The sequence below is a fragment of the Pirellulaceae bacterium genome, assembly GCA_019636385.1.
Classification (GTDB): domain Bacteria; phylum Planctomycetota; class Planctomycetia; order Pirellulales; family Pirellulaceae; genus Aureliella.
In genome coordinates, this window is sequence record JAHBXT010000006.1 from 1 (window position 1) to 57,671 (window position 57,671).

The window sequence follows — 57,671 nt, forward strand, 5'->3', positions numbered from 1 at the left end:
GCGGTCGTTTCAATCCGCGCCCGCTCTCGCGAGCGGGCGATGCCTTCTCACAATTGAGGAGGCCAGCGAGCGGTCGTTTCAATCCGCGCCCGCTCTCGCGAGCGGGCGATTTGCGACAAGCGTCGCGGTAGCTGCCACCTTCAGGTTTCAATCCGCGCCCGCTCTCGCGAGCGGGCGATTTTTGAGGTTTAAGGATAGATCAATGAAAATCAAGTTTCAATCCGCGCCCGCTCTCGCGAGCGGGCGATAAGCTGCAATCGGTCGGTGTGCTGAGTATACGCGTTTCAATCCGCGCCCGCTCTCGCGAGCGGGCGATTAGTGATAAGGCAATCCGCGCCTACGTCCGTAAGTTTCAATCCGCGCCCGCTCTCGCGAGCGGGCGATCTCGTGCACGGACAAAGGGACGCGAGCCTACCAGTTTCAATCCGCGCCCGCTCTCGCGAGCGGGCGATATCTGGACACTCTCTCCCCTCTGGTGATCGAAGAGGTTTCAATCCGCGCCCGCTCTCGCGAGCGGGCGATCTTGGTGGTGGCTCAGGCGTTGAGCCGATCAAGGTTTCAATCCGCGCCCGCTCTCGCGAGCGGGCGATAAAATTGCGACTATGGAAAGCGTAGGCTTAGAGGGGTTTCAATCCGCGCCCGCTCTCGCGAGCGGGCGATCTGGCGTGGCCTTGTTTTACGCCGGATAAAAGAGTGTTTCAATCCGCGCCCGCTCTCGCGAGCGGGCGATACACCGCAGACAGAACAACGTGCGTAAACTCAATCCGTTTCAATCCGCGCCCGCTCTCGCGAGCGGGCGATCAATCGTCCCACCGGCTCGTGTCACACTTGATGGTTTCAATCCGCGCCCGCTCTCGCGAGCGGGCGATGCAAGGATTGACGGAACAAATTACTTGGCTAAAGTTTCAATCCGCGCCCGCTCTCGCGAGCGGGCGATGGGAATGATAAAAATGTTAGATTCTAAATGGCTGTTTCAATCCGCGCCCGCTCTCGCGAGCGGGCGATCGAGCAGAGCAGCGTAGCGTTTGGCCTGCGCGTTGTTTCAATCCGCGCCCGCTCTCGCGAGCGGGCGATCTGTCGTGCGACCACTCCCACACGCCATGCTCATGTTTCAATCCGCGCCCGCTCTCGCGAGCGGGCGATACTAGCAAATTCCGTACCATTTTAGCAGAATCCTGTTTCAATCCGCGCCCGCTCTCGCGAGCGGGCGATGGACAAAGGGACGCGAGCCTGGCAAACTCTATAAGTTTCAATCCGCGCCCGCTCTCGCGAGCGGGCGATTAGGGGGGCTGCCTGTCTCAGTCTATCGCAGGGAAGTTTCAATCCGCGCCCGCTCTCGCGAGCGGGCGATGAATATTTTGATGAACTGGCCGATACTATACGGGTTTCAATCCGCGCCCGCTCTCGCGAGCGGGCGATGAGCCTGGCAAACTCTATAAAACACTGCACGGCATGTTTCAATCCGCGCCCGCTCTCGCGAGCGGGCGATCAACGCTTCATCCCTCGCCCGGCGTATCTCATCGTTTCAATCCGCGCCCGCTCTCGCGAGCGGGCGATTTAACCATGGCTCCGTGTGCATACAATTTTTACTGTTTCAATCCGCGCCCGCTCTCGCGAGCGGGCGATCTTCTGCTCCAGCAAATGTTCACAGTCAAATCGGTTTCAATCCGCGCCCGCTCTCGCGAGCGGGCGATGCAGAATCTTTTCGATCGGCATTCGTGATCGAGGGGTTTCAATCCGCGCCCGCTCTCGCGAGCGGGCGATGAAGCATGTGGAGCACTTGGGGAGAATCTACAAGTTTCAATCCGCGCCCGCTCTCGCGAGCGGGCGATACCCACGTGGAGTGAAAATTGATCGCGTACAGGGTTTCAATCCGCGCCCGCTCTCGCGAGCGGGCGATCCCCTAATTGTAACCGTCTATTGAGAAAGGGTTTAGCAACCAGCTTTCGCGAACTCGTAGTTCTTGAACAATGTGCATTGACGGCTGGGCACGAGTTAGGGCTGAAATCGGCGAAAATGCCCTGGTGAACGGCAAAGTCGCGAACCTCACCGAGAAATGGCGAGCGCTTGGGGTTCGCGTGGGACTTCCTTAGTCTACCACTAGATAATTAGAGGGTCGTCCAGATTGAGCGAGGGTTTGATACCGTGGTGCTCGACTTTGTACTGCCAATTGCTGCCAAGAAAATAGAATCTCACGCTATCCTGATCTGGCAACATGGCTGTGAGAAGCTGATGCTTCAGGCTGACAAAATTTTCGTTGTTGAGCCAACATTCGAAGACGCTGTTTTGAACTCGCTGTCCATGATTCAGGCAAATTTTAGCGACTTGCCGCAAGCGCCGCTGACCGGCTTTGTCGGTCGTTGATACATCGTAGGTCACAATCACGAGCATCATCAGTCATCATTTCCATGTAAATGGGGGGTAGGCGTCACTGTCGCCTCGGAGGTGGCGGGCCAACAACCGCGCTTGTATATGCGGGACTAAACCAAGTGTCATTTTTTCACCCAGAAAGGGATGTGTAATCTCTTCCTGTTTGCGCTTCTGATAGGCGGCCACAATCTCTTTACGAGTCGACTCGTCCATGCGCACACCACCTCCTGGATCGACCTCAAATCCCTTGGCTCGGACCTGCTGACGGTTGATGAGCGACAACACTAAGCGATCAACGATCACCGGACGGAACTCCTCCATCAAGTCGAGCGCCAATCCGGGGCGTCCCGGACGATCGCGATGCAGAAAGCCGACCGCAGCATCCAGTCCACACGCTTCGCAGGCGCTGCGCAAGTCGTTGGTTAGCATCGAATAACAGAACGAAAGCATTGCATTGACCGGATCCAGCGGAGGGCGACGGTTGCGGCCAGAAAATACAAAATCGTTTTTCTGGATGACAATCAGATCATTCAGTACAGAAAAATACTCACTGGTTGCGTCACCCTCGACCCCGCGAAGTTGATCCAGCGTCAGAATTTCAGCTAACGTCTTTAGGCGCCTGTCGATTCGCTGGACGACCTGCTCGATGCGGGTGCTTGCCTGCGAGCTGGCATGATCGCGAATAGCGCGGCGCAGAACGGTGCGGTAGTTGGCTAGTTTGCCGATGATGCAGGCGCGGGCAATCGCTGCCGAGGCACACAGATCGTCGGCGCGCCGATACTGCTCGCGCCGCAGCAAGACATTGCCGGGCGTGAAGCCGTTGACCGCTGCCAAGAACCGTCCATACTCGGTCATGAACGTAACGGCGATCCCTTTTTGCGCGCAAGCTCCCAACAATAGCGGACTACAAGCCACACGGCCCAGGCAACAGATGGCTCCGATATTGATTAGCGGCAGTCGCAAGCGATCGACACGGTCAATTGAAACGACAACCGCGTCGCCTTGCTTGCGTAGGTAGGCTCCCTGTGTTGTGACATACAATGTGTTGAGGTGAGTCTTCATAAGCCGTCCGAATCAATTGATTCGTCAGGTGCAGTCAGCAGACTTTCTAGATATCGCCGCGCGGTAGCGCGTGGGCGAACTGCCTTCGGTAAACATTGCGGCATGAGCGAGCAACATTCGCATTTTCGCTTTTGATAGCTGATCGCAGGAGTTAGACGACTTTGGAATAGCGAATGCAAGTCTTGTATGGCTTCAGATGTTGTTTGTCGAAGATCGCTGGTTAACCCAAGTTCTACGCGGCGTTTCGTTTTTACATAGAAGATAAATGCGTAGTTCACTGCTCGGCCGAGCATGTCTTCTAGGCAAAGGACTTGCGCGCAGGTCTGAACGCGAAAGGGTAGGTCGCGCTTGCCCTTTGGACTGCCGCGTTTGTATTCGATAACGGAGACAGTTTCGATTTGGTTGTTTGGTGAGAGTGTAAATTCGATGATGTCAGCCTTGCCGGTCAGACCCCAACGATGAGAACGGAGCTCCATTCCTCGCACGACTCGTAGATTACCACGAGTTTCAGATTGATGTTTATCGTGGGCTCGTTGATGCGCGACGGTTCCCTCCGCAGTGAAAATGTTTTCACTCCACACGCCTTCCAGAAAGACTAGTGCTGCCCGTCGTGGGCAATACAGAAAATGCTGGAGCGCCGAGATTGGCAGGCATTCTTCTTCGGAAAACAAATGCATCTCTCTCCGTACGATGGATAAATCCTCAGCGAACTTCAATTTTCGTGCGCGGAGGTCTTGATTTTCAGAATATACTTGTTGTTCTAAGTAATCGAAAACCTCTGCCATCTGTCTAGCAGTCGATCAGCATGGACTTTGCCTACAGTTTGTCGAAGTCACGCGGGAGTTCGAGGAGTTCGATCCCAGCAGGAATCCGGCCGCGATCAACAGTGACCGTATAGTCGGCGAAGCTACGCGGGATGGACACATTCTTTTCGACTTTGACGATTTCTTCGAACAGCACTTGAGCCGGAGCGCAACCGAGCATGGCTTGGCGCTGGCGTTGCTTTGGGTCACTGTCAGTGCCGATATGTTTGAAGACGAACAAAGGTTGGCGAACAGTCATCGTTCCTTTACTTGCAGAGCGGTCATGTTCGTACATGTTGAGGACGGCTTCGAACAGCATCCGCAAATCTGTTGCTGTGAAACCCGTTTGCTGCGCGAGGTGCGCACTGATAAACCCTTTGCCGAGAAAGAGCCCATACGGAATCAGCGACTTGCGCCCCATTGTGCGAAGCGTGTCTTCGCTAGTTGCTGCTTCGGCAGATTCAAAATCCGCGCTGCTCTTAGCTCCTTTGACGTCAAGAGCGACGGCCATGCGGGTAATGGATAAGTCCAGCGGAAGAATTGGATCAAGTGAGCGGGCAAACGCAATTTGTACCGCGCCGCGAACTTGACCGGCGTTGGCGCCCGTGGACATGACTCCGCCGAATGTCCGCACATCGAAGAAGTTCTTACACATCCAATCACGGGCTGCATGGACCTCTTTTTTGTTAGCACCATCTTTGCCCTTTGGCAGCGAGCCGTTCGCTTCTTCGTGAGCCTTGGCAATTTTAGTGTTCAAGTTACATGCATGCTCGATGAAAATTGCGTTCGGCATTTTATTGCCTGCTGCGATTTGCACGTAGTTGCGAATGCGACGCTTGATGGCCACATCGGAAACGAGCCCATGCATGTCCTGCGGGTCGATTCGCGGCGCGTTGCCTGCGTCGGGATCGCCATTCGGGTTGCCATTTTCACAGTCAAACAGGAAAAGGAATTCGTAGCGGTTAGTTAAAGACGTGTTCATGATCGTCTCCAGAAAAAGGTGATATGCGAAAGCGAATTGCCTATATAATGTGTCGAGTCAAACTATTCCGATGATTCGGACTCTGGCAAATTTCCGGACCTTTTGCCTCGGACAGCTTTCTGTTGGTAGTATCCCATTGCGAACAGAGTTTGCTTTTCCAGGCTCAATGTGGTTGGCGGTGTCGACTTCATACGATTCCAGACATCGGTAAGCTGGCTTTCGAAATAATGGCGCAAGCCACCTTCCAGTTTCGGCAGATGGGCTATCTGTGCAGTGCGAACGAGTCGCCCGAGCACCAAAGCAGGAGTTGCACTTGCCGCAGCGTAGTAGCGCTGTACAACTCCAGCACCAACGTTTCCAAGGGCCGCTTCCTGTACGGCGGCCAGCAGTGCCATGATTCGGCCAGACAGATACGCAGGGTCGTCAACAGTTTCGTCAAGTTCAGCAGTCATCGCAGGTACTCCAGGTTTTCGAATACAAAAGGCACGAAGAAGACCAATCCGAGCAGCGCGCGGCGATTGGTCTTGAACGATATCGATACGGACTCGGTGAAGGCATTGAGCAATCATCGAGTCTGGAATAGAGCGGCTTTTGTTGAGCGCACACCGCCACAGGGTGGCTACTGCTGGGCTTGGCACGTCTTTCAAATCGCGAACGGTTGCCGCCAAGAGAGCAGCAAATTTGTGACGATTCAATATGTTCTTACCATCCCGCGAGACAATCGCCAAATCACTAAACCAAGCGTCAATGCTTTCGACGAGCTGTTCAAAACTCCCTTGCATCCAATCGCGAATGATAACGCGCCCGGAATTGCCGGAGAGGGTGAGTGCAAAGAACTGACAACCCTTGAGATCATCGCGCTGGCCGGAACGGATGGCTTCGAGCAGTTTTCGCGCCGTCGATTCGGCTTGCAGGATTTGCCGTTCGGATGGCTCGGACTTGGTCGATCTCTTGGCGGAATTGCCGTCGTCTTCATCCAGCCCCGCGCCGGCGAAAATGTCGCGAACAACATCTTCCTCGGCGGCAATGTCGCGGCTGTACCAATAGACGATTCTTGTTTCAGCCATGCGAATGGAGCGACGTTTAATGAGGTGGTTCAAGGCGTCGGTGAATGACTTGACCATCTCCTCGCTTATCGCGGCATTTTGGCCTTGTTCAAATTCGAAGTGGCCAAAGGCTTCCTTGTCGAACGATGAAATCACATCGCCAGTCGCCTGGCCACCAACATCAGACAGACCTGTAACCTTGTTTTGCGTTGCCGCCGGTTCAACCAATTCACCGCTCAGGTAGCAACGCATTGCGATTGTTTTTTTCCTGGCAGAATTTGAAGCTTTGCTTTGACTAATCGCACCTCTAAACCCGCGCCACCAATTATGCCATTCGTCGGAGTCGATGAAGATGTGAGGCTTGTGCCCGCAGCTTACGGCAATAGTTGCAGAGTCGGTCGGTTTCGCCTTCAAATCATTCAAGTTGGCTTGAATTGCGGTGAGAATTTCCTCGTTGTTGAGAGTCGCACTTATCGGTGCAAGTTCGGGAATTGCGCTTGACGCCTTGTCCAGCAAGCCAACGAAGCTCGCATGTGCCGCACAGTCTTTTTCGGTCGCCTCTTCTTTGGTGAGCAAAACCACTTTGTCGAGGCTATCGGCCAGAAAGTGACGCGAGCCGGAGGAAATCATCTCAGGCTGAGTCAGATCAGGGCAGCGGTTGAACTCACGGCCTTTTGATCTCTTGTCGCCGTCCGTCAAGTCGATGGGCGGAGCAATCCAATTGCCGTCGGGCGTAAATTGCAGCAGCCATTTGACCGGCTTCGATTTGAAGCCAGGCTCGCTAGCGAGATTTTCGCGGCGTGCGTATTCGAGAAGCTCATGCAGCATTAGTCGTTCCTTTCAACTGTAAGAGTTGACTTAAGAACCTTGTCACTTCCAACGGGAGGCACTTCAAGAACGCCACGTTCGATACGTGCTTTGAAGATGGAGACAGCAGGTTTGATTTGCTTCCAGTTGTCTGAGTCGCGTTTGAAGCGGGCTTCGTAGTTGTTCGAGCGGATGTCGAACACGTCGTAAAGCATGAAGCCAATATCTTGTGAGTAGTCACAGGACTTGGGTTCGGCGTCGGCATTTTCAACAAGCCGGAAGAAAGCGATGAATTCGCGGCAGCCGAGGTAGGGTTGCTGAAAGCATTTTCCTTGAGTGGCGCGACGTGTGAACTGGCTGTTGTAAGCGTGCAGTTCGCTTTCGTTGCCAGGACGTGGCACGATATGAGCGTGCAGTCGGTATCGGGGCGTCTTGAGTGCCATGGTTTGGCGTTGCGTGCGCCCTTTCTGGTCAGTGCCGGTTATGCTCTTGTCGGCATCGGCTAGCAATGGTTCCACAGCGGCAGTGCCTTTAATCCACTTCTTCACTGCCGACTCACTGATTTTGTCTTTGACTTCGTTGCGGCGAAGTGCGATATAGTTGGGAGAAGACAGTAGATCGATGCGAGTGATTTGCCAATAGAATTGGGGCTTGAAGTAGATGGCCTCGAAAACTCCACGCGCCGCGCTGGGTGTGGGGCAAGGGTATGAGTAGCGTTCGACTGCCAACTCAGGGCGTGAGAAGCAGGCAAAATCGCCCCAGACTTCGAGGATATGACTTGAGTTCATGCTTTAGCTCCCTTTGGAAAAGTAAAAGTAGTGTATCACACAATCCACTGCGTTTCGGCGAACTTGAGTCCTACAAAGTCGTCGTAGCTCTCTTTTTCATTCGCAGGTCGCCACCAGTCGTGTGAATCAGTCGAGATGCCACCGTCAGATTCATCGCTCGAATCGGTTCCGAGTGGCAGCGGTATTAGATGATTCCAGATTTCAGAATTGGCGCTGGCAGGGCGATACACCGCAACCGACTGAGGACGGGCTTTGCGAATCCATGCTCGAACTTGTTTCGGCGTCATGTCGTCCGTGTTGGCCTCGGCAACGAGCATTTGGTAAGTCACAGCATCGTATGGAACGAGCACGCTGATCACGTTTTGCTCGATGAGCCGATAGTGCTTCGCGACATCAGGGAAATTGCCAGCTCGAATGGCTTCGTGTAATTCGCGCTCGTCCGCGTGTTCGGCCGTGTCGCGACCATGTTGAGCATATAAGAGTTCGTAGTACTTTCGAAGCAACTCGGGCGAATTGATGATTTCGGGAAGCGTCTCGCCGGGCGCAAGTTGAAAAAGTAGCATGTTTAGAAAACTCTCGGTCGCCGCAACTGCCGCACTGTAGCCCGGCGGATAGAGATTTCGTTCGCGACCGTCATTTTTTAAGTCTAGAGGTTTGAAGACAGTGACGATCCCCGTTTCACGCAAGCCGCTGCGGTTACAGCGACCGGCGGCTTGGGCGATAGCTTCCAGCGGAGCGAGTGCGCGATAGACGCAAGGAAAGTCGATGTCGACACCAGCTTCAATGCATTGGGTTGCTACGAGCCGAACGGGTCGCTTGGCTTCGAGTCGTTGCTTTACATGGTCGAGTACCTTCAGGCGGTGTTCGCTGCACATATTTGTGGACAGATGCAAAGTGTCGCCGACTTTAGAACGAAGTGACTCGGCAAGCTCGATTGCGTGCCGCTTCAGGTTGACGATTGCAAGTGTTTGGCCGTGTCTGGCAAGCTCGTCAGCCAACTTTGCGAACTCAATTCTTTTATCGTGACGCCAGTCGATACTCACTCGACTTGCGGCTGTTGCGTATAGTTCGTTCGCGTTGGTAACGAGTTCCTGAGGTTTCCAAGAAAGGTTTTTGCCGGAATACCGCTTTTCGTCGACCAGCGTTGCGAGTCGAGGTGACAAGCTTTCGAACGCAGGTTGAGTTGCTGTGGCAAATACTACTGAAGTGCGGAACGGCGATTCGCTTCCTGCCATTCGATTGAGTGTTCCGAGCGTTGCAACGACCAACTTTGGTGGCAGCGTTTGGACTTCGTCAAACAAGATGACGCTTCCCGCGAGACGGTGAAGCTTGCGGCATCGCGATGGTTTGTGGGCAAACAGCGATTCAAGCAACTGAACACTGGTTGTCAATACAATCGGTGCGTCCCAATTCTCCGACAGCAGCTGCCTTCGTCGCCGAATTGGATGTATGTCGTCCTGCGTAAAATCGGAACACTCGTCCGCAAAAAGTTTTTCGGTAGCGCCATCAGCCAGCGAGTGGCATTCCAGGACGAAATCATCGCCGAACTGGTCGCGACTGAAGATTTGCCGATAAACTCGCGCGGTTTGATCGACGATGTTGAGAAATGGCATCACCAATACAATTCGACGCAGCCCGTGCATTCTCGCATGCTCAAGAGCGAAACCGAGCATGGCTAATGTCTTGCCCGCACCCGTTGGTGCCGAAAGCGTAAACAGGCCAGTCGAAAGCGAAGCGCCTTGAGAACGGCAACTTTGCAGCAAGTTCTGCCGGAGCGAAATAAACTTTGACGCCTCGAAATTCTGCTTTTGAAATTCGCTTGCTAGGTTCAACTGCGCGACGTATCGATCAAATGCATCAAACGCAGCGTTCACGTCTAGAATCTGTCCAACGGGTCTTGGTCTTCGCGGGAAGCTTTTGTCACCTGAAAAGTGGGCCTCTGTCTCTAAGAAATCCGAATCGACCAATGTCGAAAACAACATCCGAGTATCAAGCATATCGCCAACGTAATCGTGCCTGTTCACAAAACCCGAATTAAACTTCGGCAATTCAAAGCCATCAGCTCGAAACGCATCCAACACCGCCTTGCCATCCACCGTCGTAAAGCGATCTGGATTCTCCGACATCTGCTGACTAACTCGTTTGATAAAGTCTCCATGCGACTCGCAAAGGCCAAGCCCCACATGATGCCCCTCGATGCACAATGCAGGAAGTTCCCCAAACCTCTTCCCTAACTTGGCCGCTAACATCGCACCGATCGCCCAGTGATCCCGCCCTTTTTCCCTTGGATCAAACAACCTGCGCTGAAATTGCGGTGAATATTTTCCCAAGTCATGCAGGATGGCAGTTGCTCTGGCTTGGTCGACACAACCAAATAAAGCCCCAAATTGTGCTGCTTTCGCAGCTACTTCGTTAGTGTGATCGCGCAATAACTCCGGCACCGCATCTTTCCGAACTCCGTTGTGACTGTGGCCGAACCAAATATTCGGGCGCATTGACTTCTGAGTTGCTGAGTGACTGCTGGATGCAGCAGCCGCTTGTTCATCCGTAGTCATGTCAGGCATCCCGTGTCAGTTAGGCTTTGTGCAGCGGTACCAGTCCGCTTTCAAATCCACTCTTGGTTCATGTGCTAGCGTAAACGCGACAATAAGAATTCAATGGTAACTAATCGCCAGTCGTGACACTTTTGGTCACAAACTACGTGAAACCAAGAATCAGTACAAATCATCCCAGCGGCGGCCTGAGGGTTGCTGAATCAGACCATGACCGCCTCGTCTAGCCACTCGTCAATTGTAACATGAGAGTTGCTTGTAGGGTCAATGCGCATCCCGCTCGCACAAGCCACACACGATTTCGCCATCGCGAGAGCGGTTCTAAGGTTGATGTGTCCCGAAATTCTTTAGTTTAGAGCCGGCGTGTAGCATATATCGCAGGCGTTCCCCAGCGGGAAATCGATCGATGAGCCGAACGACTGTTTTCCAAAGTTCAAGTACGGTTCGTGCCGCCTGCGAACGAAGCAAGCTTTTGAATTTGCTGAACAGATTCTCGATCGGATTGAGATCGGGTGAATATGGAGATACATAACGAACTTGAGCACCTACGACTTCAATAGCTTCCTGAACGCCCGCTATCTTGTGAGCCGATAGGTTGTCCATAACGATAATGTCCTTGGGGCGAAGCACTTTGATCAAGTGCTGTCGGACCCAATCCAGAAAAACGCTTCCGATGATGGGACCATCAACGACCACTGGGGCGACTGTGCCCTCAGAACGAAATCCCATCAGCACCGTTGTCGTATGCCAATGCCCGTGCGGAACAGCATCGATCAGGCGCCGCCCGTAGAGTGCTCTACAATAAAGGCGCGACATGTTTTTCTTGACCCAAGTTTCGTCGAGAAAAACAAATCGCCAGGTGTCCATTTGAACGGTCGATCGTCGCCATGCGATTCGTTTAACTGCAAAGTCAGGCCACTTCTGCTTAGCGGCGATCAGCGACTATTTTTGTGGCGGTAGCCAAGCAATTCAATGGCGACGTTGACGGTTTGAATGCATACCTTGACCGAAAGTTTGGCAGCGATTTCTTCAAGCGTGCGATCCGGCTTCTCATCGATAATACTCTTCAGCTCCTGTTCGTGACCTTTCAGTTTGCGGATCGGGCAGTGCCTTTGAGCAATCGGCCCCATTTCGCCGGTCTCTCGATATCTGTTCAGACACTTTTTGAACCAGCTAACCGAAACGCCAAAAGTCTCCGCCACCTCGGCAGTTTCCCTCCCGGATTCGTGTGCCGTGATCACTCAATTCTCAAATCCATTGAATATGCTCGCATTGGATCTCATCCTTAGATGAACGCATAATAAATATAGAACCCTCCTCAAGAGCTACATCAATTCTAGAACCGCTCTAAAGTCCATCCCTTCAAGCCGGGGATAAATTCAAAATCGATGGTGCCCCATTGGTCGGCGCGGTTTTGCCAGATTTGAACGCTGCCGCCTTGAAGTTCATCACGGCTGACCTGATCGCTCGTGAATGCCCGTGCGAACCGATTTCATTCAGCCCCGGTAGGGGCGGCTGTTCATTCCCACAAGTATCGCTCGTCGTAGTCGATTCCGTGCCGCCGCAGAAATTCGACAAACTCCTCCTGGAATGTCCGTTGTCGATGGTGTTCGGCCTGATGTGCGATGTAACTCTTGACCGAGTCGGTGCTCGAATAGCTCACAGTGAACGCAGCGTAACCCGCTTGCCATGCGAACGATTTCAACTCCGGGAAAGTCTGATGAATCCAACCTGAAGAATTTGATTTGATGTCCCGCACGGAATCCGCCACGGACTGTGTCTTGCCGATGTCCGCGAGCAGATGCACATGGTTTGGCATTCCACCAGCCACCAACAATTTGCCGCCGTCGTTTCGCAGAATCCCGCCGATGTACTGAAACATTCGTTGACACACTTCGTCGCCCAAGATTGGCTGGCGATGCTTGGTGCTCCAGATCAAGTGAAACCGGAGGCAGGTGTAGGACGATGGCATGATTGGATCGTTATATAGATCGTTTTGGATTAGAGGGAATATTTCCGTCCCGGAGGGACCGACGTAGGTAGCCAGAGGCGTCAGCCTCTGTTTGCTTCTTCAGGGGCTCACGCCCCTGGCTATCGACGATCGCCACACCGTGGCCAACTGACTGACTCCCGCCGCTCCGTGGCCAACCGCTCGTGTCCTCACACCTCCGAAGATGCACTTACGTTTTCCGCCATCAGGTCACGGATCAGCACCACCTTCGTCTTGAGGTCTGTCGACAACTCCGTTGGCACGTCGTAATCATCCCACGACTTGGATGCGGACTCCGGATCAGACTTCTTCTTTGGCGTCAGTGCAGCGATCAACGTAAAGTCTGAACACGAGCCGAGCACATTCTTGTGCTCGATGTACCAAGCATGTCGCACTTCAGCGATCGGCCGAGCGTGTGACCGAGTGTGAGGATGCGCGAACGGAATGACGGCCAACATCAAGTCGATGTCTGGCTTCGTGCATCCCGACTTTCGAGCCGCGCTCGGATTCACAAAGAAAGGCATGACGTACACGCCATGCGGCACGAAACGATATCCCATCGGAGCCATACCACGATCTTTGGCCACTTGAACACCGGACTTGCTGGTATTTGTGTGACGGCTGATATCGATGGGGGCCGACGGACACTCCCAATCCGAACTGCACCGCCCCCGTCTTAATGGTGTCCCCGACACCCTCTTCGAGAAATGTGTCCCCGAAAACTCGACCGTCCCAGTATTTGTCTTGGAACGTCCCAGCCAGAAGCTCTTTGTTAATGTCCGCCCTGACTCGGCCACGACTTTCGAGAATGGCAAAGTTCTCAGGATTTTGGCTCTTGGCAACCTGCTTCCAAACGTCGCCTTCTTTGTCTGCAATCAAATCGCGCAATTTGCGCTTAAACGACACTGGCGACATTTCACTTTTTCCGTCAGGGCGTTGGCGAGGACCATTCTCACGATCTGGGGCGCCATTGGGATTGGAGTTGATGACTTCGATAACAAGCAAACCTGTTGCTCGAACGATGGAACCGTTGGCGGGTGAAATTGCAGTCATGCGGCTCTCCAGCTAGTGGATATAGAAATTGGGTCAATCAACGCCTCTGTCCTGAAATCAGTTTTGAGTCCCGGAGGGACGAATTTTGGTGTTGGTTGTCGTAAGCTGAGTCAGCCCCGGAGGGGGCGAATGTCGCTGATCAAAATGATGACGCCCGCCCCTACCCGGGCTGCTTCGTGATTGGTTCCTGCTACCAGAGGCTCACGCCTCAGGCTATCAACGCTGGCCGCTCCGCAGCGATCAGGTCCGCTACCCTCTGGCCAAAAGCTCGCGCGTCAAGCACTCGCAGCCGTTGGTTCAGCGATCGTGTCGGAATCCGCCCGCGCGCCGGCTTCTTCAGCCTTCTCGGAGCGCGAGAGATAACCGAGCAGCAATTCCGCTTTGTCGGAATCGCTGCAGCTCGTTGGCAGAGGACCTTCGTTGATGGCGGCGGTCAGGCGGTCCGACACACGGCCAAATTCCCCAAGCAGCCATTTCGCCAACCGAACTTCATCGCCTCCTTGCACCGTCTGAGCCCAGGCGTGGTTATGGTTTGATCCTTTGCCAGATGAGGGCGATCGCTCGCTGGGGTGAATCCATCGCCGTCGTGACCAGGGCATTGCCGACCAGTTGCGGCAGTGCTTGGCCCTTTCGCGCCTCGAGGCAGTATTGAACGTGCAATTGATCGGTCAAGCTGAGCAGCCGACCGACAAGAAACGGTGGGCCTTTCATATGCTCTCCTTTCGTGCGGCCAAGCTTGGCCAAGAGCAAACCGAATATTCTGGACAATAGCACTCCAAGAAGACGGGCGATTATGCTTCAGCATCTTACGGGTGTGACTGGTCACCTTCGTGTTCGCCAATCTGTTCGATGCGTTGTCGGCGGACTTGGTGCATGAGATGGATGAGCAGGCGCGATTGAGTGCGAATGGCGTCAGCGTAGTTCTTGGAGTCTGCCAGTTCACATGCGTGAGCGAATTGTTGGTCTACCGGTGCCCAGTCGATGTCCCAGTCGTGTTCTTCGCTGGCTTCGCGAAGCGGCTTCATGGTTTCGGCCAGATTCTCGAACAATTCGCGTGTAGGTTTGGCTTGGAATTGGCGGTGCGGTCCAGCTCCGTAACGGTTGGGCGCAGGCTGTTGGCGGCGATTGCTCAGGTAATACTGAGTGATGCCGGTTACCAGCGCTATCAGGCCTAAGATCGAAGTGATCACGGCCAACGGATATTGTTGGATGGCGGCTAGGCCTAGCGCGGCCAATAAGCAGATTCCGGCTACCAGCCCCAGGGCCCTGGAAAAGGGCTTGTCGGATTCGCCGCGACTGAGAGCCAGGCTGTCACCGCCAACAGTGGCAATCTGTTGCGAGACAACCTCGACGACGATGGCTGTAATATTGTCCGGGCCACCGCGTAGATTGGAGAGGTCAATAAATAGCTGGGCCGCTTCATCCGGTGGCAGCAGCAACATCAGCGCGGCGATTTCGTCGTCGTCGATCTGGCCGCTCAGCCCGTCTGAACACAGCAAGAAGCGATCTCCAGGCCGAATGGGAAATGGGCCTTCCAGATCGACGTGTACGGTCGGATTGGGGCCAAGCGATCGCGTAATGACGTTCTTGGGAATGACTCCACTACGAATCGCCTCTTCGCTGACCCGTCCGGTGGCTTGCATTTCCCAAACCAGCGAGTGGTCAAACGTGAGTTGATACAGTCGATCGCCATTGAGCATATAGACACGGCTGTCGCCGACATGGCCAACCACAGCCCCTTCAGGCAGCAGAGTTAGCGCGCAACAGGTCGTGCCCATGCTGCGGAATTCAAAATTCAAATGTCCGCGCCGAAAAATCTCAGCGTTGGTCTCGGTGATGGCGCGATGCAGCGCCTCGACACTGGGCAGATCGCGATACTTGGAATAATTCAGCGGAATCAGGTCAACGGCTAATTTGCTGGCTAGCTCGCCAGCAGCATGAGCTCCCATGCCGTCAGCCACCAAGAATAGATGGCCTTGTCGCTGCCAGACGACGGCTGATTCGGCCAACAGAACTTTCATCGAGTCCTGGTTGATCGCGCGTCTCATGCCGATGTCGGTCAGTGCCGTCACCTGCACAGAGTCTTTCCATGGCGAGGGCTGTTCAGGATTGATGGCAAACTGAGACAAGGCTGCTTATTCCCAAGGAAGTCAGTCACTGGTTAGCGTGGAAATGCCTGCTTTTCGAATACGTTAGCCGATTGCCTAGCGGATTTCTCGCATTTGGATTAGCACGTAACCGCCGTTGGGTGCCGGTAACAGAAGCGGACAGCAACCGGCACCATTGTATTGTATAACGTTTGGCAGTTACGAGCGTTGGGGCAGTCGCATTTTGCCAGCAAAAAATGGTAGCTCCGAGGCGGCTGCGAATCGAGTATTTGGTCTGGTCTCGCTGCGCCCATGGATTCTATAAGTCACTGCGGGCCAGCGTAGCCACCCAAGAACCTTGATAAGTCACCCATCACAGGCGATGAGAAACAATATCCTACGACCGATTATTGGATTGGGACTGATCTGCCTGCTCACCGCGAGCATGCAGGGCTGTGTTCGTAAGCGGCTGACGGTACGCACGCAACCGGCGGGGGCAGCGGTGTACGTGGACAAGCAATACATTGGAACATCACCGACTGCGACGTCCCTGACCTATTATGGGACTCGCGAGATCGAAGTGGTTCGCGACGGGTATCGAACCGAAAAGGTCTTCAGGACACTTAATCCGCCGTGGTATCAGTTGCCTCCGCTGGATTTTGTTTCTGATTCACTGTGGCCACGCGAAGTTCGTGATGAACGTGTGGTGGACATCGCCATGGTACCGCAGCAGGTGATGAGTTCTGATGAGTTGCAAAGCCGAGCGCAGGGATTGCGGTTGCAGGCCGCCCAGGGTGTAACCGCCGCACTGCCACCGCCGGCTAGTACAGGTGCGATCGGTGGCTATGGAGTACCCGCAGGCGTTCCGCAGCCGGTCGATCCGACCTACCAACCCTGGCAACCTCCAATCGTCAGCTCTCCGACCGCTCCGTTACCTCAGACGGTTCCAGCACCGTCCGCGACTCAGGGTTGGCAGCCGGGGCAACTGTTGCGCGACTTTTTTCAACCTGGTGGCGAGCCACCAACTCGGATACCCGAAGCGGGCATCTTGCAGGGTGGCGGCTATCGACCAGAGATGTAATCGCAGCATCATTTCGTAGCTACGTTGGCCTTCGTAGCTATGTTGGCCAGAGCGGGGAGTGACGCGGTAACTATCATCGCCCGACGGCAGAAGTCTCCCAGCCCATTCGGATTTGGGGAGGCTAACCAACCTTCTGTTTGGCAGCCATCCTGTTGCGCACTGCTTCAGGAACGTCGCGCCAGCGGCGATGCAACCACCAATACTGTTCGGGAGCTAAGCGTATGGCCTGCTCGAGGCGGTCATTATACCATCGTGTCATGGCCTCGACCGATCGCAGGTACTCGGGGGAATCTTGACCGCTTTCTAACGCCGGATCGGCAATGCCCGTAAGTCCAACTTCCATTCTTAGCGGCCGGTCCAGTCGCCGCGCATAGGTGACTAGCATGGGGGCACGCGCCGAGAGCACAAACAGAGCCAGCGACTTGTGGCACGACGTGATGTGCCCAAAAAACTCGACCCAACAGCCTCGATTGCCCGCGAATTGATCGGCCAGGATGCTTAGCGTTCCTCGATTGTCTAGGAGCTGTTGGACCGATGTTGAGCTGCCTTCCATTGGCAATATGGTTTGGCCGGTCCCGGAGCGAAAATCCAGTACAAATTCGTTGACAAGTGGGTTATCCAGAGGGCGTGCAATAGTCGACGTGCGGATCCCCAGAAGTCCTGTGAGATATCCGGCAACTTCGAAATTTCCGAAATGCCCGGTGACCAAAATGGTGGGCCGCGAATCCATCAACAACCGCATCATCGCTTCTTTGTCAGGCATGTAGATATGCTCGCGCCAGTTGGAAGCGTGGATCTTCCGCGGGGCATGTGCGATCTCGCAGACCATCAGCAGTAGGTGATGCCACATCTTACGGCGCAGGAACGAGAGCTGTTGCTGGTCCAGCGATCCGTAGACCAACTGCAAGTTGCGATCGCAAACTTGGCGTCGAAGTGTTGTCCAGTCGCTTATCAGCACGGCCAACAGGCGGCTCAGTCGGTCACAGCTTTCAAGCGACAGGCACAAAATGCCGCAGACGGCGATGCGCAAGGCGATGTAGGCGAGCCAGTCGGTCAATAACCCGTGTCGACTATAGCGTTTGCCGTCGCCCATAGATTTCCAGTGGCGGTTGTCGAGTGAACGCTAGGCACTTTGACGTGATCGTGCCGAATCGACCGTGATTGCAGACGCAATACGATCTTGGCCCTGCAATTGTAAAGAAGATGCTGTCGGTAGGTAGCATTGAGTTTGTGGCGTAGCGTTACAAGGTCCGGTACCGATGGTCACTGGAGGGAAGTCAGTGAGCCATTTTTGGCGCGCGGCAAATTGGTTCCTGATCAAGCGGAGGTTCTTAACCGCCCAATAGTGTAACAGGTTATGGCTAAGTCGATCACGCAGTCGATGGCGAATGAAGCTCTGGCTACGGTCGACGCCAATTGGCGCAGGATCAACGGCTAGTCCCCGGCCGGTCCGAGCACACCAGTCCCTCAGGAACTGATCTACGGGCGCGTAAATCGATTGAGTACTATCCAGAAATGCTTGGGCACCGCGCCGATTCCACAGCACTGCAAAAGTTCCCAGCGGGAAGTAATGCGCTGCCATCAAGCGATATGAATTGCAAGACGCCACGCACGCACTGCTGTCGAGTTGGTTGGTGGAGTTGCCGGTGCCCAGCGGGATTCTAAATTCGGCCAGCTGTCGGGAGAATTTATGCGACGGATTCCCCAAGTTAAGGACGTCCCATTGGTTCTGGTAGTGTTCTTCCAGCCAAGATAGCAGCCGCCCAAGCAGCAACCGAAAATCGGCCGGAATCCGTACATCATCTTCCAGAACCAAAGCCAATTGAGCATTTGAACTGAGAAACTGCTGAGCACAGCGCCGATGGCTGAGGAAGCATCCCATCTCGCTTCCAGACAATGGACGTCCGTATCGCCGTAGAGCCAGCTGGTTGTGATATTCTGGAAAACTCGTCGCGAGAACACCTCGTCCATCCACCGCCTGAACCCTCTGGAACGGCAGGTCAGCCCTTTCAAGCTCTTCGGTCACCTGCGCAAGCCGCCGATGGCAGTCGGCCAAATTGACTATCCAGACTCCCAGTGCATCCAGGGATTGGCTAACGGACGAGTTTTGGTCAGACAAAAGCGATGGCGTCATATCGACAACAGGTCTATTTTCTGGATTAAGCAGTCCTGCTCCCCACGGGGCGCTTCTCGAAAATGTCCGGTGCGCCTATCCAGGCAACTGTACTATTGTCCGGCAACCTATCCAATCGGCTGGGTGTAAGCAAGATCAACCTGGAAACAAAGGGTAGAAGGGAAACCCACCTGCGCGACAGTCCGCCTATTCGGGTGGCTACGTTCGTAGGGGCGACGGATGCAAACTGCACGGATATATGTATATAAGGGTAACTTTGGTTAATAAACCAGCCCCGCGATGTTGTTGACCCCGTTCCCTCAACGTTCAGGGGCATCGAAACCTCCCGGAAGTCTGGTCTTACGCCCACCTAAAATTACATTTGGCAGTCCTTAATGAACTACGCTGATCGTCGAGGTTGAATCCAATAGCCGTAGCCAATTCGGTTCGTCCAGGCCAAAATGGGACAATCCGATCTACTGTCCGTCCCATAGTGATGACTCACATTGATTCTGACCGGTATCCCGACGGCTTTGGGGCGATTACCGCCCAAATTTCGACATAGCGGGATGTACGCTACCGTTTGCGTTGGATTCGCTGACTAAGAAAGTTGGGGGATTTGCGTAGCGATCTTGGGGAAATCTCTTGACACCAGTCCCCAACTACCTAAACTCTGAACCTTGCAGACTCTGACGATTCTGAGGTTCTGGGTATAGCTAGCGAATGTCGGGCGAATACGGGCCAAAAGCTTGACATGGGGCACTGGCACATTACACTGGGACTTCTAGTGGGTTGAATGATTCTGCGGGTACCGCAAACGCTAACCATTTTTACGACGTGTTTTTACAGGAGATCTCTAATGTTGCGTAGATTGTCGAGTCTATGTGCTTTCATGCTGGCGATTGGGCTAGCGGCTGGCACGGCTGACGCTGCTTTGTTGCTGTATGTTTCAGCACCACCTCAAAACCCTGTGCTCAATCCAGGTGATGAAATCACTCTGACCATTCGCATTCGTCCAACCAGTTTGAACCCAGATCCGGACGATCCGGATAACAATCCACCCTTGCAGTCGTTCAATGGGGGCGACTTCATGATTGGTGCTGGCGGTGGCGGTACTTTTGAATTGGCGACGGTTCCTGCCAACAATCCAATCGGCGGTTGGACTGCTGTGCCAGCTCAAGGTGGCGTCGAGCGTTTCTACACGGGCGGACCAGCCAACACAGTAAACTTCTTCAATACGAATCCTGCCACAGGTCGTAACATGGCGTTTATCGTCTTGAAGGCTGGCAATGTTGGTGGTCAGTTCACCACTACTTTCACTCAAGTGAACATGCTGGACGCGGCGTTCAATGTGATCCCAACTTCAATCGAAGGTTTCACATACACTGTTAATGCGATTCCTGAGCCATCCTCAGCGTTGCTGTGCGGTTTGGGCGTCGGTGGTCTGGCTCTACGACGTCGTCGCAGCTAGTTAGCCAATCGCTAAATTGCAGTAATTCAAACGTAAACTAGCCGCTGAATCGAATGATTCAGCGGCTAGCTTCGTTTTTCGGGTTAGCGTTTCCAAGTCTTGATCGGACTTCAGGAAGGCGAGCAGCCTACAGGTAGCTGCCTTCGCCAGAGGGCCTGCCGAATTGGGGTTCCGCCGTCTAGTGACGGTGGCTACGGGTGTATTCTACGGGGGATTCTTACGGGCTGTTTGCCCACGCGATCGACAGGATTGGGTAACAGATGCCAAATATCGCCGGTTCGCAGGACGCTGATACGAATTTGCTGGGCAGCGGGTACGTCGACTTACAGTTAAACGGTTACGTTGGCGTCGACTTTAATGATCCAAAGACGACGAGCCATCAATTGCAGCAGGCCGCCCAAGCGTTGCACAATGACGGTGTTTCGGCTGTACTGCCGACGATCATAACTGCCGACTTGGATTCCATGTGCCGCTGCATTGCCAATGTGGTCGGTGCTATGGCCACCGATCCGCTGTGTGGCGCACTGTTTCGCGGGGTGCATATCGAAGGTCCGTTTTTATCGCCCGAACCGGGATATATCGGTGCGCACCCGGCCGAACATGCCTTGGCCGCTTGTGCAAATTCGCTCGACAAGCTGTTCGATGCAGCTCAGGGAATGGCTCGCCTGTTAACGTTGGCACCAGAAGTCGATTGTGATGGAGTGCTCACTCGAGCCTGCGTACAGCGCGGCTGTCTGGTCGCCGCTGGGCACACTAACGCCAGTCTGCAGGACTTGCAGCGAGCGGTGGATGCTGGATTGAGCCTGTTTACGCATTTGGGAAACGGCTGCCCACGCATGCTGGATCGACATGACAATATTATCTATCGTGCTCTCCGATTTCGCGATCGCTTGACTTACACGCTGATCGCCGACAGCTTTCACATCCCTGAAGTATTGTTCCGCAATCTGCTGGACTGGATTGATTCTTCCAGACTTTGTGTGGTGTCGGATGCTATCAGCGCCACCGGTTTGGGGCCTGGCGAGTATCAATTGGGATTACACCGCGTACGCATTGGCCCCGATAAAGCTGCTTGGGATGCCGAGGGCCAGCACTTCGTTGGTGCCGCTAGCAGTATGCGCGATGCCGACCGATGGCTAGCCGCGGGACTGGGACTTGGTCGAGAACTACGTCTGCAATTGCTGTCGCAGAACCCAGCCAGGCTGTTGGGACTGTAAGACGAGCGGCGGTAACGCACTGGCCGTCGTGCTCGCGGTAAAAGAATTGAGCTAAGTTGCTCCCGATTTGGATACGGGGCAGCGCCGCCGAGAGTCAGATCGTGGCTTCAGTCTATTGGTATTGGGTGCTAAGCACCTGAACACAAATAGTGTGGCACAACTGCGGAATAAACATGGATTTACAGGATTGGCAGGATGATCGTCCAGCCGACTTGTGGGTTAGAGAAATCACTGGGAACATCAGCGGTTGTCCGTACGAAGTCATCAGTGAGTTGGGAACCGGCAAGCCGGAACTCGAATACAAACAATTCACACAACACAAATGAGTCTTTCAGGACATACAATCATCCTGTACATCCGGTCCTGCAATGTTCATGCATTTTGTTGGGAAACTTGGGTCTGAGTGCTTAGCTCGAACGCCTGTGGTGGGCCGTCGCTGGCCTGACCAATTGCACTGGAAACTCTATTGCAGATTATCAGTACTTGGCTTCGTGGGTTTTGGGCGAGGTTGTTGACTGGGTCTGCGACTGGCCAGTGGATACAGGGGGCAGTAGCTCTGTTGATTGAGAGGGCAGCGACTCTTTAGATGGTCGAGGGTGATAGACAGCCCCCAAGATTCGCTTCAGATTTTCCATCTGATAGGCGGCCAGAATGCCCACGAACCCGAATAGCAGTAGAGTGGTAGACAGCCGGTTGACCGCAAATGCGGTCTGCCACTGGGGCGTACCGTAGGTCAGATTGCTGGTCAGAACAGAAGTTAGCAACACCAGGGCGCCACAGACGAGTACAGCCCGCGTGCTAAGTTTTAGCAATTGCGGGTGGGCACGCCGATGGGTAGCCGCCTGCGGCGTGCCGGAGCTGCCTGCTGCCGCAGAGTCATCGTCATCTTCGCGATCCAGTGGATGGACTTCCATAAATCACCTGAGGTTACCACGAAAGATTCGAGTAATGGCCGTGGCATACTTTTCCCGGCCAGTTGGGCAGCTTACAGTAAGTGCCAGCGTTGTTGACTCACCAGATTGAATTTCATAGGCAGTAACCATTATGACAAGGTCCCGTTCGCGAAATCGCTTGACCGAACAATCCCCTGTTTCCGTAAGCCGTCGCCAGTTCCTGGCGGCAACATCGACGGCGGTGCTGGCTGTACACGTTGGAGGCGGCACGGCCAGAGCACATGCCGGGGCTGCCTCCGAAGTCATTATTGGCCAAGGGGAATTTCAGTACCGGGTCTATCATCAGTGGCCGCAATTGCCAAGTCAATATACCTGGCAGACGACGCACAACGTAGCTGTGGATTCGTCCGAAAATCTGTATGTAATCCACGAAGGCAAGCAAGAGCTGGCCGATCACCCGTCGATCTTCGTGTTCGATGCCAGCGGTAAATTCGTACGAGCGTTTGGCAGCCAGTTCCAAGGCGGTGGGCATGGACTGGAGGTTCGTCGCGAGGGCAACGAAGAGTTCCTGTACGTCACCGCCTATCAGCAGGTGAAGAGTTTTGCCAAGCTGACATTGAAGGGCGAAGTCGTTTGGGAACAGTATGCGCCCATGCAAAGCGGCAAATACGCCGAGGGCGAAGCCGAGCATCGCCAGCGGGTATGGGGCCGCAATCGCTTCATGCCTACGAATTTTGCATTTCTGCCCGACGGCGGCTTTCTGCTGGCCGATGGTTATGGCAGCTTCTTCATCCACCGCTACGATGCCAACGGCCAATGGCTAAGTAGCTTTGGCGGTGAGGGAAAAGGAGAGGGTACATTTAATACACCGCATGGCTTGTGGATCGACAGTCGAGGCAACCAGCCGGTTGTGGTGGTGACTGATCGGGCACACCACACCCTGCAGCGGTTCACCATCGAGGGCAAGTACCTGGATACCATTGAAGGTTTTGGGTTGCCAGCCAATATTGATGTACAGGGGCAGTGGATGTTGGTTCCAGAATTAATAGCGCGTGTCAGTATCTTGGATAAAAATAATCGTGTCGTCGCCCAATTGGGAGATGATTCGCAACGACTGTCAGCCGATAGCAAGCACGCGATCCGCAACGACGAAAGCCGCTGGCTCGATGGCAAATTTGTACATCCCCATGACGCCTGTTTTGCCGCCGACGGCAGCATCTTTGTCGCTGAATGGGTAGGACGGGGGCGCGTAAGTAAGCTGCAAAAGCTTTGATGGCTCCCAAAGGACCTTACGATTCCGGGGGGTGGCGGTATAATTCACATTATGTCTCAAAGTCAGTTTTAGCGAGTAATCCCGTTACATGAGCGATCATTGGAAATCATTAGCGGATCGACTTGGGTCGCCGCGCGTTGAACCTTCGGTTAGGTACGTTCCAGAGGACACCTCGTCTGCGGTGGCTTCGCCCGGTACGTCGGCGTCAGTACCGACGCCGACCAATGATGCCAAGTCAGCCGCGCCACTCCAGCCGGAGGGGGACGCTGCGGATTCTACGGTCGGTAAGGCCCAGCGGGCTATGGCAAGCAAGGAAGACAAGGTCATGGAAAAACCGCGCCGAAAGTCGTCGTGGGAAAAGCTGGCTGGTGTGTTCGGACTGGGCGGGGTTTCGTCGCAGCGTGCAGACGATGCGCCGGATGAGACCTCCACTGGCGATGAAGCGCCGGCGGCGGAATCGACAACGCCACGTCACGCTGTAACTGGTGAGCGTGCCGGTGAGGGACGAAGCGATCAGCGTCGTGGGCAGTCGGCTGGTCCAAGAGACAGAGCGCCGCAGTGGCGTTCTGGCCGCGACGATGATGCAGCCAAGCAAGAGTTCGGCCAGTCGACATTGGGTAATGAGCCCCATAGCTTGGGTGACGCACAGGCGGTGACGGAGGCTGGTGATGATGCAACAGAGGCCGATTCTCGCCGGCCTCGCTCACGGCGTGGCAGACGCGGACGCGGTGATGGGCGACGATTCGACAGAGATTTGCCGTCCGACGATGCCTCCCAGAGCGGTTCGCAGGAATCGTCCAAGCCAGTTGCCCGTGATCCTTGGTCAAGCCTCTTGAATGCAGAAGCCGATCGAGGCAGCGCCGATCGAGATGATGTTGAAGTTGTGTCCAGAGAACCAGTCGAAACAAGGTCGGGGCGTGGGCAGGGGCATCGCGATGCAGAGGAGGGCTCAGATCAGCCTCAACGACGTTCGTCGCGCCGGAGGCGTGGGCGTGGTCGCGATCGTGATCAAGGACCGGACCGAGGGGGCGACGAAAGTACTGTAAACAGTGAACGTCCTGCGCGTCGGTATCGCGATGAACCTGGAGCTGATGTGCGGGATGACCATCGTCGGCAGGCAGCGCCAGAGGACATGGACGATCTGGATGACGAAAATGAGGATCTGCGTGATGATCAGTTGCGCAGCGCAGGTGATGCTCCGGGCGAAGTATCCGAATCTCCCGAGGGGCGTGGGCGCAGGCGTCGTCGTCGGCCGCGTGGTGGGTCGCGATCCGGCAGAGGTTATACGCCAGAGCAACCGGTTGAAGCTGAAGAATCAGCCGGATCGGTGTCGGATGAAATTGATAATTCTGATGTTGCTGATGACCCAGACGCTGACGATTCCAGTGCGGAGAAGCATCGCAACATTCCGACCTGGGACGATGCGTTGATGCCTATGATTCAAGCCAATATGGATAATCATCGTCGTGGCGACAGTCGCGGCTCGCGTGCCCGACCCAAAGGTCGCCGTTAAAGGTAGCCAACGTAGTTACATTGCAATCTGCTAGTCTCTGGGACTGACAGCCAACGCTGGCGGTGTTAGAATCCAGACTGCTGAGAATGAGCGCGTGACAATGTTCTGCTCGCCAGTGGCTCTCGCGAGGGGGAGCCGTGAACCTGGTCAGGACTTAAGTGGAGCAGCCATAAGCGGGGTACTCTTGTGCGAGAGCCGCTGATGGGCAGAGCGTTGTCCCTAAGCCGTCTCATGGGCGGTGTCGTTTGACAAGTGGTGCCTGTGGACTGTGGTCAGGGCGCTAGTCAATTCGACAGGTAGTTGCTGAATCTGGAGCGTAGGTTGCCTTGGACGACTCAATCGATCCTTCGACAGTTCAGCCGACCTACACGGTGGTGGCACGCCGCTATCGCCCGAAGTCGTTTGACGAACTGATTGGCCAGGAACACGTATCGCAGGCGCTAGCCACGGCGATCGCCAGCGGCCGCGTCGGCCACGCATATCTATTTACCGGGGCTCGCGGAGTCGGGAAGACTTCCACGGCACGTATCTTTGCCAAGGCACTGAGTATACCAGCCGGCAGCCCGCCGGAACTGTCCGAAGAGATCTCGGCGGCCATCGACTCAGGTGACGACATGGATGTCATCGAAATTGATGGGGCTAGCAATCGTCGCATCGAAGAGATTCGCCAATTGCGTGCCAATGTCAGCGTCCGTCCCAGTCGAGCTAGATTCAAGATATACATTATCGACGAAGTACACATGCTGACCAAAGAGGCATTCAATGCGCTGCTGAAGACGTTGGAAGAACCGCCCGAGCACGTCAAGTTTATCTTCTGTACAACCGATCCTGAGAAAATTCCTATTACAATTCTGTCTCGCTGCCAACGCTTTGACTTTGCACCAGTCAAGTTCGAGGCGATTCAGCAGCGACTTCTGGAAATTGCAGAGGCAGAGGGCTACCAGATCGAGCCAGCGGCGGTGGCGCTGCTGGCTCGCCGCGCGTCCGGTTCGATGCGCGATAGCCAGTCGTTGCTTGAACAGGTGATGAGCTTTAGCAGTGGCACGATCACAGCAGATCAAGTGCACTCGCTGCTTGGTACAGCCGACGAAGGCAGTCTGCTTGAAATCGTCGATGCTCTGTATCGCCAAGACGCGCTTCAAGCCATCTGCCGCGTCGAGCAAGCGGTTGCTTCGGGAGCTGACGCAGGGCAGGTGGCCGAGCAATTGCTGAACTACCTGCGCGATTTGATGGCCGTAGGCGTTGGTGGCGGCCCTGAGCTGCTGAAATTTGCCAATCCGATTAGCCATTCGCAGTTAGTGCAGTTAGCCACAGCTTGGGGGTTGCAAACCGTTCTGACCGCCATTCAGATTTTGGATGAAGCTCTGGTCCGCATGCGCTCCAGCGTATCGGCGATGACGCTCTTAGAGGTATCGCTAGTGCAAATCTGTCAGCTTCAGCAATTGACATCGATACCAGCATTGCTTGAGGCTCTGCGGACGCAGGGTAGCCAGAATTCCCCGCAAAAAAAAAGTTCAGTGATAACCCGGGCTGAGTCCAAAACGCTGCCGGTACAAGCCAAATTGGAGTCCGATGCATCACCAGCAAAAGCAGAGCTCGATACGCCGGTACCAACAGAATTGGCAACTACGTCTCAGTCGCCATTGGCGTTGTGGCAACAGGCAACGCGAAACATCGCAGGCATACTAGCGGACTATTGTAGCGTCGTGGAGGCGGTGGACGCCATCAGCCAGACGGCATGGCGAGTGGTCTTTCCGGCCGGAGCAACGCAGCCGCGTGACTATTGCGAACATCCGAGCCGCAAAGCAGAATTGTGCCGCGTGGTGCACGAGTGTACGGGCCGGGCTATCTCGCTGAACTTTGAAGTGCAGGCTGGGCCGCCACCCGCTGCGCCGGTTGTGGCGCCGACCGCGTCGAGCCAGCGCAACAAGCGGCAGCGCGAGGCAGCGGAGCATCCATTGATCAAAGTGATCTGCGAAGTGTTGCAAGCTGACGTCGTCCGCGTTCACGGCGACTCGCCACCGCCGCCATCAGCCTCGCCACACCTGAACAGCCGACAATCGACGCAAGCCAAACCAGTCGCAACCGCCAGCGCCAGCCATCAGTCATAGGTTGGGACAAGCGGAGCTGATGAAAACCGTATGGAAGAACACGAGAGTACCCCCAGAGCGCCCAGGAGCATTCAAGTGCAATAGGTTTGCACCGCCCGGGCCTACCACTTTCATTTTGTGTACCGTCTGACGACGGTAGCTACTACAGCCAAAAGCCAACTATGTTTAATTTTAAAAATCTGAGCGGTCTGTCGCAACTGATGATGAATGCCGGTTCCATTACCGAGCGTGTTCAGCAGATGCGCCAGAACCTGTCCGAAGAAGTGGCTACCGGCTCAGCGGCCGAGGGAGCAATTCACATCGAAGTGACCGGAGCGGGGGAAGTCCGTAAGCTGCTGATTCATGCCTCGTTGATTGAACACGGCGCGACCGATCAATTAGAGCAATTGTTGCCACAAGCCATCAACGAAGCGCTGGCCAAGGTGCGGCAGATGCACATCAGCAAAGTGCGCGAGCTGACCGGCGGGATCGACCTGCCCGGCTTGGATGATTTACTGAAAAGTTAAACAGCACACATGGTCGCGGGTGGATGAGCGAGAATTCAGCTTCGGTTCAAAACTTGATTGTTCAGTTGGGACGCTTGCCGGGTGTTGGTCGCAAGTCCGCAGAACGTTTGGCATATCACTTGTTGCGAGTCAGTCGCAGTGAGGCGCTAGCCTTAGCGGATGCTATTCGCCAAGTGCGCGAGAATACGCGCTACTGTAGCGCTTGTTATAACCTGGCCGAGGGTCCATTGTGCGGCATTTGCAGCAATCCAAGCCGTGATTCGCAGCGACTGTGCATCGTCGAACAACCTCAGGATTTGATGGCGCTGGAGCAGACCGGTGCTTATCGGGGCCTGTATCATGTGCTACTGGGACGAGTGGCTCCACTGGAAGGAATCGGCCCAGACCAGCTGACCATTGACGCGTTGGTCGAGCGCGTGCGGCGCGGAAACTTTGCTGAAGTGGTCATGGCCACCAACCCAACTGTCGAAGGGGACGGGACCGCGCTGTATATTACCAATCAACTCGCCGAATTCCCTGTGTTGATGACGCGATTGGCGCGAGGGATCACTGTCGGCAGCGTGCTAGAGCACACCAATCGCGAAATTCTAACCGACGCCATTCAAGGGCGGCAGAAACTTTAGCCTTCTACCCAGTCTGCCAGCGCGGTAATCAACTCGGAATCACTGCACGAATGTCGATTTGCTGGTAGAATTCTACCAGTCCTCATCGTTGGCGACGATTTCGTTCGATTAGCTGAGCAATTGAAGAGCCTCGCACGTGGTGAACAGTTAAGGGTTGCTACAAGGTAGTGTTGTCATGCGCATGTCCTTTGGAATGGAAGCACGCCAACTGCAGACGCAGAAGCTGGCTCCGAAGATGATCCAGTCGATGGAGATTCTTCAGTTGCCCATGCTGGCGTTGCAGGAGCGGGTCGAGCAGGAGTTGACCGAAAACCCCATGTTGGAGGTTCAGGAGGAGGAGCTTCCGCCAGTCGAAGCCGAAGACGAGGAGCCCGATCCGAACCGACCGACAGAAGACGAACGTGAATTAGTCGTCCGGGACGATCAGTCTAATGCTGAAGACTTCGAGCGTCTGGCCAACATGGACAGCGATATGCCTCAGAACTTCGACGACTTTCGCACTAGCGCCAATCGTCAACAAGAGGCTCAAGATCGCCAGCATGATCTGATGGCAAATGCCACCGAACGACCTGAGTCGCTGAACGATTATTTGATGCACCAATTGTCCGAGCTGGATATTGATTCTGACATCGAACAGATTGCTGAACGCATCATCTCAACGCTCGATGCCCGCAATGGCGGATACTTTAAGACTAGCCTTCGTGAACTGCTGCCCAAGGAGTATTCGGCCCAAGATTTTGAACGAGCCGAACAAGCCTTGAAAGTCGTGCAGTCGCTGGAGCCTGCAGGCATTGCGGCTCGCGATCTGCGCGAGTGCTTGTTGAATCAATTGCATGCGGAGATGGATTTCTACGAAGAGCTGCAGATTCTGATTCGCGACCACTTGGAGGACTTGGCCGAAAACCGGCTGCCGTTGATCGAAAAGAAGACCGGACTGTCCATCCAACGCATTCAACAGGCCAAGGCCGAATTTCACCATTTGAATCCCAAGCCCGGCGCAGCCTTCTTGGAGACCTACGTCCAGGTGGTCAGTCCCGACGTGGTAGCCGAACAATCCCCGGAGGGGAATTATGTGGTCCGCCTGGAGGATGACCGCATCCCACAACTGCGAATCAGTGACTATTACCGCAGCCGACTGGAAGACCCCAAGGCGACTCAGGAAGAAAAGGACTTCATCCGCCGCAAGATAGAATCCGCCTCCTGGTTGATTGAAGCGATCAAGCAACGTCGCAGCACCGTCAGCCGAGTGGCACAAGCGATTCTGGATCATCAACGCAAGTTCCTGGATTTAGGCCCCGAGCATCTTGAGCCCTTGAAGATGCAGCAGATCGCTGACGTCGTCGGTGTGCACGTCACCACCATCAGCCGTGCGGTTGACGATAAATGGATTCAAACGCCGCGTGGTATCTTTCCGTTGAAGCGGTTTTTTGTCCACGGTACGCGCAGCGAGGATGGTGACGATGTAGCCTGGGAAACCGTACGTCTGAAGTTGATCGAACTGATTGAGAAGGAAAGCAAGGAAAACCCGCTCAGCGACGACGACTTAGCCATCGAACTGTCCAAATTGGGGATGACCATCGCGCGCCGCACGGTTACCAAGTATCGCAAGCGTTTGGGCATCCCCAGCAGTCGTCAGCGCAAGGACTGGTCGATCGTCAAGCCAGCTCAAGATTCAGAAGATGCCTAGTGTACTAACTGCGCCACTAGCTTTTTGTGTCTATCTGGCTGGTGGTAACTGTGGGCTCGCGGTAGCTACGTTCGCCAGAGCGTGGTCCTGATGCTATGGCGGCTGTTTCGGCGCTCTGGCACGCCTAGCGCACGAACACCCTACCGGTTAATCATCAATCCGTATCCACACCTCATCACCACGCAACTCAACGGCGAAGCACTCCAGCATCGGCTTTTGAGTCAGCAGATTAACTCCGCTGCGAATATCGTATTGCCATCCGTGCCATGGACAGGTAACGCAGTGGCCATCGACGGTTCCCTTGGCGATAGGACCTCCCTGGTGAGCGCAAATTCCGTCGACAGCCAAGGCGCTGTCACCTACGCGGAAGATGGCCACCACCCGTCCCTCGACCAGGAATTCCCTGCCCTGTCCCTCGTTGAGTTCCGACAGCATGCATAGCTTGGCAAAATCGCCCACAATTCAGTTCTCCTAGGGACTCGCAGTCGCGTCTATGAACAATCATCCGCACGGACTTGTTGAGACAGCCACTGAGCGTACTCCGACGAGGAATCGCACTCGGTCAGGACAAGTTCCGGTAATTCGTAGGGATGTCCCGATCGCGCCAGTTCCATCAGCGCTTCGCGCAGTGCTGGCGCTGTCTTGCAGGTCAAGCGATGTTCCGATTCACTGCATACTGTCCCATGCCAACGGTAGATGCTGCGGATTGGACCGTCGATTTGTACGCAAGCGGCCAGTCGTGATTCGACCAACAACTTGGCCAGTTGTTCAGCCTGCTCGGCCGTGCCGACAGTCGTGGTCAAACACATGATCTTCTGCATCGCCTCGCGCCTCTTCGCACAGTTCGCCAGCTAGGCCAGCGATAGATTTCATTTAACCGTGACATTACTCACGGACCACTCCGCTCGTCAAATTCTAGCGTGAAACTGAACCAACCGCAGGGCGAAATGGTCAGATTAGAACTTCTGGCAATCATTATCGATGAGCCAGAAATGTCAGGACTGAATCTTTCGCTGATCGTAGAATCAGCGGATTGCTCCAGCTTGCTTCGGCGGGTTGAGGTCAGGTACAACTGCTAAACTTACTCGACTGCAATTGGTGAATTTCGATGTGCGGACGATTGACACTCAAGACCGCGCCCGAATTGTGGGCGCAGATACTGTTGCCGTTTGGCTGTGAACCGGACCTACCTGGACCGTATCGGCCACGCTACAACATCGCGCCGAGTCAGTGGTTGTGGACCATCGCAACTGTTGGAGATCGACCAGCCATCATTCAAATGCGCTGGGGCTTATTGCCGAGCTGGGCGACGGAACTAGAAATTGGCAACCGGATGATCAATGCACGGCGCGAGACTCTGCTGGAGAAACGCTCGTTTCAAGAGCCGTTGAAGCATCGACGCTGTCTGATTCTGGCCGATGGTTATTATGAGTGGCGGATGATAGCGGCACGCTCCAAGCAGCCCTACTGGATTTCTGCCGCCAATGGCTCGCTGCTGCTATTGGCTGGTCTGTGGGAGCGGAATGTGCGAGCCACCGGGCGAGAGCTGATAAGTTGTACGATTATTACTACAGCTGCCAATTCAGCCATGTCTTCGGTACACGACCGAATGCCCGTACCGTTGGTTGGGCAAGCTGCCCAGCGTTGGCTGCAAACCGACTGTGAGGCTCAAGAGGCCTATGGGCTTCTGGGGCCGGTTGATGAGAGCTTTTTTCGAATGCAGCCGGTCTCCAGTTGGGTAAACAACGCGCGAAACGAAGGGCCGGACTGCTTGGCTGCGCCCGAAGGGGTTGATTCCTAGGCGCACGTATTTTCAGATATTGTTTGCAGAATACTCTGTTCGCAGTGATGCGGCGGCTAGACAGGCTGCCAAGTGTCGCTGTCGAGTTCGGAAAGTGGCTGCTGGGCATCCCCAAATTCGTTAGCGCGAATGCCGAAGCGGTGCAGCAGGCTCAGGTACAATCGACACATCTGCCGTTCGGGATGTTCCTTGTAGTCCAGAGTCTGGCCGGTGCGAACGGTGCCGCAGCCGCTACCCAGCATGACCATTGGCAACTGCGTTGCATCGTGGTGGCCATTCAACATGCTGGAACACATCAACAGCAATGAATGATCCAGCAGGTTGCCTTCGCCCTCGCTGATGGACTGCATACGGCCAGCGATGTAGGCCAGTTGCTCCAAGAAAAATTGATTGACCTTCAACCAGTCGTCCGAGTCGGTGTGTGACAGTAGATGGTGAATCATGTAATCGACACCCAGGTGCGGAAACCGCAGAGTGCCGTGATCATTGTTCAGCTTGAGGGTACACACCCGCGTGGTATCGGTTTGAAACGCCAGTACCAACAGGTCACTCATCAGCCGCATGTGCTCGACTATATCTTGCGGATAGCCGTCGGCTGGCCGGGGCATGTCGGGTTGGGTCAGCGTCGGTCGCCATCCCTGCAATTCGCCGCGCTGGCCGGCTTTTTCGATGCGTTGTTCGACTTCTCGTACTGAATTAAAGAACTCGTCCAAGGTCAATTGATCCGTGCGGCTGACCGAGCGCGACAGGTCATGCGCATCAGATAGAATTGCATCCAGTACACTTTGATCGCCGCGCTGGGCACCATCTTTGAACATGTGATCGAACGCCAAGGCTGGGTAGACTTCCAGCGGTGCCGGAGTGGTTGGACTACTCCAAGAAATATGCGAGCTGTACAGCATCGAATAATTCTTGTGTACCGCAGGGTTGGATTTTTCGCAGCCCAAGACAAGACTGGGCAATTTGGTTTGTTGACCAAGGTGCTGTGCGATCAACTGATCGACGCTTGTACCGCTACGTATGGTACCACCAGCCGACAGCGGAGCGCCGGACAGCAGGTTGCCTGTCTGTGAGGAGTGGATATTGCCCTTGAGCGCCTCGGCGTTGTACAGCCCGCGAATGAACACCAGTTTCTCGCGGAAATCCTGCAGAGGGCTAAGCACTTGGCCCAATTCCATGTCCGCACCCTGGCCTTTGGCCCACCACTGGTGCGAATGAAAGCCGCAACCGCTAAACAAAATAGCCATACGCAGTGGCGGTTGATCGGTTGCCTGTCCGCTGGCAGCCGTGCTATCAGCGGCCATTGCGGGCAACGATTCCAGCCAGGGAAGCGCCATAGTGACTCCCGCGCCGCGCAGCAGAGTTCTCCGAGTGATTCGAGGTCGAGTCATGTTTGCCTCCCCTGTTTTATTAAAGCCTGCGCCGAGCGACGGTAGCTACTGGTTATTTTCCACTGGTCCCTGGCCTAATGATCGGTTGTTCCAAAGTCGGCTCCACGAATGTTGCGGAACTGCGGACTGGTAACAATTCTAGTGACCGCCGAGCTAAAACGATAATCATCTTTGGGTAACTGAGCGACCATTTCGTCCACCAGCGGTTGGTCGGACAATTGAACTTCGCGACCCAGTGCGTACCCCAACAGTTTACGACAAAAATTCCTCAGGAAGTCATGGCGGCGCTGATTGAGCAGATAATCTCGCAATCCAGGCAGTCCCTGGATGGCTTGTCCGTCAGCCAGTCGAGTGGCCGTGTCCACAGAAATGGGCCGTTGGTGGCCGATGGCGTCAAACTGCTCTAGCGCGAACCCATATGGGTCGATCTTGACGTGGCAACGCGCACAAGCCTGGACGGAGCTGTGCTGTTCGATCAGTTGCCGCTCGGTTAGTCCTTCAGGGGCCTCTTCGGGCAACACCGGCACGCCTGGGGGTGGTTTGGGCAGCCGCTCGCCAAGTACCGTTTCGTAGACCCAATTTCCGCGCAGTATCGGACTGGACCGCGAAGCTCCCGATTGGCTGGCCAAGATGGCGGCCATACCCAGCACTCCGCCCCGCCCTGCCCCGCGGATGGTGTCGATTCGCCGCCATTGGTCGTTGCCGATCGGCTGTCGCGTCCCACCGCTGGCCGAAGCGGAGTGAGCTGGCCATTGCAAGCCGTAATGTTCAGCCAAGGCTGGATCGACATAGGTATGTTCGGCACCAAGAATGTCCAGAATCGAACGGTCGTTGCGAAATAAATCCTCGAAAAACAAAACGGTTTCATCGGCCATCGACTGCCGCAATTGAGCAAATTGCGGAAACAGTCGCTCATTCTTGTCATTGGAAGTGGCAAAATCGCGGACATGCAGCCACTGACAGGCGAAATGAATTGCCAAACGCTTAGTAGCAGGGGCTTGCAGCATTCGTTGCGTCTGCCGAGCCAGTTCTTCGTCCCGAACAATGCTTCCATCGGCAACCGCCGTCAGCAACGGCTGGTCGGCAATGGAAGACCACAGAAAGAAACTCAAGCGATTGGCCAGTTCGCGGGCAGTTACCGCCACCGGCGTAGCGCCCTCCGGGACATGTTCTAATTTGTATAAAAAATCGGGTGACGTGAGCACGCGTACCAATACCAACCGCAGCGCCTCTTCGTGGGATATTTCGCTGTCCCGTAGCGACATGTACAGCTGCGTCAGCTGCTGGTGTTCGGACTTGCTTAGGGGACGTCGCCAGAATTTTTCAGCCAGATCAATCACTGCTGACAGGTGGCTGGGCTCGGCGTTCAGCTGTTGCTGTCGAAACGACTCGGCTCGCTGCCCAACAGACGCTTGCATGCCCTGAAATGGACCTACTAAATCCTGACGATCTTGCGTCGCGAATTGTATCAACTGTTCCAGTGCAACTACCAGTTGCAGCGGCTCTTGGCTAACAAAATACAGCTCGTCCCACAGACCGTTCAGTTCTGCCACTTGCGACTGGTCCAGCATCAAGTGCTCCAGCAGTTGATCTTCGCGATAAAACAGAGTCAGCGTGACCACTTCGTCGACGGGGACGATCCGCGAATAACACAAGGCCGGCGGAAAAAGCTCGCGAAATCGGCGGCATGATTCTGACCAACTCCGCTCGGCTGTGCTGCCGGGATGAACCAACAGTGGTGCATCGGTTGACATCGTTGGCTGCTGCGGCGGGCTTGAATGTACCTGAAATTGGACACTGGCTTGTGGATGCGACCGCTGGTCCAGTTTAACCGTGGTAACCAGCTCTGCGACTTCACAAAATTCGGCGGGTATGGAGTACTCAAGTGCCTGAGGGGCCCGTAGCGGCAGGTCTGTCGCATCTGAAGGACCTATTTGCGCGCGGGCAACGGCGATCCAATTCAGTGGGCCGCGCCAATCGAGTAGGCTGTGCGTAATTTGCTGATCGCTGCCCGCTAATTGGTCAGCGCGACCAGTCGATAACTGTTGACCGACTTCTGTCGCCAGCGTCAGCGACTCCTGGCCGGAGGTAGCGGCAGCCACCCATCGTCCCAACAATGAGTCGGCGGGAACTTGGGTACCTACATGTTGGTTGATGGGCGTCGAGCCAAAATGCCACACGTCCGCGTTGCCTCGGTGGTCTGGCAGCGGATTGCCGTTGCTAATTATATCGACGATTTCTGATGATAAATCCCAACTTTCATCCGCGCTATCCGACAAGTGCATCTTCCACTGGATTTCGGTCGTATCGCAAATATGATCGCCGGCGTGCGGCCCGACAGATAGCACCAGTACATCGCCGACGGCGACTTTCAGCGGTTGTTCCAAGTGCAGTTCGTGCCTCTTGCCATTTTCCAGGTTGCCTGCGGACAACACGGAGAACTGGGATGCCGAGCGATGTTCCACGCGCCAGGCAATGCCGTTGCCACAGTTGCTGTCGGCGTCGGCGAGCAGTCCGCTGACAGTGATTGGTCCGGAGACTGGACTACGCCACGCGACGAAAGCCTCATGCGTTGGCGACGGATGTACGGTGACGCTGCGAGCCGGTATGGTGAGCGTAGCAATGGAGATTGACTGTGCAGTTGAGTTCGACAGAAGGCTGGGTGTCTGTTCGCTGCCCCAGCCGTTGAATCCTTCGTAGCCATGCAAGCGCGTCTGTTTCTGGGTGAAGTGACCCGTGATTTCGCGGTTTTGATCGCTGGCGACGCCCGTTAGGCGACTCCAGTTTTGCAAGAGTTCTAGGTTCAATCGCTCGGACTGTGCCACTTCACGGAGGCTGGCGCGCCGGTCTCGGGAGAACTGCAACGCGCTCAGATATTTGGCAGTTCGCGGCAGTTCACTAGCTAGCAATCGTTTTACTTGTTGTGTTACCTGTTGGACTTGTTGGAGTGGCAGTGAAGGTACCGGAGAGCGACCTTCGGCAGTCGCGAACTCAAGTCTGGGTTGCTCCAGAACGATCCAATCGCCGCTGTTGCCATCAGCTAGATCATGTGCGACTAGCCACACTGGAACCAGGCTGTTCTGCGAATCTGCAGCAGGCAGAAATTGACGTAGAGGCAAGCGCACGACCTGCTGACTGGCCAGCGGCGTTATCGGTTCCATCCATCGCGCCGGCCCGCCCTGCCGACCAACTTGACCAACCGGATTGTATTTCCACAACCATCGCTGAGCCGCCGCAAATCTTTCGACTAGGGCTGGCAACTGCTCAGGTTCGCAGGTCAACCACTGCCGGCGGAACTCAGCCAAAAGTCGATCGCTGGCCTGGTCGTCCTGAGTGGTTGGCTCATTTTCCAAAACTTGCCAGAGTGTGGTGAAATAGCGCAAGTTGAGCTTGTGCTGGCTTGCCACATCGACTGGCTGGATCTGACCACTGCGAAGTGCTTCACGAGCTTCAATCGCTGCACCCAGGTAGCGATCCAGCGGCAAGAGGCCATCTTGATTCGTCTCGAATTTAATCCCCTGAAGATCAACCGCCGTCCCGCCACCATCGGCCGTGAATTGGCGATAAAACTGCTGAATGCCAGCCAGCAGTTCGTCGGTCTGATCGCGTCGGGTGGTGTACCGCGAGAATCGGACTCCACGGGGTAGCAGCACCAAGTGATGCGCAATCTGTTTGGCTGCGTCCAGGTATTTTTGCACGAGCGCTGGCGACATGCCTTGTCCGCTAGCTACGTTTGTAAACCCTTCGCCAGCGGCACCATCCATGGGGAACTCGGCGGTCGGATCCAGGTCGGGGAGACCGGTGATGTCCTGAATCACATAGCTGTACTGTGCGTTGTCCAACCGTCGTAAACCGACCGGACCTGGATCGCCAGCCTGCGACAGCGCCTCGTGTGAAAGCATCCGCTCGATCCAGCGTCGCATCTGTTCGCGCTGTACGTCACTAGGCGCGGGCGATTCGGGCGGAGGCATGTCGCCGGTCTTGAGCACCTCCAATACCTTCTGCCAAGTTTTGACCTGTGTTCGTACGCTGGCCAGCGATGGAAATTGTGCGAGGTCGATCTCGGCTTCAGCGGAATCACCAGAATGGCACTCATAACACAGCTGCTTCAAGAGCGGCTGAACCTGATCGACCAGTTCGCGCTGGAGTAGAGCATCATCGGCCTGGGCCAAGCTGAAGACAGCGGTGCTCTGCCAGCACATAATCAGCACCAAGAAGCCCAGTAACTTTACTGGTGGCTGTAACATATTCATCGTGCGGCCGGTAAGATGCGCGGGTGGGATGGCGGCGGAAGGTATTCCATTTTATCACCTACGCGGCTCGACACCACCAAGTCGGCAGGCGAAACTGATGCAGTTTAGCTAAAGTAAGGTGAGCGACCAATAAAAATATACCGGTCGCCACCGTTACCAGACGGTGGAAACTCTGTTCCCCCATCATCTGGCCACGGACCACATCCAACACGTCGCCAAAGAGCCTGGAGTTCGCGTAGACATGAAAATCATTCGCTTTCGTTCGTCCTCAGGTGAGACCCAGTATGGTCAGTTGCACCCAGATGGCCGGGTGAGCCGTTTGGCTGGTGAATTACTAGGTGGGCTAACCGACACAGGTCAGACGCTGCAGGTCGAGAAACTGCTGGCGCCGCTTCAGCCGCCAGACATTATCTGCATTGGTCTGAATTATCGCCGCCATGCAGCAGAGGGCCACAAGCCGGTGCCGGATTTTCCAGTCGTGTTCATGAAGAATAGTGGCACCCTGCAACATCCCGGCGAACCGATTATCCTGCCGCGCAGATTGATGAGCGATGCCGTTGACTTTGAGTGCGAGTTGGCCGTCGTACTGGCCAAAGAGTGCTACAACGTATCGCGAGCCGATGCGCTGAGCTACGTGCTGGGCTATACCTGCGCAAACGATGTTAGCGCACGCGATTGGCAGATGAAGTATGGTGGGTCGCAGTGGTGTCGCGGCAAAACGTTCGCCACCTTCTGCCCATTGGGTCCATGCCTGGTGACCGCCGACGAGATTCCCAATCCCAATGCGCTGGGGCTACGTACCATCTTAAATGGCCAGGTCATGCAGGATTGGAACACCAACGACATGATCTTCGATGTGCCCACGCTGATTGAGTTTTTGAGCGGCAGTACTCGACTGGCGGCAGGCACGGTGATCCTGACTGGGACGCCGCACGGGGTCGGAGCAGCTCGCCAACCACCGGTGTACTTGCAGCCGGGAGATAGGGTGACGATCGAAATCGACGGCATTGGGTCATTGACCAATCCCGTCGTGGCTGAATCCCTTACAGGTAGCGATTGATCAGATTCTCCAGCATCTCCTGGCGGCCACTGGAATTGGGATCGGGCTGGCCCTTGTCTAACATGTAGCGTTCCAGCGTAGCTAGACTCTCCTGTCCCTTTTCGATGCGTTGTCCTAGCGGTCCGTCCCAACTACTGTAGCGCTGACGCACGAATTCACTTAGTTCGCCATCAGCGCGGATGGCCGCCGCGATCCGCAGGCCGCGCGCAAACGCATCCATGCCACCGACATGCGCGTAAAACAGGTCGAGCGGTTCAAAACTCTCACGACGCACCTTGGCATCAAAATTCACGCCGCCCGAGCCCAGGCCACCGTGCTTGAGAATCGCCAACATGCACTGCGTGGTGAGATAAAAATCTGTCGGAAACTGGTCAGTATCCCAGCCCAGCAGCAGATCGCCGGTGTTGGCATCGATCGAGCCCAGAGCGCCCTGATGCCCGGCGTAATCCAGTTCGTGCATCATCGTGTGACCTGCCAGGGTGGCGTGATTGGTCTCGATGTTCAGCTTGAAATGGTCTAGTAGGTCATAAGCCCGCAGAAAGTTCAAGCAGGCCGCAGCGTCTGAATCGTATTGGTGCTTGGTCGGCTCCTTGGGCTTGGGTTCGATCAGGAACGTACCGCTGAAGCCGATCTGCTTGGCGTAATCCACCGCCATGTGAAAGAATCGAGCCAAATGATCCAATTCGCGGCGCATGTCGGTGTTATACAGATTCTGGTAGCCTTCGCGGCCGCCCCAGAAAACGTAATTCTCACCCCCCAGCCGTTTGGTCACTTCCAGGCACTTCTTGACTTGAGCTGCTGCGTAGGCGAACACATCTACGTTACAACTGGTGGCTGCTCCGTGCATGAAGCGGGGGTGGCTGAAGAGGTTGGCGGTACCCCACAAAAGCTTTACGCCCGTAGCATGCTGATGTTCAGCCAGAGAATCGGCGATGCGGTCAAAGTTCTTGTGCGACTGAGCCAAATTGCCGCCTTCGGGCGCTACATCGCGATCGTGGAACGCATAGTAGGGCGCTTGCAATTTCGAGAAAATCTCGAAGGCAACTTCTACCCGGCGCAAGGCGTTATCCACACTTTCACTACCGTCGTCCCAGGGACGGACGGCGGTGCCGGGGCCAAATGGATCCGAGCCGACTCCGCGCATGGTGTGCCAATAGACCACGCTGAATCGCAGATGATCCTTCATCGACTTGCCTTCGATAATTTCGTCCGGGTTGTACCAGCGAAATGCCAATGGATTGCGACTTTGTGGGCCTTCGTACTCGATGCGCTTGATCTCAGGAAACTGTGCCATGTTCGTTGTGCCTGAACAGAATGAATCGTGGAAAGCTATTCTTAAAATCCTAATGTCATCACCAATCTGCGATGACTGACCGCCAGGTGCCAATGGGCATATGTCGCCAGTGGCGACGGCGTGAGCACAGTTGTAACCGCTCATTTAAGAATGCTCTAGCCGGGCTAATTGGCGGGGCGTTGAAAAACACGAGTCCACCCAGACTGCTGGGCTATGGTTTCGCAAAGTGCTTGGCATCGTATAATCAGTGGCTAGTCACGCGATGGTGAGCATGGTGGGCCTTCTAAGTTGGGCTGGTGCGGTTGAGAGAGTCGCCAGATGGTCCTGAAGGGAGTCAATTTCGGATGGTCGGACGGATTTTGGGCATAGATCCGGCGCTGCGCACCACCGGGTATGGCATCATCGATGTTGATGGCAATAAGATTCGGTTGGTCGACGCGGGCGTCATTCGCAGTACGGCACAACTCCCATTGGAGCAGCGACTGGCTGAGATTCATCAAGGAATCTGTGAACTGCTGAGCGAATACCAGCCGACCAGTTTGGCCATTGAAGAGTTGTATTCGCATTACGATCGGCCCACCACTGCCATCCTGATGGGACATGCCCGCGGCGTCATTTACTTGGCCAGCGCGCAAGCCAATTTGACAGTTCATGCCTACGCGGCCACGCAAATTAAGAAGACGCTGACGGGCAATGGGCATGCTCCCAAAGGACAAATGCAAATGGCCGTCAAACTGCAATTGGGGCTGCGCAGCGCTTTGGAACCGGCCGACGTGGCCGATGCCGTGGCCATCGCATTGACGCACTTTCACCTATCTAGTACCCAGACGCTGATCAAGTAAGCGAGATGTCTCCCGATGATTACCAAGATTCAAGGCAAATTGGTAGAATTGAACGAAGAGGTTGCCACGCTATCGATTCCGCCGATGGAATACGAAGTGTTAATTGCCGACTATGCGCGGCGGCATCTGCAAAGCCAAATCCACAAAGAGATCGTGCTGCATACGGTGCACTATCTGGATGGCAATGTGACTAGTGGCGGCAAGTTAACTCCGCGTCTGGTCGGGTTCTTGAGCACTCCGGAACGCGAGTTCTTTGATCTATTCTGTTCGGTCGATGGAGTGGGCGTGAAAAAGGCGTTGCGAGCCATGACGCAACCGGTTCAAGACATCGCCATCATGATTGAGCAGCAGGACGCTAAAGCCCTATCGACATTGCCCGGAGTTGGTCCGTCGACCGCCGAGCGAATTATTGCCAAACTGCGGCGCAGGATGCCGAAGTTTGCGCTGTTGGTCCGCCGCGAAATGCCGGCAGGGATGCAGCAGACGGATGGCGTGATTGAAGATACCTACCAAGCACTGTTGGCCCTGGGACATAACGAATCTGACTCGCGACAGTTGATCGAGCAGGCTCTGGCGGCTGGCGGTAAATTCAAGGACGTCGAATCCTTGATTCAAGCCATCTACAAACGCCAGTTCGGCGGCTAGGCAGCCGTTCGTTTCGGATTTCGTCTGGGACTGTTGGCCTGTTGTTTTCCAGCGTCGACCTGCTCGATATCCATGTTATTGGATGTGGTCGCCGAGGAGCCTGTGCCACGCGCAGCCTGATACAACTCAATCACTTTTTCGATGCGCAGGTTCAAATCATCCAGTTCGCTCAAAACCTGCTCTTGCCGCAGGTCCAAGCTTTTGAGCAATTCGAGTGCCTGAGCGCTGCCGTCTGCCATGGTTGAAGTCGGGATTCTTCAAGAGTGTAGTTGCGCGGGCTGAATGCCAGTGTGCCACCGTGGGAACCGTAAGAGCATCGTTCCTGCGGCGGGTGACAATCGACATTCATTGCAAAAAGGCGTGTTGCGCCTGTGAGGTAGGCTGTCCGCAAAGTGTCGGTCGTGCTGGAAGTGCGGGCTGTAGTGGCCACTGGACAGGAGTTGGCAGCTGGAAATGGATGAATTGCATGCAATTCGGTATCGATCAATGCGCATCAAGCTCGAAGATCGATGCTTTGAGCAACCGCTTTCCGAAAAAATTCAAATCTTTCGGCGATTCCTGCAATTCGCTACACTGAACCTCTCATTGCTAGTCCACAGCACGTCGCGCCTGCTATGGACTCGGGGCTGGACCATCCACTCATTTTGCAGTCGGCGGAAGATAGGACGTTATGTTCGCGCACATCTGGAATTGGAATTATCCATTGTTGGAGACGATGTCCCCGCGCTCTGACGAGCGCAGCCACAGGGGCTGCAGTTCCACGGGGCTACAGTCGGCGCGACTATCACGTGCCAGCGCGCGTCGCTACGAAATGCCTGGCTGTCGAGAACCTGACTATGGTGAGCGTAGCTGCCAGATTGGTTGGCTGATGATTGTGGCCGTAGTCGCCGTGTTGCAGGCCACGGACTGTTGTTGCGCCGAGCAGACTTCCAGCAAAAAGGCGTTGGCCTACTTTGCCAATGCAGCCGACTACCAGAACGGTGGTGCATTCGAATTGGCAGCTCAGGAGTGGGAGAAGCTGGTCGCAGAATTCCCCAACGAGCCGCAGTCAAGTACAGCTTGGCATCACCTGGGAATCTGCAACCTGCAACGCAGCCAACCGAACTATCAGCGCGCCATCGAAGCCTTTCGAGTTTCGCTGGAAGATAAGAAACTAGAGTTGCGTGGTGAATCGCTCATCAATTTAGCTTGGACATTGATGGCACAGGCCAAGCAACTTCCGGCTGATTCACCCCAGCGGACTCAAGAATTTCAAGAAGCTCGCGGACGATTCATCGAGTACTTGAAAGAGCATTCCGACGGTGGCTACGCTGACCAAGCGCTGCTGTACTTGGGCGACATCGAACATCTTTCAGGGAATCGTCGCAAGGCCATCGGTTACTTCAAACAGTTCCTGGAAGAAGACAGACTTGCCAAGTCTAGTTTGCGTCCCGACGCACTGTATGCCCTGGCGGTAGCCTACGAAGAGGAGGGGCAACTATTGGAAGCCGAGCGCCGCTGCCAAGAATTCTTGACGCAATACGGCAAGCACCTTCTGGCCAATGAAGTTCGGATTCGCATGGCTGATTTGATGGTCAAGTCCAACAAGTTGTCTGAGGCTGAATTAGTGCTGTCCCACATAACACTCCAGTCCGACAGTCAGATGGCAGACGTGGCCCTGATGCGCCGCGCTCGGCTGCGTGGCCAGGCCAAAGATGCTGTCGGAGCCTCGGAGCTGTACGCGACTTTGATCGATCAGTTCCCACAGTCTGCCCACCGCAATCAGGCGTTGCTATCGCTGGGGCAAATTGAGTTGCAAGCTGATAAACTAGAGCAAGCTGCCGTCCGATTTCGTCAGGTTTACGAGTCCGCTATAGCTTTGGCCGATACTGCTCAGGCTGCTGAGCAAGACAGTGGCAGGCGGCTGACAGAAGATAAGGTCGCTGCCGAGGCAGCACATTGGCTGGCCGTGACCCTTCTGCGGCAATCGCTGCCTGCCGAGGCAGTCGCATTCTTGGAGCAGGCTCAAAATCGCTTGCAAAACAGTCCAGAGCTTACTCGATTACAGTTGGACAACGCCGATGCGCTCTACGCAATTCAGGAGCGCCGGACAGAGGCTCGTAAGTTGTATGAAAGATTGGCAACTCAGTCGCCTGATTCCAGCTGGGCCCCGCAAGCGGCCTACGGTGCCGCCTTTGCGGCTCTGGAATTGGGGCAACCGCTGGCGGCTCAACAGTGGTCAGAGCGATTTCTGACGCGTTACCCCAACGATCCGCTACGATCGGACGTAGCTGCCGTAGCTGCCGAAGCGCTGTTGCAACAGGGACTGCACGCTGCTGCCGCTGAAGCCTATCAAAAACTGATCGATGTCGATCCTGAGCACTCGGACATCAACCACTGGAAATTGCGTCAGGCAATGGCGCACTATCTAGATGGAAAGTATCAACAGGCATCTCGGGATATGACCGAATTGGCAGAACAACTGAGCGATCTATCCAGTCGCGCGGAAGCTCAATTCATCGCCGGTGCCAGCCACTTGTTTCAGGAGCAATTGGACCAGGCAACCAAGCTACTGGAGGCCAGCCACCGTAGCGACGGCAATTGGTCTGGTGCGGCCGAAACGCTGTTGATGTTGGGTGAAGCCTATCAGCGTGGCGGAAACAATTTATCGGCTCGCGATACGTTTCAGCGACTATTGGCCGATTATCCACAATCACGACTCAAGGCACAGGTTCAGTACAAATTGGCGCAACTGGCTGCTGCCGAGGGAGATTTCACTAGTGCCATCCAGCAGTATCGGGATATCAATGTCAGCCCCGATGCCGCCAGCTTTCATAATTTTTCACTGTATGGAATCGTCTGGTGCTTGATGCAGCAGAATCTGCATCAACAGGCATATGACGAACTGCAGCCACTGCTGGCCAAGAATTTGCAGGATTCAATTGGCAGCGATGCCATCCTGGCCGAGGGGATTTGCCTACGCAAACTTGGACAGTCAGATCAAGCCGTCAAGGCCCTACAGCGGTTCTTAGATCGTAACCCACAGGGCATTTCACTCGCCAATGGCCTGTACGAATTCGGGTTGGCGCAAACGGCAATCAATCAATTGGCAGCAGCCAATCAAGCTTACCAACGGCTACTGACCGATGTACCGCATTATGCGGCTGCCGACAAAGTATTGTACGAGCTGGCTTGGAATCTGCATGACTTAGGTGACGTGCAACCGGCTGCTGAGAAATTTCGAGAATTAGTTAACCGCTTTCCGACCAGCGAACATGTAGCTGATGCCAATTATATGGTCGCTCAGCAGCTGTACGATTCCAATCAGTTCGAGGCCGCCCAAGCCATTTATCAGTCGGTGTTGACCCAATCTCAGGACGCGGACCTACGCGAAAAGGCCGCTTACAAATCGGGCTGGTGTGATTTTCAGTTGGCACGCTATGAGCAAGCCACCAGCGCCTTCGAACGCCAGACAACGGAATTTCCGCGCGGCAAGCTGGCTATCGACGGGCAATTTATGGTGGCCCAGTGCGCTTTTAAGCAGGACCGATTTGAACCCGCCTTGGCCGGTTTTCAACAAGTCCGGCAAGCCCTTGAGCAAACCAGCTCTGGCACCACGGACGCCAGTGCTGTGTCGCCTCAAGTTCGCACGTTGACCTACCTACACGGCGGACAATGCCTCAGCCAACTGAAGCGATGGGTTGAGTGCGAAGAGTGGTTAAATGTGGTTGTGCGCCAGCACTCGGATAGCCCCTATCTGCCAACGGCCTTGTTCGAGTTGGGATACTGCAAGCAGAGCCAAGGCAAACTGGACGAAGCGCGAATTCACTACAGCGAAGTGGCCAATAACTATCGTAATGAGGTCGCTGCCCGCGCTCGGTTCATGTTGGGGGAAATATTCTTCTCGCAGAAGGACTTCGTGAAGGCTATTCCCGAATTTCAGCGAGTCATGTATGGATTCGGTGGTGAAAAAGCACCCCAAGAGATTAAGAACTGGCAAGCCAAGAGCGCCTTTGAGGCCGCGCGTTGCAGCGAAGTGTTGCTCGACAGCCTTAGCGGCTCGGCTCGCACGAAGGTGGTGGACACCACTATTCAGTTTTACGAATTCTTGCTCGAAAAACACGCCAGCCATGAATTGGCTTCCAAAGCCCAATCGCGTTTGGGCGAGCTGCAAAAGTTGCGCTGATTTTGCGGCGATCGGTTAGGCAAACTGTGCCGATTGATTAGCGACAGTAATTCGTCGAGTGTGACCAGACGGGCTGACTTAGGATAGTATTCGGCTTCACAAATAGCTTGAAACCATGGCCCTGGCTTCTCGTGCCATAGGATTAGCCCCACGCCAATCTACCGATCCAATTCGAGGCTGAATTCAACCCGGCGATGCTGGTCTGAAAGGGCACATTGCGGATACAATGCTTGGGTAAGCGAGCGGCTGAATGTAGCTACGTTCGCCAGAGTGAGGGTGGCTTGTCCGCAAACAGAGTGTTCCACCGTCTGTCGACGGTAGCTGTGGTTGGTCGGCCCAACTTGTGATCGCGTTGTATGCCTTGAAGTGCTGTGTGGGTAGTCTGCTAATGATCGTTTTGCGCTGCAGGTTGATAGGAATGGTTGCAGCAATAGTCTGTCTGAGCGCAGACTTGCAACCGATGCTGCTCGCGGAGCAGGCACCGAGCGAACCGGATACTCCAGGAGCTATTATCTCACAGGCTCAGCTTGAATCGCTGGTATCCGGAGTTGATGTGCCTGGATCGACAACGCCGCAACGCGTGTCACTGACAGGTATGAATTTTTTGCGGCTGCTGATCGATGGCGGTGCGCTGATGATTCCCATTGGGTTGATGAGTTTGCTGGTGCTAGCCATCGCCCTGGAGCGCGGGCTGGCTCTACGCCGCAAACGATTGTTTCCGACTCGACTTCGCCGCGAGATTCGACGAGCCGTTGAAGATGAAGCGCCCCTCAGTCCGCCTGAAATCTATCGTTTCGCCGAAGTATTCCCGTCATCAGCCAATCGCGTGCTGGTTGATTTATTAAGCAAAACTGGTCGGCCCGTTCCAGAAATGGAAACTGTGCTGAGCGAAGGCATTCAGCGCGAGGCCGATCGGCTGTACGGCAATGTCCGCTGGCTGACTATGGCTGCGGCAGTCACACCGCTGCTGGGCTTGTTGGGCACGGTGTGGGGAATGATTATCGCCTTCTACAACACGACGCAATTGTCCAGTGGGTCGAATCGCGCAGAGTTCTTAGCCGAGGGTATCTACATCGCCTTGGTCACCACGTTAGCTGGTCTGGCAGTAGCCATTCCGGCTGCGATCCTGGCGCACTTCTTTGAAGGTCGCATCACCAAGAATCTCGGCATTGTCGAAGTCGAACTGCGGCGACTCATTCCGCGGCTGGAGGCACACGAAGGGCGAACGCGCTACGATATCAACGCTCGTGGCATTTCAGCACGGCCGATCGCGACAGGCGGTACCAATACAGCCACCGCAAATACGAGTGTGTCGGCTGCCGGTAGCGAATCGCCCAGTACCCCGCTGCGCGGTCCGAAGTTGAAGCTTTAGTCGAGGTGCGCAAGTGGCGATCAAACTCAAACATGGCCGCGCACTGGGGGCTCTCAGTTTGACCCCGATGATTGACGTGGTGTTTTTGCTGCTGATCTTCTTTCTGGTGGCCTCGCGCCTCAGTCAAGAAGCTCGCCAGTTGGATATCGCTCTACCTTCGGCGGCCAACGCCATGCCCATGACGGCCGAGCCACAAGAGTTAGTTGTGAACGTCGATCAAGTTGGCAAACTGTATCTGGAAAGCCGCGAGCTAGCGTTAGACCAGTTTGAGAGTTTTTTGCGACAGCAGGTCGCCGACAACCCGTACGGTCGATCGGTCATTATTCGGGCTGATCGCCGCGTTCCATTCCAAGCCCCCGTGGATGTTATGAACGTCTGTTTGAAGTTGGGTGTGCCCTACTCCGCTTCGATGGCCGACCAGTAAGGCGAGCGGCCAATTACAACATGACGGCCAATGCGAACATACCTGTAGCAAGATACATCCAATAGCCACCGTCGTCGGACGGTGGAGGCGCATTCTACCGACCGCGCCAGTGACGGTAGCTGCAAGTGATTGAGGCACAATGAGCGATTCACAGCTTGACGTTCTGAACGACGACGATTTGCCTGCAGAGGCCGCTGGTCGGCTGTCAGTCTGGTACCCCAACGTTGCACTCATCGCACTGGGGGCGACTGTGATCGCTCTGGCGTTTCAGGTTTTGGACTCCAGCGATGACCGAGTCGCCTATAATCCATGGACTTACGCTGTCTTGGTACCGGTTGCTCTGTTGTTGACTTCGACGCTACTCAGCACCGTGGTCAGTCGTCTGGTAGAACGTACCATGCAAGCGGCCTTTCTGGCCAGCCTGCTGGTACACCTTTTGGTGTTGAGCTACGCCAGCAACATTGCCATCTTCTCTAAAGCCTGGCCGGCCGCGCTGGATACCTTTGCCATGCAGCGCCAGCAACTCAAGCGACAATCGTTACAGGCTCGGCAGTACGTGCGCATTTCTTCGGTGCAGCAGTCCAGACAGCGCCCCGACTATTTGCGCCCGGTGCAAACCGAGCATACTGCCAGTCAGTCGGAACCGCAGCATTCGCAATCGTCAGCCGACCAGGTGCAGCGACAATCGCCTGTGCCGTCCGTTCCCTTACAACCCTCGGCCAGCGCCACCCGCATTCGTCGCGCCGCAATCGAAGATGTGATGCCGTCCGCTGCAGACGAGCCACTACTGCGCAGTGAATTGGAAAGGTCGCCGTTTGGTGAAATTGCCGCCCTCGAGTATGAAATTCAACCCGCTGAGGCTCCGCCAACACCCGCACCTATCGCGGCTGCCAATACTCTGGAACGTTATTCTTCAGGTCAATCCGGACCGGAGTTCAGCTCGCTCAGTCCACCAGAACCTCAGAGCACTCAACCGCCGAGCGCTAATCCACCAGGAATTTCAAATCGACTCCAGAAGCGGCAGTCTAGCTCAGCCGAACTATCCCTGCCGATCCCTGCCGAAGGGCACATTCCGCTAGCTAACACACGCAGCGTAGCCGGTGGACAACCCGGTCTGGCAGCCCCTAGTTCGTTGCCCGTGTACGGAACGGAATCGTTGACAGCCGAAGTGGCTGAGCTAACGCCGCTGCCTGATTCATCATTGCTGCAGCGCCCACGTGCTTCCACGCGCCAAGTCACTCAGGCACCGCTGGATAGCGGCGACACGCTGCGGAGCCCTGACTGGAACGGACTGCCAAGCTTGGCGTCCGGTCGATCGGGCCAGTCGCCATCGCGGCGAGCTCAGGCGCTGGCCGACGGTGATGCTGCTACCGAGGATATATCGCAATTGTCTGGTAGCGGCATGGCAATCGAGCGAACCGCACTCAGCGCTCCTGGTCCACTCGGCACCAAACACCCATCGGTTCTTGAACCAGAAAGTCTTAGCCATGCCGATGCGACGATTCAGGGTCTACAGGCCTCCCTGGCCGCCGTTGCACAGCGATCAACCGCTGTCGATGCTGTCAGTCGTCGCACTGAATTGGATCGCGAAGCGGCCCGCAGTTCTGCACAGTCGTTGGCCGAGTCCCATCGGGTCGGTGCTCCGGCGGACATACCCCGGCAGATTTTGCCCGCACTCGACTTGTCTACTGACGGAAGTGCCGTGGCGATCAGGCGATCCTCTGGACCCGGCTTTCGTAAAGCCGAATCGGTCCCGGCCTTGACGCCCTATGATTCGGCCGGTCCACTGCAGCGCAGCGATTTGGCAGGGCCGCAGATATCGACGACCGCTGTAGCCATGCCCAAGCCGGCGTTCCAGCAGCGGCTCGACCGGTTACAACAGCTCGATCCCCAGGACGAGACGTTGGCGGATCGACAGGTCGAGCTGGCCATTGAGCGCGGTTTGGCGTTCCTGGCAAACCATCAACGCACGGATGGTCGCTGGCGATTGCAAGATTTTGATACCGAAGTACTGATTCGCAGCGACACCGCCGCCACAGCTTTGGCCGTGCTGGCCTTTCAAGGCGCAGGCTATACGCATCTGCAATCGAAGTATGCGGTGCAGGTCGAAAAGGCATTGCGGTTTTTGGCCAGCCATCAGCAGCCCAGCGGCGATCTGTACCTGCCTCAAGATCCCGCCTCCGATCAAAACGCTTGGTTGTACTCGCACGCTATTGCGTCTCTGGCTGTCTGCGAAGCCTACGGCATGACGCAGGACGAGCAATTGCGCCCCGTAGCTCAGCGAGCTATTGACTTTATGGTGTCGTCGCAAGATCGACGTCGTGGCGGATGGCGTTATCGCCCGAATTTGGGTTCCGATACCAGTGTCAGCGGCTGGTTTATGATGGCATTACAAAGCGGCCGGCTGGCGGGGCTGAGTGTGCCGCAGGCCACACTCGAATCGCTAACGCAATTCACTGATACCGCCCAAGCCGGCAGCCAACAGCGGCATTTGTATCGCTACAATCCGTATGCTCTCGACAACGCCGAGCAAGGGCATGGGCTGCGCCCGACGGCGGTCATGACCAGTGTCGGATTGTTGATGCGCCTGTATCAAGGCTGGAATCGCGATCGCCGCGAGATGATCCAGGGCGTCGATTTTCTGTTGGAACATGCACCGCAGTTAGGCACAGCCGGCAAATCACTGCGCGACACCTACTATTGGTACTATGCCACTCAAGTCGTCTTCCACATGGGTGGCCAGCATTGGCAGAAGTGGCAGCAAACGCTCTATCCGTTGATGATCGACCATCAAGTCCAGGAAGGCCCCCATGCCGGCAGTTGGTCGCCTCACGACCCCGTCCCCGACCTGTGGGCGCGGTACGGTGGTCGCCTATATGTCACAGCGCTCAATCTGTTATCGTTAGAAGTCAGCTACCGCCACCTCCCCCTCTACGAAGCCACGGCCCGCTGAGTCGTGGTTGGACGTGTGCATCTGGCCAGCGAACTGGGGCATTGAAATGAACGGCGAACTGCCGATGGTAGTCCGGCGGTCCTAGGTGGATTTGCCCGACTGAATATCCAGGGCCTTGATCCACGGACCAATATAATGTCCGTTGTCGTGATACGTTCGACCACTATACATGTGTTGGTCGATGACGCATGGCTCGTTGACATAGATTCCGCCGCAAATCTCGAGATCAAATTTGCATTTGGCGACCGTAGCCATGCGAAGTCCTTGGACGATTCCCGCTCGGGCCGGAATCTCGACTCCGTGGCAGACGCTGGCGCACGGTTTCTTGTTCTCCCAAAACCATCGCGTGATGCGCAGCAAATCCTCGTCTTCTCGAATGTACTCGGGAGCGCGACCTCCGCTAAAAAAGATGCCGACGTATTCTTCTGGATGGATATCCTTGAATGCGATGTTTGCCTGAATACAGTAACCTTCCCACTCCTTGGTAATGGTCCAGCCTGGCTTCACTTCGTGAAGAACCATTTGATAGATTCGCTTCTCGGGGGCCGCGACCACCGGCTCATATCCGCCCTCAATCAAACGATAGTAAGGGTAAAGTGTATCGACGGTTTCGGTGGCATCGCCAACGATGATGAGAACTTTGGGTTTGAACATTTTTTGAAGCTTGAATTTGGATAGCAGCCGGGGAAGACTTGTAGCAGAATTCGTCAGAGGTCCATGCTTAAATCGCGAATTGTAGTGAATCCACTACCGAAACATCAAGTTTTGACCAAACGCTAGCTCCTCGTCAGCAGGGCGTCCAGGTATGTGCGAGCCAGGTTAACTTCACCGGTCACAGCCGAAGGTGTATCAAGAATCGGTATTCCGCGAGGAAACGGGTGCATGAAAATCTCAGTCCATCCTTGGAAATTATTCTCCGCGAGGACTTTCAGCATCGGCGCAAAGTCTAGCGGGCCACGACCGGGCATTTGCAGTAGCTCCTGTTCTTTGGGCATTGCGGTCATGCAACCGTTGCCATGCTGCCACGCGTAGAAGACCTCGACGCGTGGCAGCACATCGCGGAGCAATTGCGCCAACAGCGCTTCATCCTGAGGCAAATGATAGGGCGCAAACGCAATCCCCAGATGCTTCGAGGAACTCATCTCAGCCAAGTAGCGCAGCGAGTCCGGGGAGTCGATCAGATTCCTGGCATGGTTCTCGATCGCAATCGTGACGCCGGTCTCTTCGGCAATGGCCAAATGCGGTTGCATTTGTTGGATGAACTCGCCGACGGCCTTCTTAAGTTCGGCCCCTTTTAGATTGATGGGTCCTTCGCCGCCGGTCACGATAGTCCTACAGCCCAGTCTGTGTGCCACACGCATCTCGTTCTGTAGACCAAACGGGCCAAGGGGATATTGCGTGATACAGCCGAGTGTTAATTGATGTTGACTCAACAGTTCGGCAAACTTGGCTTCTCCCATTTCAGCGAGTTGTTCGCGTTGATTGCCGTGCTTCATCGGCCATAGATCGATCGCTGCCCCGCCGGCTTTCGAAACCTCAGGCAAAATGTCTTTCAGAGCCGCGTAACCATAAAGGCTTGATGCCAGAAGGTACTTGAGCTTGAAATTCGACTTCGAGGCTGCCAGCATTGGGCTTGCTAAGCCACTACTTGCTCCCCCCGCTGCAAGCAAAGTTGACGTTTGAAGGAATCGGCGACGATCCTGAAGAGATGTGTTGTTTGACATCGAATTTCAATTTGTGTTTGATCGTCTACAAACGCCGAAAATGAATCTATCAGGATTTGGGTTGGCGATTACTTTTGCGTTGGCAAGTCAGTTTGGGCGGATGAACGGTTACATCGTCTCGAATCCATGGCGTTGCTCGCGCTTGAGCATAGCATCGGCTTCCTGGTCGTTGACGAAGAACTCGGTTTCGGGATTCCATTGGAGTTTTCGCCCAAGTCGCATCGAAATGTTGGCCAGATGGCATGTCGATACGCTCCGGTGCTGACTGTCGATGTCAGAAATGGGCTTTCGCTGTGACTGGATACAATCGAAAAAATTCCCCATGTGATTGATGATCGCATCGAGTTTGCCATATCGCGCGGGGCGATCAAGGTTATCAAAATCGTAGAGCCTCCAGTCTTGGCGTTTAAACGGTTGCTGGGCGAGATTTTCCACCGGTGCACCGACGATCTTGCCGCGATTGACGAAGATTCGTCCGGCATCTCCAGTGAACAGAATCCCATTGTCGCCCGTGTCCTTGACGGTCATTACGACACCACTGGCGTAGCGATAGCGGACTTCAAAATCGATCGGAACGTTGTAGCCGTTGTCGATTTTCGGAAGGGTGGCTGTCCCGTCGATTTCAAGTGGATAAGAATCGATAGCCCACTGGGCGATGTCAAGGTGATGAGCGCCCCAATCGGTCATCTGGCCGCCCGAGTACTCGTACCACCAGCGAAAGGTGTAATGCGTCCGCTCTTCAATATACGGCACGTCGGGCGTCTGGCCTTGCCACAGATTCCAATTCAGATGCGCGGGCGGAGTGCGCGGCACGAACGAATCGCTCGTAGCGTTCTTTCCCAACACGACGTCGACCCTCTGCAACCTGCCCAGTCGACCGCCTCGGACCATTTCAACGGCCAGTCGAAAACGATCATCACTACGTTGCCACGAGCCCACTTGCACGATGCGGCCCGTCTCTTTGACGACCTGTGTGAGTTGCTTGCCTTCGTCGATCGTCAGTGTGAGCGGCTTCTCGCAATAAACGTCCTTGCCTGCGCGGCAGGCGTCGATCAGCATCTTGGTGTGCCAATGATCTGGACTGCCAATCGTGACGACGTCGACATCGTTCCGATGGATTAGATCGTGATAGTCCTCACAGGCATACGGCGTGCTGCCGAAGGCAGCTTTGGCTTGATCGCGGACGTTGCGATCGACGTCACACACTGCAGTGATGTCACCATAAAGCTGCGCCTTATGAGCGATGACGCTGCCTTGATATCGTAGCCCGATCGCTCCCACGCCCAGCCGATTCATGGCTGATCGCGAAGGTGCTGATTGAGCGCACGAGGTATGCACGCCGAAACTCAGCCCCCAACCGGCAAAAGCTGAAGCCGCCAACGCATCGCGGCGATTCAACCGCACGAAGGATTTCGGTGGTGGAGCTGTCATAAGTTAGTTTCTCTCGGATTCCGGTGGACGACCGCAGCGGTCTTCACCGAGTTGCCAGTGAGTTTCATAATACCGATGTGGAGCCAATCACGCTTCAAATTTCGCATCGGCTTGGGGCAGTTCCATACCAATTTTAGCGGTTTCGATGGTCCCACACTATTAAGCAGTGTCGCCAGGCACCAGAGAACTATGGCTCCCCTATCGCAGTGTCTGTCCAGTTGATTTTCGGCCAGTCGGGATAGAAGGTTCGCGGGAGCGACTTGTCATTGCCAACGCCGGCTGGAACTGGCGGGAATTGCTCGATCGCCTGCGCCAACATTTTACGAGCCGCTTGAGCTGCCGGTGAACCTGCATCGACTGGTAACGGATGTTGTTCCTCGAGGTCATGTTGCACATCGTACAGCCGGCCGTCGCGGTATAGCTTGTATCGCTGGTTCCTCACGAACTGGGCCGGCTGGCGATCACCCCAATACGGTTGGTAGTGGCACAATACCCAGGGACGTGGCGATCCTGGAAGCCCCTGCAATTGAGGCAAAAAGCTGCGGCCGTCAACATCCACGGCTTCAACACCCGCTGCTTCGGCCCCGGCCAGCTCGGCCAGCGTCGGATAGAAATCGGTGAAGTCAATTAAATCATCCACGACAGAGCCTGCGGGAGTGTGTCCTTTCCAAAAGGCAATCAGCGGTACATGGGTTCCAGAGTCAGTTGTGCCGCCCTTGCCTCCACGAATCGTTTGCCCATTCCACGTCGAACGAATCGAGCGATTGGTACCGTTGTCGGCCGTAAACAGAATCAGTGTTCGCTCTAACAATCCTGCTTGCTCAACATGCTGTACGATTTGGCCCACCAGACGATCCATATACTTGACCATGGCCACAAAGTTTTGTTTGTCACGGCGGGGCTGTGGATCGTTTGCTTGGTGTTCGCGCGACCGCTGGCCGATCGTTTCCGGTGTTGGCACGAAAGGATCGTGGACCAGCAGCATCGGGTAGTAAACAAAAAACGGTTGTGCCTTATGGCGATCGATGAAGTCGCACAGGAATTGACACATCAGGTCTGGACCATACAGTTCCCGGTTATCGGTCGGAGTCAGCAGTTTTCCATTGCGCTCGAGTACGGGGCTCCAATAGCGTTCGCCACCACCTTGCTGAAGTCCCTTACCTTTGGTCAACTGCCATAACAAGTATTCATCAAAACCAAAATGATTGGGACGGCGCACATCGTCCCAACCAGGAAAGCGGTCACCGATGCCATTGAGTTGCCATTTGCCGGCGATGGCTGTGCGATAGCCAGACTGGCGCATCAACGTACCAAACGTGTGTTGTGACGGATCCAGATAACCGAAATGAGTGTAGTTGCGAAAGTTGTACTTGCCGGTCATCAGTTGAACTCGCGACGGCGTACACAGCGGCGTTGAATAGCAGTGCTCAAAGCGGATGCCGCGCTGGCAAAGTGCATCTAGGTTTGGGGTTTCATAGTCTTGCCCACCGTAACAACCAAAAGCCTCCCAGCTAACATCGTCGGCCATAATCAGGACAACGTTGGGCGGTCGATCCGTCCTTTCCCCAGACATGGCGTAAGTCGCATTCCAGATGCCAGTCAGTGACTGGAACAGGCCGACGCAGGTCACGGCGACAAGAATTGAGCGGATGCCCTGCATGTTCGTCTCCGGATTGAGGGTTCATATACTTTGGCGTGTGGCCAATAGGAGTCTACTAGTAGCCATCGTCGCCGGACGGTGGAAAATTCAGTTCTCCACCCATCTGGTGACGGTGGCTACTATTGTTTCCGGACAACTCCCGCCAGGCTCAAGCCCATCGGCAGCGGGCATCTGCCCAGCAAATGCCGTTCGACAGCAAAGCAGGCACGCATCGTTTCGTTAATTGGAGTCGGAGGAATCTTCAGGTCGCCCGCATCATCAACAGGTCGTAGCTTGCGGTATAGTCGTTCGGCCACTGCCAGCGGAAACAGCAGTCCATTGAGATAGCTCACTAAAAGTGTCTCGAATCCCGGTTGAGAGACCAACCGCTTGAATTGGCCAAACGAGTATCGACGTCGGTGGTGATGCAGTTCGTCGCGCCGCGTCCACAGCCAGGCGTGCGCCGGCACGGTCGCAATCAAGATGCCTCCGGGCTTGAGAATGCGCTTGGCCTCGTGGACGGTGCCGGAGTCGTCGTCCAGGTGCTCCAATACATCCAGTAGCAAGACAGCGTCAAATGCGGCATCTTCTAATGGCGTTGGACCGGGTAGTTCACCTACCAAAATGTTCAGACCGCGCCGTCGAGCCAGCCGGGCAGCTTGCTCAGAACCGTCCAAGCCAACTACAGCATACTTGTCCTGTAGCTTGGCAACCATCATTCCGCAGCCGCATCCCAAATCGGCTACGGCAGCATGGCGAATACTCGGATCAAGGTAGCGGCTGAGGAGGCACGCGACGATCTGATGTTTGGCGCGAAACCACCAGTGCTGGCCCTCCACTCGGAACATTTCGTTATACAGCGCCTCATCCACCGCTTCCTCCCGCCTGTTCGTCGATCAGGTAGAGTGGACGCCCTTGCACTTGGCGATAAATGCGCGCGATATACTCGCCGACCACGCCCATCAGCAGCATCTGCGTACCGCCGACGAAGAATAGACCGCTGGCCAGCAGCGCATAGCCCTCGATGTCGATTCCCCAGAATAGCTTCTGCACCACGATGATGCAGGTCATGATGATGGACGCCGCCGTCACGGCAAATCCTAGTAAGCTTGCTAGACGTAACGGCAGAATGGAGAAGCCGACGATTGCGTCGAGCGACAATAAGAATAGTTTCCAGGGGCGATATTTCGTTTCGCCTGAGTGACGCGCCGCCCGATCATACTCCAGCGGCTGACTACGGTAGCCGGTCCAAGCCACCAGTCCTCGCACAAAACGATCGGTTTCTCGACAACCCTTGAGCGCATCCAACACGCGGCGATCAACCAGCCGAAAGTCGCCGGTGTCGAGTGGAATTTCCACGTCGCTCAGTGCCCGCAGTATTCGGTAAAATGCCCAACTGGTGAGTTTCTTGAAACCGCCTTCACCATCGCGCGTTCGACGCACGGCGTAGACGATTTTCGCGCCTCCCTGCCAGGCGCCCACCATATCGGCGATCAATTCGGGAGGGTCTTGCAAGTCCGCATCGATCAGCACGGCAGCGTCGCCGGTGGCTCGATCGAGCCCGGCGGTGCTGGCCGCCTCGTGTCCAAAATTTCGCGCCAGCCGCAGGCCGACGACGCCTCGATCCGCGCGCGATAGTTCTTGAATCAATGCCCACGAGCCATCGGTCGAACCGTCATCGACAAAGATTAGTTCGTAATCTACCTTCCCACGGCGCAGTGTCTCTGCCAATCTGCGATACAGTTCTCGCAGACTGCCCTGTTCATTAAGCAATGGGACAACGACGCTGACTTTGGCTACTGTGATGGTTCGTCCTTTCGTATCAGCGGGAACTGATAAAGATAAATGGTTCCTCCCAAAATCTCCAGTGGTTCGGCTTGATTGCGAATCATATCCATCTGCTCGCGTACTTGGCGCGGATCTAAGAACGTGCCTTCCAGCCAGTGCATGTAATTGCCTTGCAGCCATGTGGCGCTCAGCGCCAGTACTGCCGGTTGATTCGTGTCAGGCTCGACCGGTTTGGCACCATATAGATAGCCCGGCGGCAGATTGATGTAATCAATGCCATAAGCGGCTGGATCGGCCGAACCAAAGTATGCAAAATACAGAGGAACATCAGGGTTGTCACGCTGCCAGGCAGCCAGCAATCTAAGGTCTTGTCCCCAATCGAGATTCGAGTCACTCAGGCGGCTCAAGCCACGGTCTTTTCCACTGGCTGCCAGATTAAAGAAGGCGATGTAATGCGGATGGCTACTGAGCGATTCCACGGCCAATAAAGCCAGCAGGCCTATGACCACACGCTGCGCGGGGACATGCAGCCATGCTTGAGCTGCCATGCTGCCCAGCCCGATCCACACGAGTGGAAAGGCCGGTAGCAGATGCCGCAGTCCGATATTCAAGTCATACGACAGCGCTGTTGCGATCACCATCCAAAATGGTATAGCCCAATAACCCAGCGACAACCACTGTCGGCGGCCAGTTCGTGCCATTTGCCATCCGCACCAGGCGCACGCCAACGCGACAGCCACAATCATTGCCAAGGGAGTCTTGTACAACCAAGCCCAAACGAAATAGCGCCACGAACCTTCATGAGACTGGTGGCCGTCTAAATAAGAACTACCGATAATCGACATGGCCTGCGCGTAACCT

At 55.3% G+C, this 57,671-nt stretch carries 48 protein-coding genes, 1 other RNA gene and 1 CRISPR repeat array (1 of these 50 running past the window's edge); of the genes, 19 read left to right on the forward strand and 30 right to left on the reverse strand.

Features of this window, described 5'->3' with window-relative positions:
* Positions 1–6: 6 nt before the first annotated feature.
* A CRISPR array of direct repeats spans positions 7–1,900; the repeat unit is 35 nt; unit sequence GTTTCAATCCGCGCCCGCTCTCGCGAGCGGGCGAT.
* Positions 1,901–2,100: 200 nt separating this feature from the next.
* From cas2 to KF752_19145, 14 genes are all read right to left on the reverse strand, one after another.
* Entirely contained in the window at positions 2,101–2,391 is a 291-nt protein-coding gene (gene cas2, locus KF752_19080; GenBank protein MBX3423666.1) for a CRISPR-associated endonuclease Cas2, read from the reverse strand.
* A 9-nt stretch (positions 2,392–2,400) separates the two neighbouring features.
* A complete protein-coding gene (gene cas1c / locus KF752_19085; GenBank protein ID MBX3423667.1) occupies positions 2,401–3,432 on the reverse strand; it encodes a type I-C CRISPR-associated endonuclease Cas1 in 1,032 nt (343 codons plus the stop codon).
* A complete protein-coding gene (gene cas4 / locus KF752_19090) occupies positions 3,429–4,109 on the reverse strand; it encodes a CRISPR-associated protein Cas4 (GenBank protein MBX3423668.1) in 681 nt (226 codons plus the stop codon). The genes cas1c and cas4 overlap by 4 nt, the downstream gene beginning before the upstream one ends.
* Positions 4,110–4,248: 139 nt before the next feature.
* Positions 4,249–5,217: a type I-C CRISPR-associated protein Cas7/Csd2 gene (cas7c, locus tag KF752_19095; GenBank protein MBX3423669.1), complete on the reverse strand. Its 969-nt coding sequence runs from the start codon at positions 5,215–5,217 to the stop codon at positions 4,249–4,251.
* A gap of 62 nt (positions 5,218–5,279) precedes the next feature.
* On the reverse strand, positions 5,280–7,091 hold the full coding sequence (gene cas8c / locus KF752_19100; GenBank protein MBX3423670.1) for a type I-C CRISPR-associated protein Cas8c/Csd1: 1,812 nt from the start codon (positions 7,089–7,091) through the stop codon (positions 5,280–5,282).
* Complete coding sequence (gene cas5c / locus KF752_19105) at positions 7,091–7,858, reverse strand: type I-C CRISPR-associated protein Cas5 (protein MBX3423671.1); 768 nt, start codon at positions 7,856–7,858, stop codon at positions 7,091–7,093. The genes cas8c and cas5c overlap by 1 nt, the downstream gene beginning before the upstream one ends.
* Before the next feature lie 35 nt (positions 7,859–7,893).
* Complete coding sequence (locus KF752_19110) at positions 7,894–10,413, reverse strand: CRISPR-associated endonuclease Cas3'' (protein ID MBX3423672.1); 2,520 nt, start codon at positions 10,411–10,413, stop codon at positions 7,894–7,896.
* 318 nt (positions 10,414–10,731) lie between these two features.
* Positions 10,732–11,277, reverse strand: a complete 546-nt coding sequence (locus tag KF752_19115; protein ID MBX3423673.1) for an IS630 family transposase — start codon at positions 11,275–11,277, stop codon at positions 10,732–10,734.
* Between the two features lie 68 nt (positions 11,278–11,345).
* The gene (locus KF752_19120) at positions 11,346–11,651 is read right to left on the reverse strand and encodes a hypothetical protein (protein ID MBX3423674.1); all 306 of its coding nucleotides are present in this window, start codon (positions 11,649–11,651) and stop codon (positions 11,346–11,348) included.
* 278 nt (positions 11,652–11,929) lie between these two features.
* Positions 11,930–12,382, reverse strand: a complete 453-nt coding sequence (tnpA, locus tag KF752_19125; protein MBX3423675.1) for an IS200/IS605 family transposase — start codon at positions 12,380–12,382, stop codon at positions 11,930–11,932.
* Between the two features lie 188 nt (positions 12,383–12,570).
* Positions 12,571–13,215 carry a type I CRISPR-associated protein Cas7 gene (locus KF752_19130; GenBank protein MBX3423676.1) on the reverse strand — a complete coding sequence of 215 codons (645 nt, stop codon included), beginning with the start codon at positions 13,213–13,215 and terminating at the stop codon, positions 12,571–12,573.
* 513 nt (positions 13,216–13,728) lie between these two features.
* A complete protein-coding gene (locus tag KF752_19135; GenBank protein MBX3423677.1) occupies positions 13,729–13,935 on the reverse strand; it encodes a hypothetical protein in 207 nt (68 codons plus the stop codon).
* A gap of 43 nt (positions 13,936–13,978) precedes the next feature.
* Positions 13,979–14,197, reverse strand: coding sequence for a hypothetical protein (locus tag KF752_19140; protein MBX3423678.1), 219 nt, complete (start codon positions 14,195–14,197; stop codon positions 13,979–13,981).
* Between the two features lie 62 nt (positions 14,198–14,259).
* The gene (locus KF752_19145; protein ID MBX3423679.1) at positions 14,260–15,582 is read right to left on the reverse strand and encodes a serine/threonine-protein phosphatase; all 1,323 of its coding nucleotides are present in this window, start codon (positions 15,580–15,582) and stop codon (positions 14,260–14,262) included.
* Positions 15,583–15,922: 340 nt separating this feature from the next.
* On the opposite strand from KF752_19145, the gene KF752_19150 reads away from it, so the two are divergent.
* The gene (locus tag KF752_19150) at positions 15,923–16,621 is read left to right on the forward strand and encodes a PEGA domain-containing protein (protein MBX3423680.1); all 699 of its coding nucleotides are present in this window, start codon (positions 15,923–15,925) and stop codon (positions 16,619–16,621) included.
* A 121-nt stretch (positions 16,622–16,742) separates the two neighbouring features.
* On the opposite strand, the gene KF752_19155 is transcribed toward KF752_19150, so the two are convergent.
* On the reverse strand, positions 16,743–17,714 hold the full coding sequence (locus KF752_19155) for a lysophospholipid acyltransferase family protein (GenBank protein MBX3423681.1): 972 nt from the start codon (positions 17,712–17,714) through the stop codon (positions 16,743–16,745).
* A gap of 30 nt (positions 17,715–17,744) precedes the next feature.
* The gene (locus KF752_19160) at positions 17,745–18,755 is read right to left on the reverse strand and encodes a glycosyltransferase family 25 protein (GenBank protein MBX3423682.1); all 1,011 of its coding nucleotides are present in this window, start codon (positions 18,753–18,755) and stop codon (positions 17,745–17,747) included.
* An 838-nt stretch (positions 18,756–19,593) separates the two neighbouring features.
* Here KF752_19160 and KF752_19165 point away from each other — a divergent pair.
* The 3 genes from KF752_19165 to KF752_19175 all read left to right on the forward strand — a co-directional run bounded on the left by KF752_19165 (position 19,594) and on the right by KF752_19175 (position 21,748).
* Entirely contained in the window at positions 19,594–20,205 is a 612-nt protein-coding gene (locus tag KF752_19165; protein ID MBX3423683.1) for a PEP-CTERM sorting domain-containing protein, read from the forward strand.
* Between the two features lie 260 nt (positions 20,206–20,465).
* A complete protein-coding gene (locus tag KF752_19170) occupies positions 20,466–21,422 on the forward strand; it encodes an N-acetylglucosamine-6-phosphate deacetylase (protein MBX3423684.1) in 957 nt (318 codons plus the stop codon).
* Positions 21,423–21,595: 173 nt separating this feature from the next.
* Entirely contained in the window at positions 21,596–21,748 is a 153-nt protein-coding gene (locus KF752_19175; protein ID MBX3423685.1) for a hypothetical protein, read from the forward strand.
* Between the two features lie 150 nt (positions 21,749–21,898).
* Here the strand turns inward: KF752_19175 and KF752_19180 are convergent, their stop codons facing one another.
* Positions 21,899–22,336 carry a hypothetical protein gene (locus KF752_19180; GenBank protein ID MBX3423686.1) on the reverse strand — a complete coding sequence of 146 codons (438 nt, stop codon included), beginning with the start codon at positions 22,334–22,336 and terminating at the stop codon, positions 21,899–21,901.
* 130 nt (positions 22,337–22,466) lie between these two features.
* On the opposite strand from KF752_19180, the gene KF752_19185 reads away from it, so the two are divergent.
* The 7 genes from KF752_19185 (at position 22,467) to rpoN (ending at position 30,028) form a co-directional block, all read left to right on the forward strand.
* Complete coding sequence (locus KF752_19185) at positions 22,467–23,588, forward strand: peptidase (GenBank protein ID MBX3423687.1); 1,122 nt, start codon at positions 22,467–22,469, stop codon at positions 23,586–23,588.
* A gap of 88 nt (positions 23,589–23,676) precedes the next feature.
* Positions 23,677–25,101: a hypothetical protein gene (locus KF752_19190; protein MBX3423688.1), complete on the forward strand. Its 1,425-nt coding sequence runs from the start codon at positions 23,677–23,679 to the stop codon at positions 25,099–25,101.
* A gap of 111 nt (positions 25,102–25,212) precedes the next feature.
* Positions 25,213–25,307, forward strand: an RNA gene (ffs, locus tag KF752_19195) — signal recognition particle sRNA small type.
* A 168-nt stretch (positions 25,308–25,475) separates the two neighbouring features.
* On the forward strand, positions 25,476–27,212 hold the full coding sequence (gene dnaX, locus KF752_19200; protein ID MBX3423689.1) for a DNA polymerase III subunit gamma/tau: 1,737 nt from the start codon (positions 25,476–25,478) through the stop codon (positions 27,210–27,212).
* 161 nt (positions 27,213–27,373) lie between these two features.
* Positions 27,374–27,718, forward strand: a complete 345-nt coding sequence (locus tag KF752_19205) for a YbaB/EbfC family nucleoid-associated protein (protein MBX3423690.1) — start codon at positions 27,374–27,376, stop codon at positions 27,716–27,718.
* A 23-nt stretch (positions 27,719–27,741) separates the two neighbouring features.
* Positions 27,742–28,341 carry a recombination mediator RecR gene (gene recR, locus KF752_19210; protein ID MBX3423691.1) on the forward strand — a complete coding sequence of 200 codons (600 nt, stop codon included), beginning with the start codon at positions 27,742–27,744 and terminating at the stop codon, positions 28,339–28,341.
* A gap of 175 nt (positions 28,342–28,516) precedes the next feature.
* The gene (gene rpoN, locus KF752_19215) at positions 28,517–30,028 is read left to right on the forward strand and encodes an RNA polymerase factor sigma-54 (protein ID MBX3423692.1); all 1,512 of its coding nucleotides are present in this window, start codon (positions 28,517–28,519) and stop codon (positions 30,026–30,028) included.
* 147 nt (positions 30,029–30,175) lie between these two features.
* Here the strand turns inward: rpoN and KF752_19220 are convergent, their stop codons facing one another.
* Positions 30,176–30,487 (reverse strand): Rieske (2Fe-2S) protein, encoded by a 312-nt coding sequence (locus KF752_19220; protein ID MBX3423693.1) that lies wholly within the window; start codon positions 30,485–30,487, stop codon positions 30,176–30,178.
* 32 nt (positions 30,488–30,519) lie between these two features.
* Positions 30,520–30,849 carry a divalent-cation tolerance protein CutA gene (locus KF752_19225; GenBank protein ID MBX3423694.1) on the reverse strand — a complete coding sequence of 110 codons (330 nt, stop codon included), beginning with the start codon at positions 30,847–30,849 and terminating at the stop codon, positions 30,520–30,522.
* Positions 30,850–31,136: 287 nt separating this feature from the next.
* On the opposite strand from KF752_19225, the gene KF752_19230 reads away from it, so the two are divergent.
* Positions 31,137–31,829: an SOS response-associated peptidase gene (locus tag KF752_19230; protein ID MBX3423695.1), complete on the forward strand. Its 693-nt coding sequence runs from the start codon at positions 31,137–31,139 to the stop codon at positions 31,827–31,829.
* Between the two features lie 56 nt (positions 31,830–31,885).
* On the opposite strand, the gene KF752_19235 is transcribed toward KF752_19230, so the two are convergent.
* The gene (locus KF752_19235) at positions 31,886–33,220 is read right to left on the reverse strand and encodes a DUF1552 domain-containing protein (protein ID MBX3423696.1); all 1,335 of its coding nucleotides are present in this window, start codon (positions 33,218–33,220) and stop codon (positions 31,886–31,888) included.
* 74 nt (positions 33,221–33,294) lie between these two features.
* A complete protein-coding gene (locus KF752_19240; protein ID MBX3423697.1) occupies positions 33,295–37,473 on the reverse strand; it encodes a DUF1592 domain-containing protein in 4,179 nt (1,392 codons plus the stop codon).
* A 241-nt stretch (positions 37,474–37,714) separates the two neighbouring features.
* Here KF752_19240 and KF752_19245 point away from each other — a divergent pair, with 241 nt between their 5' ends.
* Positions 37,715–38,533 carry a fumarylacetoacetate hydrolase family protein gene (locus KF752_19245; protein MBX3423698.1) on the forward strand — a complete coding sequence of 273 codons (819 nt, stop codon included), beginning with the start codon at positions 37,715–37,717 and terminating at the stop codon, positions 38,531–38,533.
* Here KF752_19245 and xylA read toward each other — a convergent pair.
* The gene (xylA, locus tag KF752_19250) at positions 38,517–39,827 is read right to left on the reverse strand and encodes a xylose isomerase (GenBank protein MBX3423699.1); all 1,311 of its coding nucleotides are present in this window, start codon (positions 39,825–39,827) and stop codon (positions 38,517–38,519) included. The genes KF752_19245 and xylA overlap by 17 nt on opposite strands.
* A gap of 344 nt (positions 39,828–40,171) precedes the next feature.
* On the opposite strand from xylA, the gene ruvC reads away from it, so the two are divergent.
* Complete coding sequence (gene ruvC / locus KF752_19255; protein ID MBX3423700.1) at positions 40,172–40,669, forward strand: crossover junction endodeoxyribonuclease RuvC; 498 nt, start codon at positions 40,172–40,174, stop codon at positions 40,667–40,669.
* A 15-nt stretch (positions 40,670–40,684) separates the two neighbouring features.
* Positions 40,685–41,314 carry a Holliday junction DNA helicase RuvA gene (locus tag KF752_19260; GenBank protein MBX3423701.1) on the forward strand — a complete coding sequence of 210 codons (630 nt, stop codon included), beginning with the start codon at positions 40,685–40,687 and terminating at the stop codon, positions 41,312–41,314.
* On the opposite strand, the gene KF752_19265 is transcribed toward KF752_19260, so the two are convergent.
* Complete coding sequence (locus tag KF752_19265) at positions 41,311–41,553, reverse strand: hypothetical protein (protein MBX3423702.1); 243 nt, start codon at positions 41,551–41,553, stop codon at positions 41,311–41,313. The two genes, KF752_19260 and KF752_19265, sit on opposite strands and share 4 nt — an antisense overlap.
* A gap of 431 nt (positions 41,554–41,984) precedes the next feature.
* On the opposite strand from KF752_19265, the gene KF752_19270 reads away from it, so the two are divergent.
* The 4 genes from KF752_19270 to KF752_19285 all read left to right on the forward strand — a co-directional run bounded on the left by KF752_19270 (position 41,985) and on the right by KF752_19285 (position 50,228).
* Positions 41,985–45,479 (forward strand): tetratricopeptide repeat protein, encoded by a 3,495-nt coding sequence (locus tag KF752_19270; GenBank protein ID MBX3423703.1) that lies wholly within the window; start codon positions 41,985–41,987, stop codon positions 45,477–45,479.
* 418 nt (positions 45,480–45,897) lie between these two features.
* The gene (locus KF752_19275; GenBank protein ID MBX3423704.1) at positions 45,898–46,851 is read left to right on the forward strand and encodes a MotA/TolQ/ExbB proton channel family protein; all 954 of its coding nucleotides are present in this window, start codon (positions 45,898–45,900) and stop codon (positions 46,849–46,851) included.
* 13 nt (positions 46,852–46,864) lie between these two features.
* Positions 46,865–47,275 (forward strand): biopolymer transporter ExbD, encoded by a 411-nt coding sequence (locus KF752_19280; GenBank protein ID MBX3423705.1) that lies wholly within the window; start codon positions 46,865–46,867, stop codon positions 47,273–47,275.
* A 139-nt stretch (positions 47,276–47,414) separates the two neighbouring features.
* Positions 47,415–50,228, forward strand: a complete 2,814-nt coding sequence (locus tag KF752_19285; protein MBX3423706.1) for a hypothetical protein — start codon at positions 47,415–47,417, stop codon at positions 50,226–50,228.
* A gap of 81 nt (positions 50,229–50,309) precedes the next feature.
* Here the strand turns inward: KF752_19285 and KF752_19290 are convergent, their stop codons facing one another.
* The 7 genes from KF752_19290 to KF752_19320 all read right to left on the reverse strand — a co-directional run.
* Positions 50,310–50,882, reverse strand: a complete 573-nt coding sequence (locus KF752_19290; protein ID MBX3423707.1) for a DJ-1/PfpI family protein — start codon at positions 50,880–50,882, stop codon at positions 50,310–50,312.
* Positions 50,883–51,004: 122 nt separating this feature from the next.
* Positions 51,005–51,952: a sugar phosphate isomerase/epimerase gene (locus KF752_19295; GenBank protein ID MBX3423708.1), complete on the reverse strand. Its 948-nt coding sequence runs from the start codon at positions 51,950–51,952 to the stop codon at positions 51,005–51,007.
* A 108-nt stretch (positions 51,953–52,060) separates the two neighbouring features.
* Entirely contained in the window at positions 52,061–53,383 is a 1,323-nt protein-coding gene (locus KF752_19300) for a Gfo/Idh/MocA family oxidoreductase (protein ID MBX3423709.1), read from the reverse strand.
* 187 nt (positions 53,384–53,570) lie between these two features.
* The gene (locus tag KF752_19305) at positions 53,571–55,043 is read right to left on the reverse strand and encodes a sulfatase-like hydrolase/transferase (GenBank protein MBX3423710.1); all 1,473 of its coding nucleotides are present in this window, start codon (positions 55,041–55,043) and stop codon (positions 53,571–53,573) included.
* Between the two features lie 119 nt (positions 55,044–55,162).
* Complete coding sequence (locus KF752_19310; GenBank protein ID MBX3423711.1) at positions 55,163–55,894, reverse strand: class I SAM-dependent methyltransferase; 732 nt, start codon at positions 55,892–55,894, stop codon at positions 55,163–55,165.
* Complete coding sequence (locus KF752_19315; protein ID MBX3423712.1) at positions 55,887–56,795, reverse strand: glycosyltransferase family 2 protein; 909 nt, start codon at positions 56,793–56,795, stop codon at positions 55,887–55,889. The genes KF752_19310 and KF752_19315 overlap by 8 nt, the downstream gene beginning before the upstream one ends.
* Before the next feature lie 23 nt (positions 56,796–56,818).
* On the reverse strand, positions 56,819–57,671 hold the end of the coding sequence (locus KF752_19320; GenBank protein MBX3423713.1) for a glycosyltransferase family 39 protein. The gene runs 1,169 nt beyond the window's last position; only the last 853 of its 2,022 coding nucleotides appear in the window; its start codon lies off the right edge, out of view — the gene reads right to left on this strand; its stop codon occupies positions 56,819–56,821.

Excerpts from the sequence above, each read along its gene's own strand:
- cas1c (MBX3423667.1), bottom strand. The coding sequence starts at position 3,432 with ATGAAGACTCACCTCAACACATTGTATGTCACAACACAGGGAGCCTAC.
- KF752_19185 (MBX3423687.1), top strand. The coding sequence starts at position 22,467 with ATGACAAGGTCCCGTTCGCGAAATCGCTTGACCGAACAATCCCCTGTT.
- cas2 (MBX3423666.1), bottom strand. The coding sequence starts at position 2,391 with ATGCTCGTGATTGTGACCTACGATGTATCAACGACCGACAAAGCCGGT.
- KF752_19180 (MBX3423686.1), bottom strand. The coding sequence starts at position 22,336 with ATGGAAGTCCATCCACTGGATCGCGAAGATGACGATGACTCTGCGGCA.
- recR (MBX3423691.1), top strand. The coding sequence starts at position 27,742 with ATGAGCGAGAATTCAGCTTCGGTTCAAAACTTGATTGTTCAGTTGGGA.
- KF752_19205 (MBX3423690.1), top strand. The coding sequence starts at position 27,374 with ATGTTTAATTTTAAAAATCTGAGCGGTCTGTCGCAACTGATGATGAAT.
- KF752_19155 (MBX3423681.1), bottom strand. The coding sequence starts at position 17,714 with ATGGGCGACGGCAAACGCTATAGTCGACACGGGTTATTGACCGACTGG.
- cas8c (MBX3423670.1), bottom strand. The coding sequence starts at position 7,091 with ATGCTGCATGAGCTTCTCGAATACGCACGCCGCGAAAATCTCGCTAGC.
- KF752_19240 (MBX3423697.1), bottom strand. The coding sequence starts at position 37,473 with ATGAATATGTTACAGCCACCAGTAAAGTTACTGGGCTTCTTGGTGCTG.
- KF752_19160 (MBX3423682.1), bottom strand. The coding sequence starts at position 18,755 with ATGACGCCATCGCTTTTGTCTGACCAAAACTCGTCCGTTAGCCAATCC.
- KF752_19285 (MBX3423706.1), top strand. The coding sequence starts at position 47,415 with ATGAGCGATTCACAGCTTGACGTTCTGAACGACGACGATTTGCCTGCA.
- KF752_19305 (MBX3423710.1), bottom strand. The coding sequence starts at position 55,043 with ATGCAGGGCATCCGCTCAATTCTTGTCGCCGTGACCTGCGTCGGCCTG.
- KF752_19235 (MBX3423696.1), bottom strand. The coding sequence starts at position 33,220 with ATGACTCGACCTCGAATCACTCGGAGAACTCTGCTGCGCGGCGCGGGA.
- KF752_19225 (MBX3423694.1), bottom strand. The coding sequence starts at position 30,849 with ATGCAGAAGATCATGTGTTTGACCACGACTGTCGGCACGGCCGAGCAG.
- KF752_19245 (MBX3423698.1), top strand. The coding sequence starts at position 37,715 with ATGAAAATCATTCGCTTTCGTTCGTCCTCAGGTGAGACCCAGTATGGT.
- xylA (MBX3423699.1), bottom strand. The coding sequence starts at position 39,827 with ATGGCACAGTTTCCTGAGATCAAGCGCATCGAGTACGAAGGCCCACAA.
- cas7c (MBX3423669.1), bottom strand. The coding sequence starts at position 5,217 with ATGAACACGTCTTTAACTAACCGCTACGAATTCCTTTTCCTGTTTGAC.
- KF752_19260 (MBX3423701.1), top strand. The coding sequence starts at position 40,685 with ATGATTACCAAGATTCAAGGCAAATTGGTAGAATTGAACGAAGAGGTT.
- KF752_19300 (MBX3423709.1), bottom strand. The coding sequence starts at position 53,383 with ATGACAGCTCCACCACCGAAATCCTTCGTGCGGTTGAATCGCCGCGAT.
- ruvC (MBX3423700.1), top strand. The coding sequence starts at position 40,172 with ATGGTCGGACGGATTTTGGGCATAGATCCGGCGCTGCGCACCACCGGG.
- KF752_19270 (MBX3423703.1), top strand. The coding sequence starts at position 41,985 with ATGTTCGCGCACATCTGGAATTGGAATTATCCATTGTTGGAGACGATG.
- KF752_19295 (MBX3423708.1), bottom strand. The coding sequence starts at position 51,952 with ATGTCAAACAACACATCTCTTCAGGATCGTCGCCGATTCCTTCAAACG.
- KF752_19275 (MBX3423704.1), top strand. The coding sequence starts at position 45,898 with ATGGTTGCAGCAATAGTCTGTCTGAGCGCAGACTTGCAACCGATGCTG.
- KF752_19165 (MBX3423683.1), top strand. The coding sequence starts at position 19,594 with ATGTTGCGTAGATTGTCGAGTCTATGTGCTTTCATGCTGGCGATTGGG.
- KF752_19110 (MBX3423672.1), bottom strand. The coding sequence starts at position 10,413 with ATGACTACGGATGAACAAGCGGCTGCTGCATCCAGCAGTCACTCAGCA.
- KF752_19150 (MBX3423680.1), top strand. The coding sequence starts at position 15,923 with ATGAGAAACAATATCCTACGACCGATTATTGGATTGGGACTGATCTGC.
- KF752_19115 (MBX3423673.1), bottom strand. The coding sequence starts at position 11,277 with ATGGACACCTGGCGATTTGTTTTTCTCGACGAAACTTGGGTCAAGAAA.
- KF752_19230 (MBX3423695.1), top strand. The coding sequence starts at position 31,137 with ATGTGCGGACGATTGACACTCAAGACCGCGCCCGAATTGTGGGCGCAG.
- KF752_19170 (MBX3423684.1), top strand. The coding sequence starts at position 20,466 with ATGCCAAATATCGCCGGTTCGCAGGACGCTGATACGAATTTGCTGGGC.
- tnpA (MBX3423675.1), bottom strand. The coding sequence starts at position 12,382 with ATGCCATCGTCCTACACCTGCCTCCGGTTTCACTTGATCTGGAGCACC.
- KF752_19175 (MBX3423685.1), top strand. The coding sequence starts at position 21,596 with ATGGATTTACAGGATTGGCAGGATGATCGTCCAGCCGACTTGTGGGTT.
- cas5c (MBX3423671.1), bottom strand. The coding sequence starts at position 7,858 with ATGAACTCAAGTCATATCCTCGAAGTCTGGGGCGATTTTGCCTGCTTC.
- rpoN (MBX3423692.1), top strand. The coding sequence starts at position 28,517 with ATGCGCATGTCCTTTGGAATGGAAGCACGCCAACTGCAGACGCAGAAG.
- KF752_19290 (MBX3423707.1), bottom strand. The coding sequence starts at position 50,882 with ATGTTCAAACCCAAAGTTCTCATCATCGTTGGCGATGCCACCGAAACC.
- cas4 (MBX3423668.1), bottom strand. The coding sequence starts at position 4,109 with ATGCATTTGTTTTCCGAAGAAGAATGCCTGCCAATCTCGGCGCTCCAG.
- KF752_19190 (MBX3423688.1), top strand. The coding sequence starts at position 23,677 with ATGAGCGATCATTGGAAATCATTAGCGGATCGACTTGGGTCGCCGCGC.
- KF752_19265 (MBX3423702.1), bottom strand. The coding sequence starts at position 41,553 with ATGGCAGACGGCAGCGCTCAGGCACTCGAATTGCTCAAAAGCTTGGAC.